This window comes from Salibacter sp. (genome assembly GCF_031581065.1).
Classification (GTDB): domain Bacteria; phylum Bacteroidota; class Bacteroidia; order Flavobacteriales_G; family Salibacteraceae; genus Salibacter.
Window position 1 is genome coordinate 57,672 of record NZ_JAVLBN010000001.1, and the last position, 57,671, is coordinate 115,342.

The window sequence follows — 57,671 nt, forward strand, 5'->3', positions numbered from 1 at the left end:
AGTTCATCGAGCACGTACAAAATGAGGTTCAGGAACAAACCGGCACTTTTAATGGTTAATGAACACAAAGTTTAATTAAAGTAGGAGGACTTAGTCATAAGAAGAAAAAAACCTATCCGCAGAAAGAAAGAGAATCCGCACAAGATTAATCGCTTTATTAAAGCAGATCCTGTGAGGGTAGTTGGTGATAATATTGGACAAGATGTTATGCCTTTGAAAGAGGCTCTTAATATGGCTGATGATATGGGGCTTGACCTCGTTGAAATTTCGCCAAAGGCCGATCCGCCTGTCTGTAAAATCATTGATTACAAAAAGTTCCTTTACGAGCAAAAGAAGCGTCAAAAAGAGATCAAGCAAAAGACGCAAAAAGTTGTTGTTAAGGAAATTCGTTTTGGGCCCAACACCGATGATCACGATTACGAGTTTAAGAAGAATCACGCTGTCAAATTTTTGAAAGAAGGTGCAAAACTGAAAGCATTTGTGTTCTTTAAAGGACGTTCTATCCTGTTTAAGGATAAAGGAAAAATGCTCTTGCTTCAACTCGCTCAGGATCTTGAAGAATACGGTACAGTTGAACAAATGCCCAAGCTGGAAGGTAAACGCATGACGATGTTCTTTGCGCCCAAGAAGAATAAGAAATAATTCAGATCGAGATAAATAGTTAGTTTATGCCAAAGATGAAAACAAACGCCAGTGCCAAGAAGCGTTTTAAGCTTACAGGTTCTGGAAAGGTGAAAAGGAAGCACGCGTTTAAATCGCACATCCTCACCAAAAAATCGAAGAAAAGAAAACGTGCGCTTACGCACTCAGGTTTGGTTGACAAATCTGATGAAGCAAACATTAAGCGCCTGTTGACACTCAAGTAAGAGATGTCAGGTTTCAAAGTTGTTAAACCCGGAATTGAGCCAAAATTGAAAAAAGTGCCTCGTGCCGCTTAATTCCAAAAAACGAAATTTAATATGCCAAGATCAACAAACTCCGTAGCCAGTAGAGCGAGGAGAAAAAAGGTAATGAAGCAGGCCAAAGGATACTATGGCCGCAGAAAAAATGTTTGGACGGTTTCAAAGAATGCTGTTGAAAAAGGAATGCAGTATGCTTACGTTGGCCGCAAACAAAAGAAAAGAAACTTTAGAAAACTTTGGATACAGCGTATCAACGCAGCAGCTCGCCAGGAGGGATTGTCTTATTCACAATTCATGGGCAAGTTGAAGGATTCAAATGTTGAGCTGAACCGTAAGGTTCTCGCTGATTTAGCGCTCAATCATCCTGAAGCGTTTAAAGCCGTTGTCAATAAAGTAAAATAAAGTAAGAATTTTTGATCTGAATTATTTGAAGGGAACTCAATTGAGTTCCCTTTTTTGTTTTATTTGATTTAAACTTGTTACAATCTATAAATTCTATAAGCTATGAAAAACAAAATAAACATCATTAGAAAAAATGAAGATACAGTTCTTTAAGAAGTTACTGAAGATAGTATTAAAAAAGCACTCGAGAATATTTTCGGACTCTACACTTCTGAAAGTCATAAATTTAATCTTATACTAAATTGTAAAGACTTAACTTTATCTTTTGAGCCTAATGTGTCTAATAAAGTAAAAGAAATCTACTCACCACTCGTTATCAAAGCCAATAAACATATAAAAAACAGTAAATGATACTTACTTTCCCTCCATCTTCTCCTCTATCCTACTCTTAGCACGAGCAGCAAGTTCAAAGTCTGGTTTTAGGTTGAGAGCTTCGTTGACATCAGCTAAGGCAGCGGTGAGTTGTCCGTCACGTTCTTTTGCCAAAGCGCGGTTTAAATATGCTTTGTAATTCATCGGGTTGATGTTGATCACGTTCGTGTACATCATAGCCGCACTGTCGTATTTTTCAAGATGCTCAAGGTAGATGAATCCTTTGTTGAAATGCGCGTTGTAGAATGACTCGTTGTGACGCAAAATAGCATCGTATTCCTCCATCGCTTCGCGGTACTTTCCCTGGTTCTGAAGGTAAAAGCCTTTATTGTAATGAGCTTCGTAATTCGTACTATCTACCCTGATGGCGTTGTCGTAATACGAAACCGTGAGCGGATGCTGAACTTTTGCGTGTAATAAACCAAGTTGTATCCACGCATCATAATGATCGTTATCCTGCTCCGTTGCGGTTCTAAACGAAGAAACAGCCAACTTGAAGTTCCCCTGTTCCTTGTAAGCAAGACCTTTAATGTAGTAGGGCTCAGCTAAAAACTCATTGGTCTTCAATGCTGAGTTAGCGTGTTCATATACTTTTTCATAATCCTGCAGAATGAGGTAAATCCAGGCCATGCGTATGTGCGCATCAGAGTAATCAGGATCGAGATCGAGCGCGTTATTCACAGTTTGCATCGATTCTTTGATGCGTTTTGAGTCGTAATAAAGTTTCGATAAATGAACCCATGTTCGCGGAGCCGTAGAATCTGCCTTTACTGCACGTTTCGCCTCATCGAGCGCTTCACCAAACTGTTTTCTCTTTTGATAAACCGAGCTTTTGGCGATGTACAAATCAGGGTTGTTGGGGTCATTTTTGATCTGTTCATTGAGAACTTTGATCGTGTCTTTTTGATTTGCCTGTGTGTTCTGCTCTTTTTGGTCAGATCCGGAAGCATCCGTTTTCGGTTCTGACGAGCAACTAAATAGCAGAATTGAAGCCGTGAGTATTGTCAGTAAAGTTTTCATATTGCGATTTTAATCAATAAAAAAGGGCACTTCAAATGAAGCGCCCCAATATTACGGTTTTTTAAGAATTTCCGTTATTCTTTTCCTTTTTCTTCAGCCGGTTCTTCAGTAGGGTTGATAGCATCTTTGATCTTGTTTTCAATCTCTTCGCTCAATTCCGGGTTGTCTTCGAGCAGTTGTTTCACTGCATCGCGGCCCTGACCAAGTTTTGTATCTCCGTAGCTAAACCACGATCCGCTCTTTTTCACGATTCCGTGATCCACACCCAGATCGATGAGTTCACCGGTTTTAGAAATTCCTTTTCCGTACATGATATCAAACTCAGCTTTCCTGAATGGCGAAGCAACTTTGTTCTTCACGACTTTTACACGAGTCGAGTTTCCTAATACTTCATCACCACTTTTGAGCTGACCTGTTCTGCGGATATCCAAACGAACTGATGAATAAAACTTGAGTGCATTACCACCGGTTGTCGTTTCAGGATTCCCGAACATCACACCAATTTTTTCGCGCAACTGGTTGATGAAAATGGCAGTACAATGCGTTTTTGAAATAGAAGCAGTGAGCTTACGCAAAGCCTGAGACATAAGTCGAGCCTGTAGTCCCATTTTGGAATCGCCCATTTCACCTTCAATCTCTGCTTTAGGTGTAAGTGCCGCAACCGAATCGACAATGAGGAGGTCAATTGCTCCGGATCTGATCAGGTTATCAGCAATTTCGAGAGCTTGTTCACCATTATCGGGTTGTGAAATGAGAAGGTTTTCAGTATCCACTCCAAGTGCTTCAGCGTACACACGGTCAAAAGCGTGCTCAGCATCTACGATTGCCGCAATACCGCCCTGCTTTTGAACTTCAGCAATTGCGTGAATAGCAAGAGTTGTTTTACCTGAAGATTCAGGACCGTAAATCTCAACTACTCTACCTCTTGGCAAGCCACCTACTCCCAGAGCAATATCCAGCGAAAGTGAGCCGGTTGGAATTACGTCAACATCTTCAACCACCTTATCTCCAAGGCGCATAATTGCTCCTTTTCCGTAGGTTTTATCAAGGCGGTCCATGGTCATTTGAAGCGCTTTGAGCTTCTCTTTTGAAATATCTTTAGCCATAATTATTCTGTGTTTCTATCAATTTGTGAGCAAACATACCTAAGCAAAACGTAATCTATTTACGGTTTACTTGTAAGCTTCTAAAATTTGGTTCGTGTGGTCTTTCGTCTTTACTTTTTTGAAGACTTTTTCAATTTTCCCTTCTTCATCAATAACAAATGTTGTGCGATGGATACCATCTTTCACTTTGCCCATGAATTTCTTTGGTCCCCAAATTCCGTATTGTTCAATAACCTCTTTTTCTGTATCGGCAAGGAGTGGAAAAGGGAGGTCGTATTTGTTGATGAAGTTCTGGTGTTTTTTTTCTGAATCTGCCGAAACACCTAAAATTTCAAAACCTTGCTTTTGCAACTCCTCGTAATTGTCTCTCAGGTTACAGGCCTCATTCGTACAACCGGGCGTATTATCCTTTGGATAAAAGTAAAGCACTAACTTTTTTCCTTTGTAATCACTTAATTGAATGGTGTTGCCTTCCTGATCTACTCCTTTAAAACCTGGAGCCTTATCGCCTTCTTGTAAATGTGTCATTTCAGTTTGTTTTTTGAGGTAACCACGAAGTTAACGAAATGGTTCGTACTTATTCAAAATCGGGATATAAGATGTACTTTTTTCGCGTTTCCCTGTACTCGTCAAGTTGTGGTTGCCACGATTTTCTTATCGCTTCAATTGACTTACTCTCCTCAATAGAATTCATCATAGAACTATTTCCAGCGAGAAGATTGAAAAATTGATTCTTCAGGAAAAAGTTATCCTTATCGGGATAATTTTCATAGGCTATTTTAAGCCAGTTGAGATAAAGACGTTGCGTATCCATCATGAATTTGGGATCGAGTTTTCTCAAATCAAAGCCTCTGCATTTTTCACCTTTTAACTTGGGATTCTTTGCTCCGTGAGACGGTTCAGGTGTAAAATAAAATTTCCCGACTTTTAAATCAGGATGTCCAAAAACTTCAAATGGAAAATCTGTCCCTCTACCTACACTCATCACTGTTCCTTCAAAAAGCGCCACACTCGGATAAAAGTAAATTGCGTTCATGGTACGCAAATTTGGCGAAGGATCGATTGGTAACTGGTAGAGATCTGAATGTGAGTAATTCTCCATTTCTATCACGGTCAGATCACAGACTAGCTCACCCTCGAGCCAGCCTTCTCCGTTGATCATTTTTGCCAACTCGCCAACTGTACATCCGTGCACAACCGGGATAGGGTCAAGCCCCACGAATGATTTTTGTTCCGGTTCAAGAACGGGACCATCAACGTAAAAGCCATTGGGGTTTGGCCTGTCGAGTACCCAAAGTTTTTTATCATTTTCAGCACAGGCTTCCATCAAATAATGAAGTGTGGAAATGTATGTGTAAAAACGAACTCCCACATCCTGAATATCGAAAATGACAACATCCACATTTTTCAAATCAGCCTTTGAAGGTTTCTTTTTTGAGTTGTAAAGTGAAATAATCGGCAATCCCGTTTTAGAATCCGTTTTGCTTTTTACTGTTTCTCCGGCATCGGCAGTTCCGCGAAAACCATGCTCAGGCGAAAACACCTTAGTTACATTTAGTCCGCTCTGCAAGAGGTAGTCAACGAGGTGTTCGCCCTCCACAACAGCCGTGTGGTTAGCTACAACCGCAATTCGCTTACCTGCCAGCTTTGAGGCGTATTTTGGCAAGCGTTCAGCCCCCATCGAAATATCGTCATCCGTTTTCAAGGTGTGGCTCTGACCGTTACAAAAAAACGAAACCAGGAAAAGCAAAAGAAATCCTGCTCCTTCAACGAATCGTTTTACTTTTATGCGCTTAAAATTCGAATTCATAATAGCGGCCAAACTTAAATCAAATAACGGGTTAAATTGAAATTTGAACGATTCATAGCGGCAAAAATGATTGGGGAGCGCAAAAGTGCTTCCAGCAACACTCGACCGATTATCAAAATTGCGATTGGCGGTATTGCCATTGGCGTTGCGGTGATGATTTTATCATTTGCCATCCTTACTGGTTTTCAAAATGAAATTAGGCAAAAGGTAGTTGGTTTTGGCTCTCACATTCAAATTTCCAGTTTTGATAATGCACAGGGAGTAGATATTCATCCCATTTCCACGAATCAGGATTTTTACCCGGCAGCCGACAGTTTCAGGCAAGTTGAAAACATTCAGGTTTACGCTTCAAAACCCGGTATTTTAAAGACCGATGATGAGATTTTGGGCATTGTTTTCAAAGGTGTTGGCGAAGATTTCAACTGGAAGTTTTTTGAGCGCAACATAGAAAAAGGTAAAGTTCCGCGTTTTGGTGAGAACCGAAAAGACAGTATACTCCTATCAGAACACATAGCCGATAAGATGAAGCTGGATGTTGGCGATAAAATTTATGTGTACTTCATCAGGAATGAAAAACCGAGACCGAGAAGGTTTTATGTATCGGGTATTTACAAAACCGGAATGGGTAAGTTTGACGAACTTATTCTATTAGGCGATATCAAACATGTTCAAAGTATCAATGGCTGGGACTCCACTCAGGTTGGCGGATTTGAGATCAACCTGAAAGATTACGAAGCGCTTCAACAAACCAATGACGAAGTGTACAATGCTATTCCTTACTCGCTCAACGCTACTAATATCCAGGAAAAATACCCTGATATTTTTGGTTGGCTGGAGCTACAGGATATGAATGTTGTGATTATCGTCATACTCATCATACTGGTTTCTTCTATTAACATGACCTCTGCCCTACTCATCATGATCCTGGAACGAACAGGAATGATAGGAATATTAAAAGCGATGGGGAGCAGGAATTGGAGCATCAGGAAAATATTCCTGTACAATGCTGTTTACCTTATATCTGTGGGTGTATTTTGGGGGAATTTGATTGGAATTGGGATAGCCCTGTTACAGGAACAATTCAGGTTCATCACACTTCCTGAAGAGACTTATTACATTTCGTATGTTCCTGTCAATTTAGACATCTCGCACATCCTGCTGCTCAATTTTGGAACTGTGGCACTGTGTACGGTCATGTTGATTATTCCTTCAATGGTTATTACGAGAATATCACCGGTTAGAGCTATCAAGTTTGACTGATCACCAAATAAGACATTTTTATTACTGAGGAATTAATCCCGACCTTTATTCGTTAGCTTTGCACCAGCAAAATCAAAACAGCAAAATGAAAGATAAACGCGTTTACAACAACATTATCGAAGCAATTGGCAATACGCCACTTATCAAGCTGAACAAAATAGCTGAAGACTTTCCCGCTGAAGTTTGGGCCAAAGTTGAATATTTCAATCCCGGTCACTCTGTTAAAGACCGCATGGCCCTCAAAATGGTTGAAGATGCTGAAAAAGAAGGCAAACTAAAACCAGGTGGAACAATTATAGAGTGTACTTCAGGAAACACCGGAATGGGATTAGCAATTGTAGCTGCTGTAAAAGGTTACAAGCTTATTTGCACATTGAGTGATAAACAGTCAAAAGAAAAAATTGATATCTTAAAAGCAATGGGTGCTGAAGTTAGAGTTTGCCCAACTGACGTAGCTCCCGACCACCCTGAATCTTATTACTCTGTAGCCTCCAGATTGAGTAAAGAAATCGAAAACTCTTTCTACCCTTACCAGTACGACAACATGTCGAATACTAAAGCTCATTACGAGACAACAGGTCCAGAAATTTGGGAGCAAACAAACGGAGAAATCACACATTTTATCGTGGGTGTTGGAACAGGTGGAACTGTTTCAGGTGTTGCCAAATACTTGAAAGAGAAAAACCCTAATATTAAGATTTGGGGGGTTGATGCTTACGGATCTGTTTTCAAAAAATACCACGAAACTGGTGAGTTTGATGAGAATGAAATCTATTCTTACACTACTGAAGGTATTGGTGAAGACATTCTTCCTAAAAACGTAAACTTCGATCTTATCGATCACTTTGAAAAAGTTACGGATAAGGATGGAGCATTAGTAGCACGTGAAATGGCTCGTAAAGAAGGCCTTTTCTTAGGTTACTCTTGCGGATCTACATTTCAGGGATTACGTCAATTGAAAGACGAACTGAAACCAACTGATAAGGTTGTGGCGCTATTCCACGATCACGGAAGCCGATACGTGGGAAAAGTTTACAATGACGAGTGGATGAAAGAACAAGGATTCCTCGATTAATAATGTCCCAGGTTACTGATCAGGTTGGTTATCAAATAAACTTAAAGAGTGAGGTGAACAGTATTGTAAGTACTGTTCCCTCACAAACTGAACTCCTTTTTGACCTGGGTTTGGGTTCAAAAGTGAAAGGTGTTACCCGTTTTTGCGTTCATCCTAAAAACGCAGTAGCCGATATTCCAAAAATTGGCGGCACCAAGAATCTCGACATCGAAAAAATCAGGGAAATTAATCCTGATCTCATCATCGGGAACAAAGAAGAGAACATCAAAGAGCAGGTTGAAGAATTAAAAGCTGATTTTCCCATTTGGTTGAGTGATATCAAATCGCCTCATGACGCACTCGACATGATAACGGAAATCGGAAAAATCACTCAAACACAAGATAAAGCCGTTGAGCTTGTTAACGAAGTTCAGCAATTGCTCGATGAGTTGGCTGAGATTGGCTCTGACCGAAAAAAGAAAGCTCTGGTTTTCATTTGGAAAGATCCTTACATGGTTGCCGGCCGCGACACCTATATTCACGAAGTGCTCAAATTAATCGGTTATGAAACTGCCATTCATCGCGATGAAGAGCGTTATCCGCAAGTTACAGTGGAGCAAATTCTTGAAAGTAAACCCGATTTATTGCTGTTTACATCAGAACCATTCCCGTACAGTTCCAGTGAGTTACAGATTTTCCATGGAAAAATTCCAACTTGTAAAAAGCTCATAGTCAATGGTGAATATTTTTCCTGGTACGGCAGCCGGATGCGCAAATCTTTTCAATACTTTAAACAGCTAAAACGTCAATTAAATCCCTAATTTAGACACGATGAAAGTTCGCTTCATACTCGCCACTCTTTTTCTGGTTTCCCTTTTGGGTTTTGGTCAGAACCAAAAGGTGGGCCTGGTATTGAGTGGTGGCGGGGCTGACGGTTTAGCGCACATCGGACTCTTAAAAGCTCTCGAAGAAAACAACATTCCGGTTGATTACATCACCGGTTCTTCGATGGGAGCACTAATTGGCAGTTTATATGCTAGCGGCTACACTCCTGAACAACTCGAAAGACTTTTTACCTCTCGCAAATACCAGTTGATGTCACAAGGTGTAATTGCTGAAGAATTTCAGTTTTTTCTACCTCAAAACGAACCAAACCCTTCTTTGATCAATGTAAAATTTTCAAAAGACAGTTTATTCAAAGCTGTTTTACCTACAAATCTCATTTCACCGGTTGCGATAGATTTTGAGGTGATGAAATACTTGGGTCCGGCAGCAGCTGCAGCTCACTATAACTTTGACAGTTTGATGATTCCATTTAGGTGTGTTGCATCAGACATTGCCGATAAAAAACAAGTTGTTTTTGAAAACGGAAGTCTTTTCAAAGCTGTTCGCGCATCAATGGCTTACCCTTTTTACCTAAAACCAATTAGAGTCAACGAAAAATTGTTATTTGATGGAGGACTGTACAATAACTTCCCTGTAAATGTGATGTGTGAATCATTTAATGCTGATTTTATCATTGGTAGCAAGGTCGCTAATAACAACCCTGAACCAAATGAAGACGATGTTCTTTCACAAATAAAAAGCATGATGATGGGTCGCACAGATTTCTCCATCAATTGTGCTCCCGGATTGATTATTGAACCTAAAGTCAACAATGGTGTTTTTGAATTTGAAAATGCTCAAGAAATCATAGACTCTGGCTATATAGCTGCCAACAGAAATATTGAAGTGTTAAAATCAAGAATATCAACAAGAACTGACAGCTCCCAAATAGCTCAAAAAAGAGCAAAATTTCAAAGGAAAAATCCAGAAATATTAATTGACGACCTCGATATTAGGGATCTGAAAAGTAAAGAAAAGGAATACGTCAAAAACTCTTTTGAAGACTTGACCAGGAATGGAACTCTTTCACTTTCTGAATTAGAAAACGACTACTACCGGCTCAATACTGATCCTTTTGTAAAATCAGTCCTCCCGGATTTGTGCTATAATGAAGAGGATTCCGCTTATACGTTTGAAGTAGATATTCAAAAAGAGAGTGAATTTGAGGTTTCTTTTGGTGGCAACTTCGCTTCGCGATCAGTATCGCATGGTTTTATAGGTGCCAAATACAACAACATGTCACGCATTGGATTTCAACCACAAGCTACCTTTCACTTTGGTAGACTATACGATGCAATCCACGGAGATATAAACTTTTATACTCCGGGAAGAATCCCATTCTACCTCAAGCCCCATATAACGCTTCACCGATTCAATTACTTTGAAAGCGGATATACATCGCTACTTTCTGATGAGCGTCCTTCCTATATTGTCCTCAGAGAAATCCATGCAGGTATAGAGGGAGCAGTATCAATCGGTAACAGAGGCAAACTTTATGCTGACGGTGGATACTTTAAGATGATTGATGATTACTACCAAACTAAAAGCTTTAACGCAGTAGATACTGCCGATGTATCAATTCAGGAAGGCTGGTACTCTAAGATCGGTTACCTTCAAAACAACCTGAATGATCCACATTACCCAACAAAGGGGAAAAAGATAGGTCTTTCTGTACAATACTTACAGGGAAACGAATATCAGGAACCAGGTACAACTGCTCTTTTTGATAATAAACTAAAGGAAGAACACAAATGGTTTATAGCCAGGTTCCAATTTGAAAATTATTTTTTCTCAAAACGCAGGTTTAGAATTGGCTGGATGACAGACATTGCCTATTCGTCTCAAGACTTACTGCAAAATTATACAGCTACAATCGCACGAGCTCCTGCATTTCAGCCTACCGTTGATAGCAAAACGCTTTTTATGGAATCTTTCAGAGCCCTACAATACGGAGCTGGCGGACTTAAAATTTTGTATAAAATATCTGATAATTGGCATGTTCGTGCAGAAGGTTACCTCTTTCAGCCTTACAAAGAAATCACCAAAAACACTACAACGAGAAAAGCAGAGCTAGGAAAAGCCTGGGAGTCACAATACACGATTGGGAGTGTAACAGGCGTATATAAAAGCCCAATAGGACCTATTGGGCTGAGTTTTAATTACTACGATAATATTCCAGAAGTAGCACGTGAAGATGATAATCCGTTCAGGATTCTATTCAATTTTGGCTACCTGATCTTCAATGATAAAGTCACTGATTAAGCCTTAGTGGTTGGACCACCAAAGTTCATCGGGATGTTTTGATTTCCTCCACCTTCATGATCAGTAATTTCGCCAAAGTTTTGCTCGTATTTTGAGATGTTATCGTTCAGAGCCTTCATCAACCTCTTGGCGTGTTGAGGAGTCATAATGATTCTCGACTTCACTTTAGCTTTGGGAGCTCCCGGCACAATACGCACAAAGTCCACGACAAATTCTGATGAAGAATGTGTCATAATAGCAAGGTTCGAATACACACCTTCTGAAACCTCTTCAGAAAGCTCAATATTTAACTGATTCTGATTACCTGATTTATTATCCTGATCACTCATAATTCAATATTTAAGCATAAAAAAGCCCCGCTAAGCGGGGCTTAATATTTAAGAATTCACTTCTTCTTTATCTTTCTTGCTGGAAAGCTTTTCATAATCGGCTTGTGAGCCAACTACCAGATTTTGATACTCCCTCAATCCCGTACCAGCCGGAATTAAGTGACCAACGATCACATTTTCTTTCAGACCCAGCAAGTGATCTTCTTTTGCATTTACAGCTGCTTCGTTGAGCACCTTCGTAGTTTCCTGGAAGGATGCTGCAGAAATAAAACTGTCAGTCTGCAATGAAGCTCTTGTAATACCCTGTAGAACAGGTTTTGAAGTTGCCGGAACAGCTTCACGAGCTTCAACAGGCTTCATGTCTTTACGCTTCAATTTAGAGTTTTCATCTCTCAATTTACGTGAACTAACAATTTGACCTGCTTTCAACTCTTCAGAGTCGCCAGCTTCTTCAACAACCATTTTTCCAAATAAGCTGTCGTTTTCAGCTGTAAACTCATGACGGTTTACAAGTTGTTTTTCGAGTAATTTGGTATCACCCTGATCAACGATTTCAACTTTGCGCATCATTTGACGAACGATTACCTCAAAGTGTTTATCGTTAATTTTCACTCCCTGTAAACGGTAAACTTCCTGAACTTCATTTACAAGATACTCCTGAACTGCTGTTGGTCCCATAATTGAGAGAATATCAGCAGGAGTAATAGCCCCGTCAGACAATGGCTGACCAGCTTTAACAAAGTCGTTTTCCTGTACAAGGATGTGTTTAGAAAGTGATACGAGGTATTTTTTCTTGTCACCGAGCCTTGACTCAATGATAATTTCTCTGTTACCACGTTTAATTCTTCCAAATGATACAATACCATCAATCTCAGAAACTACAGCCGGGTTTGATGGATTTCTTGCTTCAAAGAGCTCAGTAACACGTGGAAGACCACCAGTAATATCACCCGTTTTAGATGATTGACGAGGAATCTTTACAAGAATAGCACCTTGTTTAATCTCATCTTTTTCATCAACGACTACGTGTGCTCCTACCGGAATGTTGTAAGACTTAAGAACTTCACCTTTTTTATCAGTTACTTTAATAGTTGGGTTTTTCGTTCTGTCTCTACGTTCAGTAATAACTTTCTCTTTAAAGCCTGTTTGTTCATCAGACTCTTCACGATAAGTTACACCTTCTTCAATATCTTCAAATTCAACCTTACCAGTTACCTCAGAAAGAATAACAGCATTGTAAGGATCCCAGGAGCAAATCTCATCTCCTTTTTTCACCTTAGCACCGTTCTTCACTTTCAATAGTGAACCGTAAGGAATATTATTTGTCGCAATAACGTTGTTAGATTTTGGATCGATCAACCTCATTTCAGCTGAACGGCCAATAACAACTTCTATCTTTTCGCCTAGTTCGTCTTCTTTCTCAACTGTTCTAAGCTCATCGATTTCTACTTTACCATCAGCTTTTGCTGTTACCTTAGACTCTGCAGCGATGTTAGAAGCAGTACCACCAACGTGGAAAGTACGAAGTGTAAGCTGTGTACCAGGCTCACCAATTGACTGAGCTGCGATTACACCAACTGATTCGCCCTTCTGTGCTTCACCACCGGTTGCAAGGTTCCGACCATAACACTTGGAACAAACTCCGCGGATCGTTTCACAAGTAAGAGCTGAACGAATTTCAACTTCTTCAATACCTGCTTCTTCGATCTTCATTGCCTCATCTTCGTGAATGAATTCACCGGCAGAAACGATCAATTCATCAGTTTCTGGATGGTAAATATCATAAACTGATGCACGCCCCAGGATACGTTCATGAAGTGGTTCAACGATATCTTCGTTCTTCTTGAGAGCTGTTGCTACAAGTCCGCGAAGCGTACCGCAATCCTCTTCAGTGATCACAACATCCTGAGCAACATCAACGAGCCTACGTGTAAGGTAACCGGCATCGGCCGTTTTAAGGGCTGTATCGGCAAGACCTTTACGTGCACCGTGAGTTGAGATAAAGTACTCGAGGATACTCAATCCTTCCTTAAAGTTAGAAAGAATTGGGTTTTCAATAATTTCACCACCCTGCGAACCAGATTTTTTCGGTTTCGCCATCAAACCACGCATACCAGAGAGCTGACGAATCTGCTCTTTAGAACCACGTGCTCCGGAGTGGAACATCATATATATCGAGTTGAATCCCTGATTATCATTTTCGAGACGATTCATCAGGATGTTTGTCAACTTCGAGTTCGTGTGCGTCCAAACATCAATGATCTGGTTGTAACGTTCGTTATTTGTAATCAGACCCATGTTGTAGTTCGCGATAACCTCATCAACCTGCGATTGAGCATCTTCAATAAGTGGCATTTTTTCTTCAGGGATGATTACATCCTCAATGTTGAAAGAAAGTCCACCTTTAAATGACCAGTAATATCCTAGTCCCTTAATATCATCGAGGAATTTCGCTGTTTTGGAAACGCCTGTGAGCTTCAAGATAGAGCTGATAATATTACGCAATGACTTTTTCGTAAGAAGATCATTGATATAACCAACTTCAGTAGGAACAACTTCATTGAAAAGGATACGGCCACAAGTTGTTTCAATTACTTTATTGACCAACTCTCCGTTTTCAAGAACATTGACTTTACATTTGATATTAGCGTGTAAGTCGAGCTTTTTCTCGTTGAAAGCAATTCTTACTTCCTCCGGAGAATAGAATGTAAGACCTTCACCTTTAATTGGGTGTTCTTTTGTTGACTTACGGCTTTTAGTAATGTAGTAAAGACCGAGTACCATATCCTGAGAAGGTACAGTAATAGGAGCTCCGTTAGCAGGGTTCAAAATATTGTGTGACCCGAGCATCAACAGTTGAGCTTCCAAAATCGCTGCATTTCCCAATGGAAGGTGAACAGCCATCTGGTCACCGTCAAAGTCAGCGTTAAATGCCGTACATGCTAATGGGTGAAGCTGAATTGCTTTTCCCTCAACAAGTTTTGGCTGGAACGCCTGAATACCTAAACGGTGAAGTGTAGGAGCACGGTTGAGTAGTACCGGGTGTCCTTTGAGTACATTCTCAAGAATATCCCATACAACCGGTTCCTTTTTATCTACGATCTTCTTAGCAGATTTTACTGTCTTCACAATACCTCTTTCAATCAGCTTACGAATTATGAAAGGTTTGTAAAGCTCAGCTGCCATATTTTTAGGCAATCCGCATTCGTGCATTTTCAATTCAGGACCAACAACGATAACCGAACGCGCTGAATAGTCAACACGCTTACCGAGTAGGTTCTGACGAAAACGTCCTTGCTTACCTTTCAATGAATCAGAAAGCGATTTAAGAGCACGGTTCGATTCCGTTTTAACTGCACTCGACTTACGAGAGTTATCGAATAATGAATCAACAGCTTCCTGGAGCATACGTTTCTCATTTCTGAGAATTACTTCAGGAGCTTTGATTTCCAACAATCTCTTAAGTCTGTTATTTCTAATGATTACTCTTCTGTAGAGGTCGTTCAGATCCGATGTCGCAAATCGGCCACCATCTAGTGGAACAAGAGGTCTCAACTCTGGTGGAATTACCGGAACAACTTTCACGATCATCCACTCAGGACGGTTTTCCATTCTTGAGTTTGCATCGCGGAATGCTTCAACAACCTGAAGACGTTTTAGTGCTTCATTTTTACGTTGTTGAGATGTTTCAGTATTTGCTTTGTGGCGCAGATCATAAGAAAGTTGATCGAGATCCAGTCTCTTCAACAATCCATAAAGAGCCTCAGCCCCCATTTTGGCGATGAACTTGTTAGGATCATCGTCATCGAGGTGTTGATTTTCGCTGCGATTTGGAAGTCTTTCAAGAGCATCGAGGTATTCCTCTTCAGTGAGGAATTCCAATGCCTGGTAAGGCTCACCTTCAGCATCTACTGCCTGCCCCGGATTGATTACTACATAACGCTCGTAGTAAATGATTGAATCCAGTTTTTTAGTTGGCAAACCGAGTAGGTAACCAATTTTATTTGGAAGTGATTTGAAGTACCAAATGTGAGCTACCGGCACTACAAGCGCGATGTGTCCCATGCGCTCTCTACGTACTTTCTTCTCTGTTACTTCAACACCACATCTGTCACAAACGATTCCTTTGTAACGAATACGCTTGTATTTACCACAGTGACATTCATAATCTTTGACAGGGCCAAAAATACGCTCACAGAAAAGACCGTCACGCTCAGGCTTGTAGGTTCGGTAATTTATTGTTTCTGGCTTCAATACTTCGCCACTTGAACGCTCGAGAACCATTTCTGGTGATGCCAGTGAAATGACGATTTTATCGAAGTTACTATTCAGTTTTTGCTCTTTTTTTATAGCCATATTGCTAAAAATAATTTAAAGTCAGTAAATCAAATTACTCCAATGAAATGTTAAGTCCCAAACCTCTCATCTCGTGTAACAACACGTTAAATGATTCAGGAATACCCGGTTTAGGCATGTTTTCTCCTTTTACAATGTACTCGTAAGCTTTTGCTCTACCGATAACATCATCAGACTTAACAGTCAATATTTCCTGGAGAATGTTTGAAGCACCAAAAGCTTCAAGAGCCCAAACCTCCATTTCACCAAAACGCTGTCCACCAAATTGAGCTTTACCACCCAATGGTTGCTGCGTAATGAGCGAGTAAGGTCCAATAGAACGAGCGTGCATTTTGTCGTCAACGAGGTGGTGTAGTTTAAGCATGTAAACAACACCTACTGTTGATGGCTGATCAAAACGTTCTCCGGTACCACCATCGTAAAGATAAGTTCTACCGAGTTTTGGAATGTCAGCTTTTTGAGCCCATTCATCGATATCAGCTACTCGAGCACCGTCAAAAATTGGAGTCGCAAAACGAACACCTAGTTTTTCACCGGCCCAACCGAGAACTGTTTCGTAAATCTGACCGAGATTCATTCGTGATGGAACACCAAGTGGGTTAAGTACAATATCAACTGGTGTTCCGTCATCGAGGAATGGCATGTCTTCCTCTCTAACTACTTTGGCAACAATACCTTTGTTACCGTGGCGACCAGCCATTTTATCACCTACTTTTAGTTTGCGTTTTTTCGCAACGAAAACTTTAGCAAGCTGTACAATTCCCGATGGTAATTCATCACCAACAGATACCTGGAATTTCTTTCTTCTCCACTCACCAATTGCTTTGTTCAATTTACGTTTGTAGTTTACAAATAAACGAGCAATCAGTTCGTTCTTTTCATCATCAGTGGTCCATCCAGCAGGATTGATTTCGTCAAAGTCAAGCGTTGACAAAATCTTTTGCGTGAACTTGGTACCTTTCTTAATTACTTCTTCGCGGTAGTTGTTAAACACACCCTGAGAAGTTTTTCCAGATACGATGCCAAACAGTTTTTCAACCATTTCTGATTTTAACTCAGCAACAACCTTTTCGTGTTCAGCATCCATTTTATCGAGGATATCTTTATCCTTCGATCTCTGTCTTCTATCTTTAAGTACTCTTGAGAAGAGTTTTTTGTCGATAACCACACCCTGCATTGATGGTCCGGCTTTGAGTGATGCATCTTTCACATCACCAGCTTTATCACCAAAGATCGCTCTTAAGAGTTTTTCTTCAGGTGTTGGATCGCTCTCTCCTTTAGGAGTAATTTTACCGATAAGGATATCTCCTTCATTTACTTCAGAACCCACACGGATCAACCCATGTTCGTCAAGGTTTCGGGTAGCTTCTTCAGAAACGTTTGGTATGTCAGCTGTAAGTTCTTCAAGGCCGCGTTTTGTATCGCGAACCTCGAGTGAGAATTCTTCTACGTGAATTGATGTGTAAACATCGTCTTTCACGATTTTCTCACTTACAACGATGGCATCCTCAAAGTTGTATCCTTTCCACGGCATGAAGGCCACTTTAAGGTTCCGACCGAGAGCTAATTCACCATTTTCAGTTGCATAACCCTCGCAGAGTACCTGTCCTTCTTCAACTCTATCACCAACTCTTACGATTGGTTTCAGGTTAATAACTGTACCCTGGTTTGTTTTTGAGAATTTAGTGAGGTTGTAAACAACAGGATCGTTGTCAAAACTCACCTTTTCGTCATTTTCATCCTGATCGTAGCGGATGTGGATTTCACGTGCATCCACGTATTCTACTGTACCAGAACCTTCAGCGTTCATGAGAACTCTTGAGTCGCGAGCAACTCTGCCTTCAAGGCCGGTTCCCACAACAGGTGCTTCAGCTTTTAAAAGCGGAACTGCCTGACGCTGCATGTTAGATCCCATCAATGCACGGTTGGCATCATCGTGCTCGAGGAATGGAATAAGTGATGCTGCTATCGATGCGATCTGATTAGGAGCTACGTCCATCAGATTTACATCATTTGGTTCCACAACAGGGAAGTCACCTTCGTATCTTGATTTAATTCTGTCGTTTTCGAAAGTACCATTATCTTTAACCGGAGCGTTAGCCTGCGCAATTGTGCGGCCATCTTCCTCTTCGGCTGAAAGGTAAATGATATCATCCTTTTCAGTTCCTATTTTCCCTTCATCAACTTTACGGTAAGGCGTCTCGATAAATCCGAGTTTATTCACTTTCGCGTAAACACAAAGAGAAGATATCAAACCGATGTTTGGACCTTCAGGTGTTTCGATCGTACACAAGCGACCGTAGTGCGTGTAGTGTACATCTCGAACCTCAAATCCAGCACGTTCACGAGAAAGACCGCCTGGCCCCAGTGCAGACAAACGTCTTTTGTGCGTTACCTCAGAAAGTGGATTCGTTTGATCCATGAACTGAGATAGCTGGTTCGTACCAAAGAATGAGTTAATTACAGAAGAAAGTGTTTTCGCGTTAATAAGGTCAATTGGTGTGAAGACCTCATTATCACGAACGTTCATTCTTTCACGAATTGTACGTGCCATACGAGCAAGCCCAACACCAAACTGGTTGTAAAGCTGCTCTCCAACAGTACGTACTCTTCGGTTACTCAAGTGATCGATATCATCAACATCAGTTTTAGAGTTGATCAATTCAATCAAATACTTGATTATAGAAATAATATCAACCTTGGTCAGAACACGGTTTTCCATGTCGAGGTCAAGGTCGAGTTTCTTGTTAATTCTGAATCGTCCTACTTCACCAAGATCATAACGCTTGTCAGAGAAGAACAACTTCTCGATAACACCGCGAGCAGTTTCTTCATCTGGCGGCTCAGCGTTACGCAATACACGATAAATGTGTTCTACTGCTTCAATTTCAGAATTTGAAGGATCTTTTTGGAGAGTGTTGTAAATGATCGCATAATCTGCAGCGTTTACATCTTCTTTATGAAGAAGGATTGTTTTAACACCAGCATCGAGAATAAGCTCAACATGCTCATCTTCGATTACAGTTTCACGATCTACAATTACTTCGTTACGTTCAATAGAAACAACTTCACCAGTATCTTCATCAACGAAGTCTTCAAACCACGTTTTCAAGACACGAGCAGCAAGTTTTCTACCAGTAACTTTTTTGAGACCTGTTTTAGAGACTTTGATTTCGTCAGCAAGGTCAAAAATCTCGAGGATTTCTTTATCGCCTTCGTAGCCGATAGCTCTCAAGAGAGTAGTAACCGGAAGCTTTTTCTTTCTATCAATGTAAGCGTACATTACGCTATTGATATCAGTAGCGAACTCAATCCAGGATCCTTTAAAAGGAATTACACGAGCACTGTACAACTTAGTACCATTGGCGTGATAGCTTTGCCCAAAGAACACGCCTGGTGATCTGTGCAACTGAGAAACTATAACACGCTCTGCACCATTCACGATAAAAGACCCCATTGGAGTAAGATACGGAATAGTACCGAGGTACACATCCTGAACGATTGTTTCAAAATCTTCGTGTTCGGGATCTGTACAATAAAGTTTCAGCTTAGCTTTTAATGGAACACTGTAAGTAAGACCTCTTTCAATGGTTTCATCCATTGAATAACGAGGAGGATCCACATAATAATCGAGAAATTCCAGTACAAAGTTATTGCGAGCATCCGTTATCGGGAAATTTTCAGCAAATACCTTGTAGAGTCCTTCGTTTTCTCTTTTATCTGGAGTAGTCTCGAGTTGAAAAAAGTCTTTAAATGATTGAACCTGGATATCAAGGAAATCAGGATAATCGAGTTGATTCTTGATAGTCGCGAATGAAATCCTTTGGTTCTTTTTCGTATCAGCCATGGACATTAAATGGAAAAGTTAGAACTAAAAACGTCTATAAACACAAGAGGGTTTAGACCCACAGAGGGGTCTAAACCTTGCAAAATAAGCTTATTTAAAGCTGGGAGCTATATTACTTGAGCTCAACTTCAGCACCGGCTTCTTCAAGTTGTGACTTAAGTGATTCAGCTTCGTCTTTAGCAACTCCTTCTTTAATTTCTTTAGGAGCACCATCAACGATTTCTTTAGCTTCTTTAAGCCCGAGACCGGTAAGTTCTTTTACAGCTTTAACTACTTTAAGTTTTTGAGAGCCTGCAGCTTTGAGAACTACAGTAAATTCTGTTTGTTCTTCAGCTTCTTCGCCTTCACCGCCACCACCTGGTCCGGCTACAGCAACAGCCGCAGCTGCTGGTTCAATTCCGTATTCTTCTTTGAGAATATCTGCTAATTCGTTAACTTCTTTAACAGTTAAGTTTACTAATTGGTCAGCAAACGATTTTAAATCTGCCATTGTATTGGATTTTTCGAAAGTTGATTCAACAATTTTTATTCTTCTCTATCTGCAAGAGCTTTAACAACTCCTGACAATTTATCTTTACCAGACTGTAATTGAGAGATAACAGTTTTCGCAGGAGATTGTAGTATAGAAACCACATCTGCAATAAGCTCGTCTTTAGACTTGAGCGCTGCAAGCATTTCTAATTGATCATCTCCAATATAAACTGACTCGTCAATATAGGCTGCCTTCAATAAAGGCTTTTCCTCTTTTTTTCTGAACTCTTTGATCAGTTTTGCGGGAACATTACCTGTCTCTGAAATCATCAGAGAAGTACTTCCATTTAAAACTGTTGGTATTTCACCAAAATCTTTATCTTCTACTTTTTCTATCGCTTTAGCCAAAAGAGTGTTTTTGACCATTTTAATATGCACTTCTTTTTTGAAGCACATTCTTCTAAGCTTAGAAGTGTTCGAAGAATCGAGTCCAGAGATGTCAGCGAGGTATATTATACCATTGCTGGAAAGAGTTTCAGCCAAATTGGCAATTTCTTGATTCTTTTGTTCTCTGGTCATCTCTAACTTTTATTCGTTCGGTTAAAGGATTGTTAAGCCCCTACAGCACCAACTGATTTGGGTTCAATCTGTATACTGGGGCTCATTGTACTGGACATAAAAATACTTCTCACATAAGTACCTTTAGCCGCAGTTGGCTTCAACTTTAATATAGTTTGTAACAACTCACTTGCATTTTCTTTGATTTGCTCAGCTGTAAAAGAAGCTTTACCAACAGTTGTGTTGATAATACCGTATTTATCGACTTTAAAGTCAATTTTACCGGCTTTAGTATCTTTTACTGCTTTCGCAATATCCATCGTTACAGTGCCCGTTTTAGGGTTTGGCATTAAACCTCTTGGTCCTAAAATACGACCTAGAGCACCAACTTTCCCCATAACTGAAGGCATTGTAATGATAACGTCTACATCAGTCCATCCACCTTTGATCTTGTCGATATATTCATCAAGACCAACGTAATCAGCACCGGCATCTTTAGCTTCTTCTTCTTTATCTGCAGTGCAAAGAACAAGAACTTTAACGTCTTTCCCGGTTCCGTGTGGCAATGAAACTGAACCTCTCACCATTTGATTAGCTTTTCTTGGATCAACACCAAGACGAATAGCCAGATCAACTGATGAATCAAATTTAGTATTTGATATTTCTTTTACTAGTCCAGAAGCTTCACCTAATGTGTAAGCCTTTTCGGCTTCTAGTTTAGACTCCGCCTCTTTTCTATTTTTAGTCAACTTAGACATGATTCAATTTTAACCTAATTCAACAATTACTTAACGATGATTCCCATGCTTCTAGCAGTACCGGCTACCATTTCCATTGCCGACTCTACAGTAAAGCAGTTTAGATCAGGCATTTTGTCTTCAGCAATAGCCTTAATCTGATCTTTCGTTAAAGTAGCTACCTTTTTTCTGTTAGGTTCAGGCGAAGCTGTTTTTAACTTAGATGCTTCCTTTAATTGAACAGCTACCGGTGGAGTTTTAACAACAAAGTCAAAGGATTTATCGCCATAAACTGTAATTACAACTGGCAATACCTTCCCTTGCTTATCTTGGGTTCTGGCATTAAACTGCTTACAGAACTCCATGATGTTAACTCCAGCTGCACCAAGTGCTGGACCTACAGGTGGAGATGGATTAGCTGCTCCTCCTCTTACCTGAAGTTTTACTATTTTACTTACCTCTTTAGCCATTTTTCTATTTCTCTATTTAATCTATCGCTCAAAGGGAAGCATTTGAAACGATGAGCAATTCAATTATTCTTTTTCAACTTGCATATAATTCAACTCAAGTGGCGTCTTTCTACCAAAGATTTTAACCATTACCTTGAGCTTCTTCTTCTCTTCATTGATTTCCTCAATAACACCTGTAAAGTTGTTAAATGGACCATCAATCACCTTTACTGATTCACCGACAATGTAAGGGATATTTACTTCCTCGTCACTATCTGCTAATTCATCTACCTTTCCTAATATTCTATTGACCTCTGCCTGTCTCATTGGGACAGGATCTCCTCCTTTAGTAGCTCCGAGAAAACCAATTACATTGGTTACATTCTTAACAATGTGTGGTATTTCACCTGTCAAAGCAGCTTCTATAAGAACGTAGCCAGGGAAAAAGTTTCTCTCCTTAGAAATCTTTTTACCATTTCTTATTTGATAAACTTTTTCGGTGGGTATTAAAACCTGAGAAACATAATCCTCAAGATTCAACCTACTTATTTCTACTTCGAGCTGCTCTTTAACCTTTTTTTCCTTACCACTAACAGCACGTACAACGTACCACTTTTTTTCTATTTCTTTCTTTTCTTCAGTCATCATACAATCAGTAGAGGGTTAATAAATTGTTTCATAAATGAACCCTAAGATTTGACCGAAACCAGCATCCATTCCATAAACGATAAGAGCAATGATCAAACTAGTAATAAGAACCAAAACAGAACTCCCCTGTAATTCTTTTAATGTTGGCCATGTAACCTTATGACGAAGCTCGTTATATGATTCTTTTATGTAATTCGTGATACTATTCATTGCCGTTAAAATTTGCACGGGTGGTAGGAATCGAACCCACAGCCCCTGGTTTTGGAGACCAGTGCTCTACCAGTTGAGCTACACCCGTAAACCTTTATTCATAGCGAAAGGTATCCCGTAAAAACGGGACACCTTCGATATAATTTCAAGTATTGAGAGCAATAATTACTCAATAATTTCAGTAACCTGACCAGCACCAACTGTACGTCCACCTTCGCGAATTGCGAATTTAAGACCTGTGTTGATAGCTACAGGCGCGATCAATTCAACAGTAATTGTTAGGTTGTCACCTGGCATTACCATTTCACGACCTTCATCAAGAAGAATTTCACCAGTAACGTCTGTAGTTCTTAAGTAGAACTGTGGACGGTATTTATTGTGGAATGGAGTGTGACGTCCACCTTCTTCTTTCTTAAGGATATAAACCTCAGCTTTAAATTTAGTGTGAGGAGTGATTGTTCCTGGTCTAGCAATTACCTGACCACGTTTAATTTCCTTTTTATCAATACCTCTTAAAAGAAGACCTACGTTATCGCCTGCTTCTCCTCTATCAAGGATTTTACGGAACATCTCAACACCGGTAATAGTAGATTTCATGTTTGATCCCATTCCTGAGATTTCAACATCGTCACCAGTATTAACAACGCCAGACTCGATACGTCCAGTAGCAACTGTACCACGACCTGTAATTGAGAATACATCCTCAACTGGCATCAAGAATTCTTTATCAACATCACGTGGAGGCAATGGAATATGGTTATCAACTGCTTCCATCAATTCTACTACTTTGTTCACCCACTTTTCTTCACCGTTAAGTGCACCAAGTGCAGAACCTTGAATAACTGGTGTTTCATCTCCGTCAAAGTCGTAGAATGAAAGTAACTCACGAATTTCCATTTCCACAAGCTCAAGTAGTTCTTCATCATCAACAAGGTCAACCTTGTTCATGAAAACTACAATTGCAGGTACGTTTACCTGACGTGCAAGTAGAATGTGCTCACGAGTTTGTGGCATTGGACCATCAGTTGCAGCAACTACCAAAATAGCACCGTCCATTTGGGCAGCACCAGTAATCATGTTCTTAACGTAGTCAGCGTGACCTGGGCAATCAACGTGAGCGTAGTGACGCTTATCTGTTGTATATTCAACGTGTGATGTATTAATTGTAATACCACGTTCTTTTTCTTCAGGAGCGTTATCGATAGTATCGAAATCGCGCTGATCTGACAATCCCTGTCCTGAAAGAACAGTAGTAATTGCAGCTGTCAAAGTTGTTTTTCCGTGGTCAACGTGACCTATCGTACCTATGTTAATGTGCGGTTTGGAACGATCAAAAGTTTCTTTAGCCATAGCTTTTGAATTAGTTAATTAATTCCTCTTTTAATATATAATTTTCATCGTTTAAATACGCCACCTTAGAGCCAATGACGGGAATTGAACCCGTGACCTCTTCCTTACCAAGGAAGTGCTCTACCTCTGAGCTACATTGGCAATCGTGTGAGAAACTTTCTCTTCACATCACCAATCTTGCTTCTCACTTAAAAAAATAAACAAGTGACGAACACTTATTTATTTAGAGCGGGAAACGGGATTCGAACCCGCGACCCTTAGCTTGGAAGGCTAATGCTCTAGCCAGCTGAGCTACTCCCGCTTAAATCAAAGTGGGGAGAGCAGGATTCGAACCTACGAAGGCGTAGCCAACAGATTTACAGTCTGCCCCGTTTGACCGCTTCGGTATCTCCCCAATCTAAACATTTTAAAGAACGAGCCAATGGAGGGACTCGAACCCCCGACCGGCTGATTACAAATCAGCTGCTCTAGCCAGCTGAGCTACATTGGCTTTTGCTGCAAAAAAACAGCCCTTTCTTTTAAAAGGACTGCAAATGTAATAACAAAAATATTTCGTGCAAACTTTATTTCTTTTTTTTCACCTAATGTGTACGCAATTTTTCTTTTGTCTTTTTGATTTGTCTGCGAAGGGCTTCTACGCAACTATCAGTAGCTTCTTCAAAAGTTTTGCATTGCTTTTTTGCAAATGGGTTATTACCAGGTATTTCGAGTTTCATTTCTACAATCTTATTGGTCTTGTCTTCTGTATTTTCTACTCTTAGGATTACTTCACCTGAAATTATTCCATCAAAATACTGTTCTAGTTTATCAGCTTTGCGCTGTATGAAATCAACTAATTTTTGATCGGCATCAAAATGTACGGATTGAATGTCTAATTTCATATCTAATGATTTTAGGCCCTTGGATGGGCGTGTTTATAAATGTCTTTTAATTTTTCAAATGAATTATGCGTATAAACTTCTGTAGCGGATAGGTTTGAATGACCCAATAACTCCTTTATTGTATTTAGCTCTGCTCCCTTATTGAGAAGGTGAGTAGCGAAGGTATGCCTCAACACATGCGGACTTCTTTTCTCTATAGTTGTTATTTGATCCAGACAATTTCGCACAGTATTATATACGAGTTTTGGGTACATTTTATTTCCTTTTTCGGTGACAAAAAGCACGTCTTCATCAACAGTTTTTGGGTTCTGACTGTGATTCAAATATTTATCGATTAAATTACGGAGCTCTTTTGTTATGGGCACATAGCGTTCCTTATTCCCCTTACCAATGGCCTTTATTAGTCCGCGGTTTAAATCGAGCTGGTCGTGTGTTAAGTTGATCAACTCTGATGTTCGCATTCCGGTTTGATACAGCATTTCAATCAATAATTGATCCCTGCACCCAACCCAATCATCTGTAAAATAATCTGAGTGGCTGAAAAGTTTGTCCATATCAGATTGTGATACAAACTGTGGAAGTCGTTTCTTGTTTTTAGGAGCTATGATTTTTTGAGTGGGATTGGTTTGGATGGTTCTTTTTCTCAACTGGAATTTGAAAAAGGACTTTAGAGTTGAGATCTTTCGATTGACCGATGTATTTTCCATCCCTTCGTTCACGAGTTTGAGTATCCATGAACGAATTATTTGATAGTTGATGTCTGTAAGGTTGTAGTTGTCTTCCAATGTTTCATCTAAAAACTGCTGAAAAGCTAATAGATCATTTTGATAAGCTGTAACTGTATGATCAGAGTAGCGCTTTTCAAGTTTTATATATCTGATGAACTTCTCGATTGGCAACATTTTTCACAAACAAATTGGACCTATAAAGGTAGTGATTTAAAAACACTTTTCCTCTATAGGTCCAAAAATTTTTAAGGAGAGAATATGTTATTCTTCTTCCTGTCTAAGCTGTTGCTTATATATTGCTTTGATCTTTTGCTCTCTGCGCTCCATTGAAGGTTTCGTGTATTTTTGACGATCCCTTAGTTCACGCATAACGCCTGTGCGCTCAAATTTTTTCTTGTACTTTTTTAAGGCTCTTTCTATTGATTCGCCTTCTTTAACTGGTATAACTAGCATAATTCTTAACCACCTCCTTTCGTAAGTCCGGCAAAAGTAAATCTAATTTTCAGATCTCCAAGCTTATTTTAATATTTCTCGTGCGATAACGAGCTTTTGAATTTCTGATGTTCCTTCACCGATTGTACAAAGCTTACAATCACGGTAGAATTTCTCAACTGGGTATTCTTTCGTGTACCCATAACCACCAAAGATTTGAACGGCTTCATTAGCAGCTCGGCAAGAAACCTCAGATGCCATGTACTTAGCCATTGCTGATTCTTTAGTCATTCTCTCACCTCTGTTTTTCATATCTGCAGCTTGCATCGTCAGCAATTCAGCTGCTTCAATTTCGCTTGCCATATCAGCAAGTTTGAATGCTATTGCCTGGAATTTAGAAATTGGCTGACCAAATTGCTCACGTTCTTTTGAATATTGCTTGGCAGCATCAAATGCTCCTTTTGCTATTCCTATAGATAGAGCTGCAATAGAAATACGGCCTCCGTCAAGTACTTTCATTGCCTGTACGAAACCATCTCCTACTTCACCGAGTACGTTTTCTTCTGGTACGCGGCAATCTTCAAAAATCATTTCAGCTGTTTCGCTGGCACGCATCCCTAATTTATTCTCTTTTTTTCCGCCTGAGAAACCAGGGGTTCCACGTTCAACGATGAAAGCTGTAATTCCGTGACTATCCAGTAAATCTCCGGTTCTGGCTAAAACTACGGCTACATCTCCTGAAATACCATGTGTAATCCAGTTTTTGGCCCCATTAATTACCCATTCGTTGCCGTCTTTTTTAGCAGTAACCTTCATACGCATTGCATCAGATCCTGTATTGGCTTCGGTCAAACCCCAGGCGCCAATATATTCACCTGAAGCTAACTTTGGAAGGTACTTCTTCTTTTGTTCTTCATTTCCAAACTGGAGTATGTGACCAGTACAGAGTGAGTTGTGAGCAGCCATCGATAAACCTACGGCTCCGCAAACTCTTGAAATTTCTGAGATTGCTGTTACATATTCAAAGTAGCCAAAACCAGATCCACCATATTCGTTAGGAACAAGTACACCTAGTAATCCCAGTTCGCCCATTCTTTTCATTAGGTCAACCGGAAAAGTTTGATCCTCGTCCCACTTAAGGACATTTGGCTTTATTTCTTTTTCAGCGAAATCCTGAACCATGTCCTGGATCATTCGCTGATTTTCTGTCATTTCAAAATTCATAATAAAAAATATAAAATGTTGATTCTCTACTTTTTTGTCACTTTAAGATAGGGTGCAATTTTAATGTATAAAACGTCATTTAGCAAGCCTTGTTCGCGCAAGTCTTCAAGGTTTTCAAATTTCCCGTTCTCCCTCCTGTATGTTTCTATTTGAATGGCGAGATGATTTGTGATATAAGGATGCCTTCCTATTTCATAAGCATCAGTATTATTGATATCAATTTTTTGAATTGAGTCTCTATTAGTCACCTTGAAATACGGAGCTATTTGGCTGTACAAACTATCACTTATTCCATAAACTTCTTTGAGTTGACCAACGCTTAAATATCCTCCCAGTAAATCTCTGTAGTTTATAATCCTGTTTGAATAGGCCGGTCCAATTCCGTAAATTTTCTGTAACTCTTCAGCTTTACAGGCATTCAATTCAAATGTTAAATTCTCGTACTTATCTTTTTCAATGGTGTCTTTGGCTATACTATCTATTTTGGTTTCAGCTATTAATGTATCAGTTTTACGGTCAGAGCCGGTGGAATCAAACCGTTGTTTTCTTTTCGAAATATGCATGTATCCAGCCAGCTCATCAACAAGGTTTGTATCAATGTAGTAAATTTCTTTTAAATCTGCAGGCTTTATAAAATGTCCTCCGTGTTTTCTGTATTTCACAATATTATCAGCAACGTAATCTTTAAAGCCGAGTAGTTCAAGGCTATCTGCGGAGAGTGAATTTGGATCAAATTGAAATCGTTTCCGCTCCTTCTTCACGGGTTTTTTGCCAGCAACGGGGACATCGTTCGGTTCTGACCATGACCTATTTTCATCACTGCTTTGGTTACTGTACTTTGATTTTGTTTTCACCAATTTTGACCGATACTCAGCCAGCAAGCTATCGCTGGCTTTCTCATCAACTCCTAATTCAGTGTTTAGCCTGTAAAAACGATTGGGTAAAGCTAGCGCTATGATCAATATGGCTATAATGAAAACGAGCACAACAATTCCGTTGCGCTCGCTTCTTGTAAAATGAAATATTTCCTGTAGAGGGTTTTTCATAGGGCAAAATTTTACCGCCCTAATTTATTTAAATCTTTTTATTTCACCCGTTTTAATACGTTTAAAGTAATCATCAAGGTCTTTCTTAACTTCACCTACAAGGAAGTAAATCCCGAATATGTTGGGGAAGGCCATACCTAGAATCATCATATCAGAAAAATCGAGAACGGCTCCCAAGCTAGATGATGCTCCCACGATAATGAATAAAAGGAAAATTACTTTGTACGATACAACTGCAGCTTTGCTTTGACCAAATAGGAAGGTCCAGCTTTTTAATCCGTAATAAGACCAGCTGATCATTGTTGAGAATGCAAACAATACAATTGCGAGGATCAATAAATATTTAAACCAGGGGAATACACTTGAAAATGCTGCCGCTGTAAGTTCAGATCCTTCTAAACTTTCAGGACCTCCATCAGCAAACCCTGTAAAGATTAACACGAGAGCTGTCATTGTACAAACTACAACTGTATCGATAAATGGCTCTAGCAATGCTACAATACCTTCACTTACCGGTTCATTGGTTTTTGAAGCTGAGTGAGCAATTGAAGCAGAACCTACTCCTGCCTCATTTGAGAAAGCTGAACGCTGGAAACCTGTAATCAATACTCCCAGGAATCCTCCTTTGAGTGCATCGGCATCGAATGCTCCGTTCCAAATAGCTGCAAATCCTTCTCCCAGGTTTGCCCAGTTCATTCCGATAATTACGATTGCTGTAATCACATAAGAAGCAACCATAACCGGTACAATTTTATCAGTAACTTTTGCAATACTCCTTATTCCACCAATAATTACAATTCCAACGAGAATTGCCATCACAACACCAAACCAAAAGCCGTGATCCTGCATGAATGTAAACTCTCCTGAAAATTGAGCAAATGCTTGATTGGCCTGAAACATATTACCTCCGCCAAAAGATCCTCCAATACATAGGATGGCAAATAGTCCGGCAAGAACCTTACCTAACCATTTGAGGTTGCGTTTTTCAAGTCCGCGACTCAAGTAGTACATTGGTCCTCCGCTAACACGACCATCAAAACCAATTGTTCTGTATTTTACACCTAATGTACATTCGACAAATTTAGAAGTCATCCCAAATAATCCGGCTACAATCATCCATAAAGTAGCACCGGGACCTCCTAATGAAACAGCTACTGCAACACCTGCTATGTTTCCAAGACCTACTGTTGCTGATAGTGCTGTTGTCAAGGCCTGGAAGTGACTCACTTCACCTTCATCATCTGGATTATCATAAACTCCCCTAACCAATGCTATGGCGTGTTTTACTCCCCATACATTGAGAAATTTCATCCTAAGTGTGAAAAATATGGCTCCTGATATCAACCATATTACAACGAGTGGTATTTGGTGGGTAACGATTTCACCTTTTGCATTGATAACTGGATTACCGGCTGAATCTCGCACTGTGGGATCGTGAAGTCCCAGTTTTTCAAAAGGATCTACAAAGAGTACAGCGGCTATTGCGTCAACAACTGGTCTAAATTTATTATCAATCTTTTGACTCAGGGTCAATTCTTCTTTGGTACCTTCTCCACTTTTGCCTTCTTCGGCAATGGCACTTACATTGAATGCAAATACGTTGATCAAAAGAACTACTAATAACTTCCTTGTAAATCCAGTCATGTACTTTGTTTTTTTAATAATTCAGCCAAATATAAAGAACGCTTAAAACTAGCAATCCAAAACTTGAGTAATCACATTGCTCAATGGTTGTGGATTGTAATCAAAATCCCGTTTTGCTCGTACACAGCTAAAGCCTGTGATGGGAGGCCTTTCACCTGATTGATTCAGCTCCTTACCAGATACTGGTTGAACATTTGCCAAAGGTGTATCAAGTAAAGTTGCAATTTCCCGTGCAAAACCGAATACCGAATATTCTTGCGGCCCACAAATGTTATAAGACCCTGTGAGATTACCAAATACAATTGAAGCAGTAGCAGATGCAACATCTCCTACGTATGTTGGTTTTCGCCATTGATCGTAAACAATTTTCACTGTTTTACTCTCTTTCAAATCTCTCGTTAGCCAGGAAAAAATATTTTCTCTCTCAGCTGTTTCCTTTATCCCATAAACCAGTACAGGCCTAATGATCGCGAATTTTTCGAGATCACTTTGAATACGTTTTTCAGCAAGCATTTTGGTATATCCGTAATAGTTGACCGGGCTTTGATAATCCTGTTCATCATAGCTGAATGATTTTCCAGCATAGACAAAGTCTAAGCTGAAAAAAATTAGTTTCTTATCACGGTCAGAGCACCAGGATGCTATCTCTTCAGTTGCCTCAACGTTAGCACGATATGCTATGTCGCGGTTTTCCTCGCAAACGTCAATTTGAGAAATAGCTCCAGCATGTATTATTATATCCGGATTTATTTCGTGTAACACGATTTTGATTTTGCTTTTTTCTAAAAGATCGAGCTGTGAATACCGATCCAGGCTTCTACAACGCTGTGGTCCTCTTCCGGTTCCGACTGTTAATGATGCTTTTCCAAAGAATTCCTTTGCAATTTCGTTCCCAATTAGGCCATTGACTCCTGATATGAGAACTTTCATTTAAATACTGAGTTCTTCTTTTAAATTTGTGAGTTGATCGGGAGTTCCCAATACGAAAAGCTTACTGTGGGGGACTATTTTCATGTCATCTGACGGATTCACAACAAATTGCCCGTCAGATCCTTTATAGCCTATGATCAAACAATTTGAGGCGAAATGTTTTTTGAGCTGCTTGATGGAATTGTTATGATAATCGTCTGGAATATTTTTAAAATCGAGCTCTTCGAGATTAATATCATCCTGACCTGTCATTGAAATACGCTCTAGAAACTCATAGATATCAGGAGTTACAACCAGGCTGGCCATGTGTGCCCCACCAACTTTATCTGGCATGATCACGTTATTTGCACCGGCTATTTTTAATTTTCTGTTTGAACTTGAAGCAGTAGCTCTGCTGATGATTCGCAAATCGTGATTCAACTCCTTTGCTGTAAGAACCACAAATACGTTTTCACTATCTTTTGGTAGCGTTGTAACAAGAGCAGATGCTTTATCTAAACCAGCTTTGAGCAATACATCTTCATTTGTTGCGTCTCCTTCAATATAGAGTTTACCATTGTCCTGTAGAGCTTCCTTAGCTAACTCATCTCGTTCAATAATCACTACTTTCTTGCCATATGCCTCAAGTGATTTTACAGCCTCTTGCCCGTTGCGGCCAAATCCGCAAACAATTACGTGGTTTTTTAACTTTTTTATTTCCTGATGCACTTTATAGTTTTTGTAGTAGTACTTTATTTCACCTGTGATTAGATATCGCGATAACGATGATACAGCATAGGCGAATGTACCAAAACTAATGATAATCAAAAAGGCTGTGAAAATTTTCCCTTCTTGGCTCAATGGGTGAACTTCTTTGAAGCCAACTGTTGAAACGGTAATCACCGTCATGTAAAATGAATCGAGAAGTGAATACGATTCAACAACCATGTATCCAAATGTACCTGTAAGGACAATTGATACGATTAAGATTAATGCGTAGTAAAGATTCCTGAAATATTTAAAACTCTCAAACACTTGCTACAGTTCCCAAATTGTGGGTTGACGTCTTTTAAACCAATATTTATGCTTGAGTATAAATGCCATTATTAAATAAATGACAATTGGAGAACCAAAAGTTAAAAAGGAAAGATAGATGAATGAGAGCCTTATTTGGCCTATTTCCATATTGAGCTTCTCACCCCACCATTCACAAACGCCAAATGCCTGCTTCTCAAAAAATCCCTGAATTTTATCAATCATGACGCATTCATTTTAAAATATTCTTTCCAATATCGCACTCTAAGCAACGCTTAAAAGTACAATAGTTCTTTGAAAGATGCAACGCTCCCTGAGACTGTAGTCCGTTCTTAATTTTCAAAGATAATGATTTCCAGTTATTTATTACGCCATTTTTTTCTGCAGGTAATTGTTCAAGAAGATTAATCGCCTTTTCAACACTATCATGATTGGCCCATTTATTTCCAATAAAATAGAGAAAAGGCACTACAGAGTTTGTAATAATATTGCAAGCTCCGTTGTAACTCAATTGATAATGAACCTTTCCTTTTGTTTTGCGACTCAAACGGTAATGCTCCTCCCAGTAATCTGATGGTTTTGTACGCAATAGCTCAATCAATTCTTTTGCTTTTCCTTTATTAAAAAGCTGATTGAATACATTCCATTTGGTCAGAACCGAACTGAGCTGCGCCAATCGTAAATGAGGTGAGTTTGCAGGCCTTACTCCACCTGTTTTCCATGCCCCGAGTTTCATTTCAGTCAACCCAAACTTATTCATTAAAAAACTGTATTCCTTCTTTAGTTCATCTCGATAAGGTGATGCTTCACTTGCTTCTAAAAAACCAGCCTGACCCAGTAATAAAGCCTCAAGTTGTTGTTGAGACAAATTGTTTTTGTCAATCTCTTTTATCGGAATTCGGTTGGCGAGTTCCTCCATAGGATCAGCATTCCACTTAAATCCAAAGGCTCTGAACAACAGAACGAGCAACAATCTTTTTTGATCGCCATTAAACTTGTTGTCCAGTTGTTGAATAAATTCACTTTTGGTCTCAAGCCGTTTCAATGCACACCGCTCAATCCAGTTTTGCCAAATAAATTCATCAACATTACTGATCATTGAGGAGCAGGGTATTTTTTGGTCAGATCCTGAAAGCGTTTCGTATTTACTGAGTTGTTGCCTTGAAATTCTGCCTTTTAATTCTAGCAGTGGTATTTGTTTAAAACCATCAGCAACAATGTCGTGTTCGAAAACAACATGGAGTATCACATTGTGGTAAGCTGAGTCGTCTTCGTGATTGTGGTGGTACCAATCTGAGCTGGAAAGATGAATTTCAACGCTTCCGGCCCATTTTGTATCGCCAATTTGGATGAGTGCTTCGTGGAAATCTGGGCCACTTAAATGATTGTGAATGCCCGGCTTTAATATTATCACTTCCTCACCTGCTGTTGTTGTGAGGTTTTTGTGATTAAAGACCTGGTTTTGCCATATATGATGAAGAAAATCCTCAGTCATTTGACTAAGGTAAAAAATCTAAACGAATTTAGCACACATTGAAGCGTTCAAGAAGAATTGACATTTCACTCTGAATAGCAGATGCTTTTTCTGCGGCTTTATCAGCAAAGTTTCTTCCATTTGAAGCGTAGATGATTCCTCTTGATGAATTCACTAATAATCCGCAATCGTCAATCATCCCGAATTTAGCTACATTTTCAAGGCTGCCACCCTGCTTGCCTACACCTGGAACAAGAAAGAAGTTATCAGGAGCTGCTTTTCGTACTTCTCCGATCAATTCTCCGCGAGTAGCACCTACAACGAACATGAGCTGATCGGGATCTGACCATTGACGGTTTTTTTCGATTACTTCTTCAAAAACCCTTTTACCGCTTTCAGTTTTCAATAGCTGAAAATCATTTGCTCCCGGATTACTGGTAAGTGCCAACACTATAGTCCACTTTCCATCTTTCTTAAACGGCTCCACCGAGTCGTGCCCCATATATGGCGCAATTGTGATTGAATCGAAGTTATAGTGATCAAAAAAAGTTTTGGCGTACATGGCCGAGGTATTCCCAATGTCACCTCTCTTAGCATCTGCTATTGTGAAAATATTTCCCGGAATGTGATCAAGTGTTTTCCTAAGGGATTCCCAGCCCCTTGAACCGAGAGATTCATAAAATGCAATGTTTGGTTTATAGGCTACTGCATAATTCTTTGTGGCATCTATGACTCTTTTATTGAATTCAAAGATTGGATCATCAAACTCGAGAAGATGTTTGGGTATTTTCTCTAAATCAGTATCCAGCCCCACACAGAGGAATGATCTTTTGGATTTGATTTGATCAACGAGTTCTGACCGGTTCACAATTTTATCGATTAAGCGGTTTCACCTTCTTTGAGTTTCTCGGCATTCTCTGCCATTTTCAATGCTTCAAGCATTTCTGTAATGTCTCCGTTCATGAATGAACTGAGGTTGTAGATGGTTTTATTGATTCTGTGGTCTGTAATTCTACCTTGTGGGTAATTGTAAGTTCTCACTTTCGCTGATCGGTCACCTGTTGACACGAGTGATTTACGGTGAGCTGCACGTTCTTCCTGCTTTTTTTCAAGCTCATCCTGATAAAGTCTTGAACGCATCACCTGAACCGCTTTTTCGTAGTTCTTGTGTTGTGAACGACCATCCTGGCATTCAACAACCATTCCTGTGGGAATGTGAGTAAGTCGAACGGCTGATTCAGTCTTATTCACGTGCTGTCCTCCAGCCCCGGAAGAGCGGTAAGTATCTTTTTTGACATCAGACATATTCAGTTCAACATCTACTTCTTCAGCTTCTGGTAAAACAGCAATTGTAATAGCTGAAGTGTGTACCCTTCCCTGTGATTCAGTATCTGGTACCCGCTGAACACGGTGCACACCTGACTCGAATTTGAGTGTTCCATAAGCTCCTTCACCTGAAACGTTCAGTGAGATTTCTTTGAGTCCGGCAACTGTTCCTTCAGTGGAGTTGATAACTTCAAAAGACCAGCCTTTTTCTTTGAAAAACATCGTGTAAAGGCGAAACATATCCTGAACAAAAATACAGGCTTCGTCTCCACCTGTTCCTGCACGGAGCTCCATGATCGCATTTTTATCGTCTTCAGGATCTTTAGGGATAAGCATATACTTGAGCTTATCTTCCATTTCTTCCTTTTGCTCTTCCATTCCGCTCAACTCTTCCTTTGCCATTTCCTTGAGCTCAGGATCTTCGTCACTTTTAATAATCTCTTTATTTGTTTCAAGATTACCAATGAGTTCTTTATACTCATCGTATTCTTTGACAATTTCCTCGAGGTCTTTGTACTCTTTGTTGAGCCTTACGTAACGCTTCATATCAGCAATGATCTCGGGATCGGTAATCATTTTACCAACTTCAACAAAGCGCTCTTTTATTCCTTCTAGTTTATTTAATAAATCCATTAATCTTACTGGTAGTTAAATTCTCCGTGTTGAGAACGAATTGTCAATTGCTTTTCGCCTTCTTCTACTCTTCCTACAATTTTTGCATCAACATCGAACGCTTTTGAAATGGAAATAATATCAGCAGCAGTATCTTGATCGGTATATATTTCCATTCGATGCCCCATGTTGAAGACTTTGTACATCTCTTCCCATTCGGTTCCGGATTCTTTTTGAATCAGGTTAAAAAGTGGCGGAGTATCAAAAAGTGAGTCTTTAATCACGTGATGTTCATCGATGAAGTGAAGAATTTTAGTTTGAGCTCCTCCGCTGCAATGTACCATTCCGTCAATTTTATCGCGGTATTTTTCAAACACTTTTTTCATGATAGGCGCATAAGTACGGGTTGGTGATAAAACGAGTTTACCGGCATTTACATCACTTCCTTCAATGCTATCAGTTAGTTTTTTGGAACCTGAGTAAACAAAATTTTCATCTATGCTCTTATCAAATGTTTCAGGATACTTTTCAGCTATCGATTTATTAAACACATCGTGACGGGCAGATGTTAATCCATTACTCCCCATTCCACCGTTGTATTCATTTTCATAGCTCGCCTGTCCAAATGATGCCAGCCCAACAATTACGTTACCAGGTTTGATATTGGAGTTATCAATGATGTTATCTCGTTCAGAACGCGCTACAACGGTAGAATCTACGATTATGGTTTTGACCAAATCACCAACATCAGCTGTTTCACCACCTGTTGAGCGAATGTCAATTCCCCAGTTCCTCAAATCTTCGAGTAATTCCTCAGTTCCGTTTATCAAAGCAGAAATAACCTCTCCTGGAACAAGGGATTTGTTTCTACCAATAGTGCTTGATAGTAAGATATTATCTGTGATTCCAACACATAGCAAATCATCGAGATTCATGATTAACGCATCTTGCGCTATTCCTTTCCATACTGATAAATCACCTGTCTCTTTCCAATAAGCATATGCAAGTGAAGATTTCGTCCCAGCACCATCAGCGTGCATTACAATACAGTGCTGGTCAGATCCGGTAAGATAATCCGGCACAACTTTACAAAATGCTTTTGGGAACAAGCCCTTATCAACATTTTTGATGGCGTTGTGCACATCTTCTTTATCAGCAGAAACACCTCTTGCTTTGTATCTTTCCATCTTACTATTAATACAAAAGCATCCTGCCGGGTAGCCAACAGGATGCTTAAAATTATGTGTTTATTTTCTATTCTGAATCTGTTTCAGAGCCTTCTCCTTCCATGGGCTGTTCGCCCTCATTGTTCATTTGAGGCTCTTGATCTCCAGAGTCACCATTATCTTTAGGAACGTAATCATCCCGAATTACCCTAAATGTTGTACGTCTGTTTTTCTGGTGAGCGGCTTCTTTCTCTTCTTTAGTTGGAAGATCAGCAATCTCAGCATCAGATATTCTCGGTTCATTTTCACCGTACCCTCTTGCTTCCATTCTCTCTTCTTCAATTCCTTTCGAAATCAAGTAATCAACACAACTTTGAGCACGTTTTTGAGACAGAGTTTGGTTTGATGCTGAAGAACCACGCGTATCAGTATGCGCCATCAACTCAACAACAATGTTTGGGTTATCAACGAGTACCTGATAAAGGTAATCGAGTGAATCTTTAGAGTTCACAGAGTCATTAACCTGAAGCTCCCATTCGCCAAGATCGTATCGAACCTCTGGAAATTCGATTTCGTCCTGTTGAATTGACTGAAGTTTGAAGTCGTGTTTGAATCGTGTTGATTGCTGAACACCTACAGTAGTCTCTTGTCCTTTACCATTTAGGTAACCATCAGCAGAAACAAGTAATGTATAAGAAGTATTAGCTTTAACGTAACGCTCATCAGATCCTTCTTTCTTATCGAATTGATAATACCCCAATTCATCAGTAGTAACCTGAACGGTACTTCCATCAGTTCCTTTCATTTCAATTGTGGCATTTGGAATTGGTTCGCCAGTCTCAACATCGCTTACCATACCATCTATAACAAATTTGAGCGGTGGAATACGGAAGCTCCAAATATCATCACCTCCGCGACCACCTGAGCGATCTGAACTAAAAAATCCTTTTTCTTCACTTCCTTCAAAGATAATTCCAAAGTCATTTGAAGAAGAGTTCATCGGGTATTGCATGTTCTCAACTTCTCCCCATGAATCAGACTCACCCTGGCGAGTAGATTTAAAGAGATCCAGACCTCCCATTCCGGGGTGGCCATTAGAGGCAAAGTATAAATTTCCATCTTCTCTTATGAATGGATACATTTCATCACCATCAGTATTGACACCTTCAACATTCACAGGCTCACCCCATGTTCTTTTTCGGCTGTCATATTTCACAAACCAGATATCTTTTCCGCCTTTCCCTCCGGGCATATCTGATGCAAAGAACATATACTCGTCATCAAGTCCCATTGATGGGTGACCAACAACATTTGAATCAGGCTTATCAATTGGAACTATTTCGGGCTCAGCATAAGAACGGCCACGTTGCTTGGCTGTGTAAATATCACACCCCATTGCAGAGTTCTTTTTGTCGATACAACGAGTAAAGAAAAGTGTTCTGTAACGCTTGTCCATCGTAGCACCACCTTCATTTGATTCTTCCGTACTCAACCCTTCGAGAAGAGTAGGAACCATCCATTTTCCTTTTCTGTCCTGTTTACTGTAGAAAAGTGAAGAGTAATTTTGACCCGTATTTGGATCAATTGAGTTTCCAGTAGCACCTTCACGAGTTGAGGTGAAAATTATCTCATCATTCTTTCGATCAGCAAAAGTTGGCGCAAAATCAGCTTGTTTAGAGTTGAGCAATTGCTCTGGTCTCACTTCGTAGCGGGTTGGATTATCTTTCCACTCCTGAGCGAGTTCACAGGATTTAATCCCTCTTTGCCCTCGTTTATCGTCAGGGGCTAACTCTTTAAAGTTTTTATACTCTACAAGAGCTTCTTCAAACTTCCCTTGCTTTCTTAATGATTCTGCTAAAAAATATTTCACATCAGGGTTTGAATAACCGGCTTTATCAGCTTTCGAGAGCCAGTTTTCTGCCATTTCATTATCCTGAAGATAGAAGTAAGACTGACCAATCTTGAAAAGGATACGTTTTTTTTCAGCGAACTTCTTCTCTTTTGAGTAAGCCTTTTTGTACAATTCAATAGCTTGATGAAACGAATAATTTTTAAACGCTGCGTCTGCCTCTCCGGTGTAATCCTTTTGTGCAAAAGAAGTTAACTGAACAAATAAGAATAATAACACTAGACCTGAGGCTGATTTGATTCCACTCATATAGGTTAATACTTTGTTAAACTATATTAATACTTTGTAAATTAAGGCACCAAAATAAGCAAAAAAAAGCTACTGCAAAAGAAAAGCCCCACAGTTTAGTGAGGCTTTTCAATAAGTATATCAAAATCACTATTTATCTAGTAAATAATAATTCCCTGTATTTTGGCCATGGCCAGTCGTTATTATCAATGATTAATTCGAGCTTATCAACTTCATAGCGTATCTTATCGAAGTAAGGCCTTACCTTATCTCCGTACGCTACAGCTTGCTCTTTTGGAGATGTAAGTTTATTAGCCACTTTGCGCTCATCAATCATGTCATAAACTAGTCTTCTTATAGCCTTTACTCTTGATGAAATTTCTTCAATAATTGCAATATGATCGCCTGCGTGCTCTTTAAAGTCAGCTTCAAAAATATCTTTAAGGCCTTTAACACTTTCAATCATACCCTTTTGGTATTTCAAAGCCACAGGAATCATATGATTTAAAGCCATATCAGCCATTACGCGTGACTCAATTTGTATTTTCATATGGTATTCCTCAAGGTTGATTTCATATCTTGAATCAACCTCACGGTTATTCATGATATTCAATTGCTCATAAAGGTCTTTAACTTTATCCTCAACGAGGAAATCAAGAGCGTGAGCTGTACCATTTACATTGTGCAAGCCTCTTTTCTTTGCTTCTTCGACCCATTCATCACTGTATCCGTTACCTTCAAACAAAACAGGTTTTGAAACTTTAATGTAATCTCTGAGGATGTTGAGAATAGCTTCATCCTTCTTGACACCTTTCGCAATTAATCCATCAACTTCACCCTTAAATTCCTGAAGCTGTTTGGCAACAGCAGCATTTAAAGCAATCATTGGATTTGCGCAATTCGCTGTAGAACCAACAGCTCTAAACTCAAATTTGTTTCCAGTGAAAGCAAATGGAGATGTCCTGTTTCTGTCAGTATTATCCAAAAGTATTTGTGGTATCTTACCAATATTGAGCTTTAATTCTGTCTTTTGATCAGGAGAGAGCGCCTCACCTGTCACACTTTTTTCCAGGTCATTCAGAACCTTTGTCAACTGCGATCCGATGAAAATCGATAATATTGCCGGAGGAGCTTCATTTGCTCCCAACCTGTGGTCGTTACCGGCTGAAGCGATTGTGGCTCTGAGTAAGTCAGCGTTCTCATGAACTGCTTTAATCGTATTTACCAGAAAAGTAAGAAAGCGAATGTTTTCCTTTGGCGTTTTCCCGGGAGCTAAAAGGTTTTTATGTTTTGATGAATTTGTCCCCAACGACCAGTTATTATGCTTTCCCGATCCATTCATTCCTGCAAATGGCTTTTCGTGGAGTAGCACTCTAAAATTATGACGATGTGCTACTTTTTCCATCACATCCATAAGTAACTGGTTGTGATCAACTGCCAAATTACATTCCTCAAAAACAGGGGCGCATTCAAACTGGTTTGGTGCTACTTCATTGTGACGAGTTGTAACCGGGATACCCAATCTCAATGATTCCTGCTCAAAATCATGCATAAATGCCGTAACACGATCAGGAATACTACCAAAATAGTGATCATCTAACTGCTGGCCTTTTGAAGATGAATGTCCAAAAAGTGTTCTACCGGTCAGAACCAAATCTGGACGAGCTGTAAACAAAGCAGAATCTACAAGGAAGTATTCCTGTTCCCAGCCTAAAGTTGCGGTTACTTTTGATATATTTTTATCGAAATACTGACACACATCAGTAGCAGCTTTATCTATTGCCTGTAGTGATTTGATCAATGGCGCCTTGTAATCCAGAGACTCGCCCGTGTATGAAACGAAAATTGTCGGGATGCAGAGGGTCTGACCAATAATAAATGCCGGAGAACTAGGGTCCCAGGCGGTATATCCCCTTGCTTCAAATGTATTACGAATACCACCGCTCGGGAATGAAGATGCATCGGGTTCTTGTTGAACAAGTTGCTCGCCATTGAAAGTTTCAAATGAACGACCATCCTCAGTTGGTGTATAAAACGCATCATGTTTCTCAGCAGTTCTGCCTGTTAATGGCTGAAACCAGTGGGTATAATGTGTAGCGTCTTTTGACATTGCCCATGCTTTCATTGCTGAAGCAACCTGATTGGCCATTTTCCGGTTGAGCTTTACTCCACGGTTTACTGAATCCATAACGCTCTCATAAGCTTCTTTGCTCATGTACTGGCGCATGGTTTCATTGTTGAAAACCAACTCACCAAAATAATCTGAAATTTTTGTTGAGGGGGCGTTAACTTCTACAGGACGCCTTCTGAAAGTTTCTTTTAGAGCTGTAAGTCGTAACATTTGCTGAATTTTTATACAAATGTAGACTTTAATGAGGGGTGACGTAATCAAAAAATGAATTAATTTATCAACACCCCTTAATTTTAAGGCTAAACCCTGTTAAAAAACATCTTTTTCAAGAAGCACCCCTGAAATAATGAAGGCTAAATAAAAAATAAATAAAATTCCGCCCTCAACTCTTGAGATTTTTCGATTATTGAGCATAAATGGAAAAACAAGTAATGTTATTCCGGCTACCCACCAAAAATCTACTCTAAGAACAGCCTCATTAATAGGTATAGGAATGGTAATAGCTGTAATACCGAGAATTGCAGCGATATTGAAAATATTGGAGCCAATAAGGTTACCAATAGAAATATTAGTTTCCTTTCTTACAGCAGCAGTAATAGAAGTAATTAACTCTGGAGTGGAAGTACCAAATGCTACAATCGTTGAACTGATTAATAAATCACTAACTCCTAAATTCCTGGCAACTTCTGTAGCGCCATCAACTAACCATTCAGAACCGAGTGCTAAACCAATCGATCCAAGTGCAATATAAAGTACGTCTCGCCAAACCGATCCTTTCGTAGCTGTTTCATCAACCTCGTCTTCAACTCTTGACCTTTTGTTGTAGCGCCTTGACTCAAAGATGAGAAACAGGCTGAATAAAATCAAAACCACAAAGATCACCACACCCTCCCATCGCTCAAGTTCGAGGTCCAGCATAAACAAATAGAGTAATGTAGTCACGAGGAGCATCATAGGCCAATCAAACCGAATTGAATTTCGATCTACTCTAATTGGCGAGGTAAGAGCTGTCAATCCAAGGACTAATGCCAAATTAGCAACATTTGAGCCCAACACATTTCCGATTGAAATATCAGGATGCCCCTGCAAAGCAGCTTTTAAACTCACGACAAGTTCAGGAGCTGATGTCCCAAAAGACACGATAGTCATGCCAACAACAAGTGTGGAAATTCTGGCTCTGACCGCTATATTTACTGCACCTTTTACGAGGACTTCACCTCCGGCAATCAATAGGGCGATACCCAGAATTAGGAACAAATAGGCCATTAATCAGATTTCGTTTGACCGGATTCTTGATCGCTTTCTTTTCGGTCAGATCCTTCAGAACCTTCAGAACCCTCGTTTTCATTTGTACTCGACTTACTTTGGGATTGATTCTGTGGATCCTGATCTCTTTTTTCAGCGTAGAGTTTTCGGTTTACATCAAGATCATTTTTGACATCTCCCATGTTGTTTTGAATATCACGCTGAATATCATCAGTTGCATTTTTGATGTAGCGAATACCTTTTCCAAGACCACGAGCAAACTCCGGAATCTTTTTCGCTCCAAAAAGGAGTAAAACAATAAAGAGGATCATGAATACTTCTCCTCCACCTAAATCGAAAAACAACAATGTCATATCAACCGATCTCCTCTTAATTCAGGATGCAAATATAAAGAAAAAGCCCCCTCAAAAATGAGGAGGCTTTGATATTGAGATAAAGTCAATTATTAAACTTTTCCTTTCACCTTTTTACTCAAATCCATCATTAATGGAGTTGCGATTCCAAGTGAAGAGTAAGTACCCACTAAAACACCTACCATGAGAGCGAATACAAATCCGCGAATCATTTCACCACCAAAGATGAATATCACGAGTAATACGACAAATGTTGTTAATGATGTATTGATTGTCCTGCTCAATGTGCTGTTCAATGCACTATTAATCGTTCTCTCCTGATCGTGTTTAGGGTGCAACCCAATGTATTCACGAATACGGTCAAATACTACAACCGTATCGTTGATCGAATACCCCACAACTGTTAGCACAGCTGCGATGAACGATTGATCAATTTCAAGTGAGAATGGTAATATTCCGTAGAATATTGAGAACAATGAAAGAACGATTAATACATCGTGCGTCATGGCGAGCAATGCTCCAACAGAGTACTGCCATTTTCTAAATCTGATGAGGATATAAAGGAAGATCACAACAAGCGAGAAAAGAATCGCCCAAACAGCTGCCTGTTTGATATCATCAGCAATTGTTGGCTCAACCTTTTGTGAGGTCAACTCAGTAATAAATTCAGATTCAGAAATATCATTTTGATAAAATGGCAGCAATCCTTCGTAGAGTTTAGCTTCTATTCTTCCATCTACACCATCTTCTTTGCTGTCAATTTTGTATTTAGTTACAATCTTAACCTGATTTGAAGACCCAAAGGTCTTAACTTGCGGTGGTTGTTTAGTACCATTCTCAGAAACGAATTTCTCACCTAAAGCATCAGATATTTCAGTAACCTCAACCGGTTTGTCAAAGCGAACAATGTAAGATCTACCACCAGTGAAGTCAACACCAGAGTTGAGTCCTTTAGTAAATAATGATCCTAAACCTGCCAGTAGGATAATACCACTAATTATGTAGAATTTCTTACGACCTTTTACAAATTCAAATTTTGGATTTTGAAGGATATTTTTGGTCAAGTTAGTTCCAAAAGTGACATTAGCTTTTTGTCCAAGTCTCCATTCAAACAACAGTCTTGTGATAAAGATTGCTGAGAACAACGAAGTTAGGATACCAATGATCAACGTAGTTGCAAAACCTTGAATTGGACCTGTTCCGAATGTAGCCAAAATAATTCCCGTTAAGAGGGTAGTAATATTGGCATCGAGGATTGAACTGTAAGCATTTTTGTAACCATCAGCTATAGCGAGTTTGAGTCCTTTTCCGGCTCTTAACTCTTCTCTGATACGCTCATAAATAAGTACGTTAGCATCAACTGACATACCTATTGTCAATACGATACCGGCAATACCGGGTAATGTCAATGTCGCTCTCAATGAAGCGAGCACACCCAATACGAAGAATAAGTTAGCGATGAGTGCACCGTTTGCCACAACTCCTGCCTGGGCGTAGTAGAAAATCATGTAGACCAAAACTACTCCAAGCGCGATTAGGAATGAAGACAAACCACTTTCGATTGATTCTTCACCTAGTTCCGGCCCAACAACTGCCTCTTCGATAATATCAGAAGGAGCTGGAAGTTTACCTGCCTTTAAAACACCTGCAAGGTCACTTGCTTCTTGTTGAGTGAACCTACCTGTAATTTCTGTTTGGCCACTTGGAATTTCGCCCTGAACACGTGGAGCACTGTAAACGAGACCATCGAGAACCACAGAAATCGACTTGAGATCATTTGGATCTGACGATGCTTCACGTGTCATTTCTCTCCATGTTTGAGTTCCGGTACTGTTCATTGTCATGTTTACAGTAGCGTTACCCATTGGGTCAGTACCAACTCTCGCATCTGTAATATCATCACCTTCAAGTGGCGCTTCACCACTTTTAGGAACTTTTACAGCGTAGAGTCTGTAAATATTTTCATTGTCCTGTAATGGCTTAGCACTCCAAAAGAACTTCGCACGTGGAGGCATTTGGTTACGAATATCTTTTCTGCTCAACCAGTCATTGATAATTGCTGTATCAGATGCTTCAGCTAAACCAACTGTTGGCTGGCTACCTTCCTGGAGTGGCTGAAGTTTAGCAAAGAAAGGATTCTCTCTTCTAAACTCTTCGGCAGACATTTGGGTAGAATCAGCAAGCGCTGAATCACCTTCACCTGCGAGCAAGTCATCAATATCTTCAGAACCAGTATCAGCTGCAGTAGTATCTCCTTCAACAGCCGCAGAATCACTGGCAATCTCTTCCTTGTCAGATCCTGAATCATCGAGTAAGTCAGCAATTTGTTCACCACTATCATCAGATTGAGTTGCTTCAGTAGCTTCTTCACTGTCAGATGAAGACTTTTCAGTCTCTTTCAGGATAGCGTTAGCTCTCTCGAGAGAAGGATAGATTTCATAGTTCTGATAAGTATGGAAAAACTCTAGTTTGGCAGTTCCCTGAAGTATATCACGAACGCGATCTTTATCTTTTACACCTGGAAGCTCAACGATTATTCTTCCTGTTCCGGAAAGACGCTGAATGTTTGGCTGAACAACACCGAGGTTGTCAACCCTTTTTCTCAGTACCTGCTCAGTTCTCCTGATCGCTTCTTCAGATTCCTGACGAATGATTGTGTAAACTTCTTCGTTTGAAGCATCAGCCGGAATCTTTTCCTTGTTCTCAAGGTTGTGAAAAACAGAAGCAAGTTTGAAATCAGGAGCTATATCCTGCTGAGCTGTTCTAAACAACGTCACAAAATCAGCATCACTTGATTTTTGAAGTTCGCGAGCTTGTTGTAAAACTTCCTGGTAAGTTGGGTTCTGACGATTAACACCAGCCAACGAGTTCAACATATCAGGAACTGATACCTGGAGTGTTACGTGCATCCCGCCCTGGAGGTCAAGACCTAAGTTGATTTCGCGCTTTTTACAGTAGTTGTAAGTGTACCCGAATACCGGATAAACCTCTTCACTACCCTTTTCGAGCAAAATTTTAGACTCATAACTTTGACGAGCTGAATCCTGCTGATAAAGCGACAATTCTGGATTCACCTCCAACAGTGAGTCAACCTTTGCTTTTGCTCTCTCGTTTGCATCTGACTCAACACTGCCTGTTACAAATGTGAATGAGATTTGGAAGATACAGGCGAGTACCAATAAAATGGTGAATGTCCAAAGTGCACCTTTGTTTTGCATGTGATTAAATTCTTATAGGGTGTATTCCGTTACAATTAAGTGCGCAAATATAGAATTTCAATGATTTATTCCCAACGCAGTTTTAACATACTGCTCATCATTTTCAAATCTTGTTGTTATTTTGCGAATAATGAGCGATCACTCAACCCATTCATTTGACAAGCCAATTGTGTTCTACGATGGCGTTTGCAACCTGTGTAACGGGGCTGTTCAATTTATTTTAAAACATGAAAAAAGCCCACATTTATTATTTGCTTCTCTTCAAAGTGATTTTGCCAGGGAATTGATCAATCAAAATAAAATTCCTTCATCGGTTGATAGCATCGTTTTTTACCACAACAATAAAGCTGATGTCAAATCAAAAGCTGCATTCAGGATTGCTCAACACCTAAAAGCACCGTGGTCACTTGTAAACATCTTTAGCTTTCTCCCGCAATCTATCACAAATGCAGGCTATGATCTGGTAGCCAAATACCGCTATCAGTTTTTTGGTAAAAAAGAAACCTGTCCTATGCCTTCAAAAGAATCACGAGACAGGTTTATCGATATTTAATGAAGAAGTTATCTATTCTTCTTCGTCACTTTTATCTTCTTTAGAATCTTCATCAGCATTTTCAATCGCTTCCTTCAAAAAGCCATTATCAACTAACATATTGTACCACTTAAAAAGCTTTTTGAGGTCAGATGAATAAACACGATCTTCATCGTATTCAGGAAACACCTCGAGCAACTTATCGCGCTGATCCTGAGCCGAGGCATTAGCCGATACTGATTTACCGCCATCTTCATGTTTGTAAATGGCTTCGTAAATGTCAGCAAGCGGACGATCTTCATTGTAGCCGTAAATGCTAATATCTTCCAAAGCGCTTACTTTGTGAGCAGCATAAGCAGGAAAACGCTTGCCATCTTCAAGTGATTCTACAATAATTCCACTTTTCGTTTGGCCTACCATTTTAAAAAGGCCCGATTTTCCCGAGATTGAGATAATTCCTTTTAACTCCATATTTCTGTTTTTCGAAGTCGCCAAATATATAAGAACAACTCATTCACTAATTAAAGCTTGAGTATTTTTTTTACATATCTGTTTTGTCCATTGTGAATTTCAAGCAGGTAAGTTCCAGTTGATAAATCACCCAAATCTATTTCCTGCGTACTTCCAACTACTTTTTTGGTCAGAACCGTTTCGCCAGTTATCGATTTCACATTCATCATTCCGCCATATTTGCAGCTTTCACAAACTAGCCTGACCGTACTTTTTACCGGGTTTGGGTATAACCGAATATCATCCTTTTGAGAAATCTTTTCTCTTCCATTCAAAAAGACACCATTGTATTGGTAATAAGCTGAGTCAGCTACTCTGTACAAATCGCGTTCTGTTTCAGCAGCAAAAAGTGCGAAGCAAACTTTAACCTCATCATTTGGAGCTAAATCATAAGGTCCTGAACTTAAAACTTGAATTACATCGTTTCCAACATCACGTGTGTTGCCTGCTGATTCTCTCGATTCAGAAAGTAATTGCCATTTTGTAGTTGAAGGTAAACTATCTGAAATATCAATTCCGCCACCTCCTCCATTTACATTATCCACGGCATAAGGATTAAAACCTTCACCTTCAATCAATTGAACTGCTGCCAAAGGATCATTTTCACCTGTTCCTTTAGTAAAAAGGAGTCTTCTCCCTTCATCAGTAAGCACTTTGTTTTGGTTATAATTCTCAACGTCAAAATCGGTGAAGAATCCTATTCTAACTCCTGTTTGAAGTTGATTGGTTACATTTCTTATTCTGTACTCAAACAGTACATATTGATCCTGTCCAAACTCATCATAAGCCATAACTCGCTGGTTGACAACAACACCCAAACTATCATTTCGCAATAAATTAGGAATAGTATCGGTAAAGCTTCCCTGCCCCAGAAAAGCAAAGGCAGGATTCGTGATGCGCGTAATTGAGTTCAATGACGAAAAGTCGCGGTCACGGCTCTGATCGTTACGAACATCATCAACCACAACAGGGGAACCGTTTTGGTCAGATCCTACCATCAAACCAGCTTCAAATAGCATCGATTGGCCTCCTTGTAACTCAAGCCCCAACCCGAGCGTGTTATTGTTGTCGTAATAACCAACCCGGCCAATTGATGTAGCTGTTGTAGAAATGCGGTTGTCATCAACATTGATAAACCCCGGATTGAGAATTACTTCTTTGTAGAAAGTCTGTAAAACACTGGTACTGTTGACTTCATACAAGTCAAACTGTAAAACCGAATTAATATCGAGTTCGTTAGGACTATTCACAACAATCCTAAATGGTTGATCGAGGTTATTTTTATTCTCTGAAATTGAAAAACTTCCAAAGCTTGCTGAGTCATCGACAACGATAAAGTTTGAATCGGCATTGAGGTGCAGCCAAACATCGCTGGACTGGGCAAGAAAATTCGTCAATGATGCATAAACATAAACTGTATCACCAACTTCCAGTATATTATCTGCACTATCTGTCACTACAACATTATCCATTGAAAAATATGGAGTTGTTAAATTGCTGCTGAGCATTTGCTCCATATCTAAAATTCCCGCTCCAAACTTTCCAAAGCGAGAGCTTGAAGAGTCGAGTTGTGAAAAGGATGATGCTGTGGCTTTTAAGTGTGCTCTTATTTGATTGGGAGTCAAACTGGGATATTGAGCCAGCAACAATCCCACTGCTCCAGATACAGCCGGAGCTGCCATTGAAGTGCCTGTATTGTTGTTGTACCCTCCATCTTCAACGGTACTCAAAATATTTTCACCCGGTGCTGCAATATCAATCCAATAGCCGTAATTAGAAAAGAATGATGGATCTCCGACAGAGTTGACCGAAGATACAGCCAATGCATTTTTATATGCAGCAGGATAAAACGGCTCATCAACTTCATTATTCCCGGCAGCCGCAACAACTAAAGCATTTTGATTAATGGTGGCGTAATCGATAATATCATTTGCGTAATCAGAATAATTTGAGCTTCCCCACGAGCAATTAATGACCTGAGCTCCATTGTCAGCCGCATAAACAATTCCATCATAGCCAAACCTTATTGTACTTCCTTCGCCAACTTTTACGGGCATGTAAGTAACATAAAATCCGGTAGAAGCCACACCACTATTATTATTGGTAGATGCAGCGGCAATACCGGCAACATGGATTCCGTGGTTATCACCATCAGCCACTTCAGTATTCCCGTTTTCATTGACGAAATCCCAGCCGTTTAAATCATCTTCATAGCCATTGTTGTCACTGTCAGATCCATCAATTTGCTCACCGGGATTCTGATAGAGTTGATTCACCAAATCTGGATGGTCGATATCTGTTCCGTTATCAACAATCGCTACAACAGCATTCGGATTTCCCTGTAAAATGTCCCAGGCTTGCGGAGCATTGATCAATTCTAAATCTGGTTGTTGATCAGCATATCGTGTGTCATTAGGTTGAAAAACAACTTCATCGATAAATTTTGGCTCAGCATATTCAACCTGCTCAAATCGTTTCAGTCGGTTGACCACCTTTTGAACTTCCAGGTTTTGATCAAAAGTGAGTTCATAAATAGTTCTGATCTCCACTCCTGCTCCATCAAATGAACGAGCTGTAGGTGCCTTTGCATTTGGGAATTTTTGAACGATTGAAATGTCCTGATCTTGAAAGTACTGCTGTAAAGCGTCAATCTCTATATGGTCAGATCCACAGGAAGCCAGATATTGTGGCTCTATCTTGAGAATTGCCTTGCCGGCCTGCTGGCTCTGACCGATAGCTAAACCGGCAAAAGCGAGTAAAAATAAAACGAGTTTAAAGCTCTTCATACGATGGTATCTCTCTCAAAAATTTATACGAATTTCGGTTAAAATCAATTTGCGCGCAAAAGTGTTGTACTCCGTTCGTGATTAGCAAATAAGGAACCCTAAACACCATATTATAACGACCTGCCTGATCGAATGTTTTTTGAGTTACTTTGACATCAGGTGCTTTACATTCGGCCAGCAAAATAGGATTTCCGCTTTTATCACGCACAAGTAAATCGGCTCTTTTGTGCATTTTATTAAGGGTGAGTGACTTTTCAATTTCAAGCAAACTCCTTGGAAACCCGAGTTCGTGAACCAAATATTCAACCAAATGTTGCCTTACCCACTCCTCGGGTGTTAAAACATAGTAACGCTTTCGTGTTTGATCGAAAATTTGCGTTTTCTTTGCTACATTGCGAATAGAAAATTCATATTCGGGAAAGTTTAATTTTTGCATAAAACTGATTCACTATGCTTACAAAAGATGAAATTACCAAAAATTGGCTTCCGCGCTACACCGGTTCGGAGTTAAATGATTTTGGACAATATATATTGCTCACAAATTTTAATAATTACGTTGAAATATTTGCTGAAATAACCGGAGCTGAGATCAAAGGTAAAAATAAAGCGATGCCCAATGCTACTCACAACGGTGTCACAATAATCAATTTTAGCATGGGTAGCGCAAATGCAGCAACTATTATGGATTTGTTGAGCATTATTTCTCCTAAAGCCGTCTTGTTTTTAGGAAAATGTGGCGGACTCAAAAAGAAGAATAAAATCGGTGATATTATTTTACCTATCGCTGCCATTCGCGGAGAGGGAACATCTAACGATTATTTTCCGCCAGAAGTACCTTCACTACCGGCCTTTACTTTACAGCGAGCAGTTTCTCATACTGTTCGCGAATTTGGACTCGATTACTGGACCGGAACTGTTTACACCACAAACCGCAGAGTTTGGGAACACGATGAAAAGTTCAAAGACTATTTGCGTGAGTTGCGTGCAATGGCTATTGACATGGAAACAGCAACGATTTTCAGTGTGGGCTTTTTCAATAAAATTCCAACCGGTGCTCTACTCCTCGTATCTGACCAGCCAATGATTCCAGAAGGAGTGAAAACCATTGCCAGCGACAAAAAGGTAACCGGAAATTTTGTGGAAAAGCACATCCGTATTGGAATTGAGTCATTGATGGAAATAAAAGATAATCGTAAATCTGTTCGTCACCTCCGATTTGATTGATTATGAATTACAAGCAGTTAATAGTTGACATTAGACAACAAAAATTCAAGCCTGTATATCTTCTTCACGGTGAAGAGCCATTTTTCATTGATGAAATAACTCATGCAGTTGAAGAGCACGCTCTGTCAGAAGATGAAAAAGAATTCAACCAAACTATTCTCTATGGTAGAGATACTGATGTTGATCAAATCATAGAAGCGGCAAAGCGCTTCCCCATGATGGCTGAGCGGCAAGTTGTAATAGTAAGGGAAGCTCAAAACCTTAGACAACTCGACAAACTCGAAAGTTATGCTCTCAACCCAACATCATCAACAGTTTTGGTGATCGCTCACAAATACAAAAAGGTTGACGGCCGTAAGAAGTTTGCCAAAAACATCGCAAAAAGTGGAGTAGTATTTGAATCGAAAATCGTTTACGATAATCAGATCCCTGACTGGATTCAGAACTACCTGAAGAGTTCTGACTATCAAATAACTCCAAAAGCTTCCATTTTAATGGGGGAGTTCCTTGGTAACAACCTGGGGAAAATAGCCAATGAGCTGGACAAACTCAAACTAAATATTGAGCCCGGTTCAACGATTGACGAAAACGATATTGAAAAAAATGTTGGGATCAGTAAGGACTTCAACAATTTTGAACTTCAGAAGGCAATTGGAGCAAAAGATGTTTTCAAGGCGACTCAAATTGCTCGCTATTTCTCTCAGAACACAAAAGATCATCCTTTTGTAATGACGCTTTCAATATTGAGCAGTTACTTTTCAAAGGTGATGTGCATCTTTTTTGAAAAGAACAAAGACAAAAGACATCTCGCTGCAAAATTGAAAGTGAACCCGTTTTTTGTGGATGATTATTTAATCGCTGCTAAAAATTACAGCGGAAAGAAAGTACAGGAAAACATTTCGCTTATTCGAGAGTATGATGCGCGTTACAAAGGCGTAAATGCAGGAAACATTCCCGAGGGCGAACTGATTAAAGAATTCGTGCACCGCCTGATGCATTGAAAAACAGCATTTTTGGGAGATTCAAAAAAATTCTTGAATGCTGGGGCAAGTTCAATTACATTTGTCACCTTTCTTAAAAATTTGAGCATGCGAAATATCTTGTTAACCATTGTATTGTTATTCTGTGTGAGTACCCTCAGCTTAGCACAGGGAACGCTTAGAGGTTTTGTTTACGAAAAGGAATCTGGCGAGCCTGCAATTTTCACCAATGTTTTTCTCAAAGGCACGCAAATTGGAACCACAACCGATATCAATGGTTATTACTCGATTACTAAAATTAAACCCGGAACTTATACCGTACTCGCTACATCAATGGGTTTTGATACTGCTCGCGCTGAGGTAACAATTGAAAAAGGTGATATCACGAACCAAAAACTCTTTCTATCGAAGAGGGGTGTAACATTGAAAAGCTTTGAAGTTTCTGCAGAGAAGCAGGAGCGGAAGACGGAAGTGAAGATGTCTGTCCAAAAAGTGACTCCAAAAGAAATCAAGTCTATTCCGTCAATTGGTGGTGACGCTGATTTAGCTCAATATTTACAGGTGCTCCCCGGTGTCGTTTTTACAGGAGACCAGGGTGGACAACTTTACATTAGAGGTGGTTCTCCAATTCAAAACAAAGTATTGCTTGATGGAATGGTTATTTACAATCCATTTCACTCTATTGGGTTGTTCTCCGTTTTTGAAACGGACATCATGAAAAACGCTGATATCTATACAGGAGGATTTGGGGCAGAATACGGCACTCGAATTTCTTCCATCATGGATATCACCACTCGTGACGGAAACAATCAGCACCTTGCCGGTAAAGTAGGTATTAACACATTTGGTGGAAAAGCTATTTTGGAAGGCCCACTCAACAAACCTGATGAGCCTGGAGATAATTCAGCTTCCTTCATTCTATCAGCTAAATCATCTTACTTAGACAGATCAGACGATATCTTTTATCCATACATCGAAAACGAAGAAGGCTTGCCTTACTCCTTTACTGACCTTTTTGGTAAAATATCTTTCAATGGAAAAACAGGAAGTAAATTCAGTGCCTTTGGATTTAACTTTACTGATAAAGTTGACTACTCAACTTCAAAACTCGATTGGAATTCATCAGGAGCAGGAGCAAATTTTGTGCTTGTTCCCGGCAGTTCTCCGGTTCTGATCGAAGGTGCTTTTAACTTTTCTAATTACCTGATCGAACAGCAGGAGGCGGGCAGAATTCGAACTTCGGGAATCAATGGCTTTAATATGTCGCTCGATTTCAATTATTTCATGGGTGAGGATGCAATTGAGTACGGAGTCCAAATTCAGGGATTCTCAACTGAATTCAGCTACCGCAACACGCTAGACAGGCTAATTGAGCAAAACCAAAACACTACACAGTTAGCTGGGTATTTCAAGTACAAATTTAAGCGCGGCAAATTTGTGGTGGATCCGAGTATAAGATTGCAGTATTACGCTGCTCTTAACGAACTTTCTCCAGAGCCCAGACTCGGCTTGAAATACAACGCCACAGATAACTTTCGTTTAAAAGCTGCCGGTGGTCTCTACAGTCAGAACCTGATATCGGCACAGAGTAACCGAGATGTTGTGAACCTTTTTAATGGCTTCCTCTCAGCTCCAGAAAATCTACAGGATAATTTCACTACTCGCGATGGCGGAACACGCACTGTAGATTCGAAACTACAACGTGCTTATCACGCAATTGTTGGTGCTGAAGTGGATCTGACCAACAGCCTTACCGTTAACCTTGAAGGGTATTACAAATATTTCCCTCAACTCACTACCCTCAACCGCTACCGTATTTTCAATGAAGATCAGCCCGATCAACCTGATCGCCTCACGAAAGATTTCATTATCGAAGACGGCCAGGCTTATGGTGTCGATTTCAACCTAAAATGGGATTACAAGCAATTTTACCTGTGGGCTGTTTACAGTTTAACTTATGTTGATCGCTGGGATGGAGTGAGAACTTATAACCCTGTTTTTGACCGTAGGCACAATGTAAATCTTGTAACCAATTACACTTTTGGTCAGGACTTGCAATGGGAAGTTAGTGCTCGCTGGAACTTTGGTTCAGGATTTCCTTTCACACAAACTCAGGGTTTTTACGAGAAGTTTGACTTTAGCGGTGGAATTGGAACTGATTACACAACTGCAAATGGAGACCGCGGAATTGAATACGCAACAATCAATGAAGGACGATTACCATCGTATCATCGTTTAGATTTGAATATCAAACGAACTTTTGCACTATCTGTCAATACAGTATTGGAGGCTAACCTTGGTGTTACCAATGCCTATAACCGTGACAACATTTTCTACTTTGACAGAATTGAATACGAAAGAGTTGATCAGCTCCCTATTATGCCAAGTGCCGGACTGACACTCTCATTCTAAAAAAATAGCTTTTATTTAAAGGGTGGAAAGTCTGCCAGCGGAACAATTAATATTACCTTTGTCTCCCGTTAATCTTTAATTGATACCAGTAAGATGGCGGCTCCCTGTAAATACATTTTTGTTACCGGTGGTGTAACTTCTTCCTTAGGAAAAGGAATTATCTCAGCATCTCTTGCCAAGCTACTCCAGGCAAGAGGTTACAACGTAACAATTCAAAAATTCGATCCTTATATCAATGTTGATCCTGGTACATTAAACCCGTATGAACACGGTGAATGCTACGTAACCGATGATGGCGCTGAAACAGATCTCGACCTCGGTCATTACGAGCGTTTCCTCAACCGCCCAACTTCTCAGTCAAACAATGTGACAACAGGTAGAATATACTCTGCCGTTATCGACAAAGAACGAAGAGGAGATTATCTCGGTAAAACTGTACAGGTTGTACCGCACATCACGAATGAGATTAAGCGCAGAATTAAAATTCTGGGGAATACAGGAAACTTCGATGTTGTTATTACAGAAATTGGGGGAACTGTTGGTGATATTGAGTCACTTCCATACATTGAGGCTGTTCGTCAATTGCGCTGGGAACTCGAAAAAAATTCAATGGTCATTCACTTGACGCTAGTTCCTTACCTACGCGCTGCAGGGGAGCTCAAAACAAAGCCAACACAGCACAGTGTAAAAGAGTTGTTGAGTGCCGGTATTCAGCCAGATGTTTTAGTTTGCAGAACCGAGTATCATTTATCAAACGAAATCAGAAAAAAATTAGCCCTGTTCTGCAACATCAGGCAAAATGCCGTGATCGAGTCAATTGATGCTGAAACGATTTACGATGTTCCGATCCTGATGCAACAAGAACGCTTAGATGAAGTAGTTCTTCAGCGATTTGAACTTCCTGTTGAAGCTGAGCCAAAACTCACAAAGTGGAAGGAGTTTTTGCGCAAGGTTAAAATGCCAAAGCACGAATTAAAAATAGCTTTAGTAGGAAAATATGTTGAATTGAAGGATTCTTACAAGTCAATTGCTGAAGCCTTTATTCACGCAGGTGCACAAAACGAAACAGCAATCGATTTACAATGGGTACACTCAGAGTCGATTGAAAAAGATAATGTAAGAGAAAAGCTCGGAGAGATGGATGCTATTCTTGTAGCTCCGGGATTTGGTGAACGCGGAATTGAAGGGAAACTGAATGCCGTTAAATTTGCCAGAGAAAATAAAATCCCATTCCTGGGTATTTGTCTCGGAATGCAATGCGCGGTAATTGAATTTGGCCGAAATGTGTTGAACCTCGAAGATTGCCACTCGGCTGAGTTAAGATCATCTGCTAAAAATAAAGTGATCGACCTCATGGAGGAGCAAAAAAATGTCTCAGATAAAGGCGGAACGATGCGTTTAGGCTCTTACCCCTGCAACATTAAGCCGGGATCACTGGCTGCTGATGTTTACGGATCTGACCAAATACAGGAGAGACACCGCCACCGTTTTGAATTTAACAACGAATATCTGGAGCAATTTGAAAATGCCGGAATGATTGCTACCGGAACAAATCCAGAATCTGAACTGGTGGAAATTGTCGAGTTAAAAGATCATCCGTGGTTTGTTGGCGTTCAGTTTCATCCAGAGTATAAAAGTACCGTTGCCAACCCGCACCCGTTGTTTGTGAAGTTTGTTAATGCTGCGGTAAAAGAATTGAAAAACAAAAAAACCTCTAAGGCTGCTGTTAAATAGTACATTTGCAGCCAATTTATTTTGACTATGGACAGAAATGCTGTTATTGGATTACTCGTTATAGGTGCTATTCTGCTGGGATGGCAGTTTTGGATGCAACCTTCAAATGCTGAAATGGAAGCCATGCGCAAGAAGCAGGATTCTATTGAAGCTGTTGAAGCGAAAGAGAGAGTTGATGAAAAAGCTCAGCAAGCATCACAGTCAGAGCCGAAAGCTGAACAATCACCCCAGGTTCAGGACACCATTCAGGAAGCGAATAATGACTCCGTTGTAAACGTTCTCAATCAGCAAAAATACGGTAGCCTTGCTCCTTTTGGATCGGGTAAAAAAGAATACTACACTCTTGAAAATGAGCGAGTAATCATTAAATTCTCCAACAAAGGAGCTGTTCCGGTTGAAGCGCAGTTGAAGAACTACACTACTTACGACTCTCTTCCGTTGATGCTCTTCACGGAGAATCACAATACACTCAACCTCCAGTTTGATCATCAAAACAGAAAAATCAATTCTACTGAGCTCTTTTTTGATGTTGAGCAACCGAGTGACTCTCAGTTAGTTTTTAGCATGGAGGATGAAACAGGTGCGGCTCTGACCATGGCTTACACATTAGGAGCTAATGAGAATATGCTTCAATTTAGCATGAACCGCCAAAACATCGCTACAAATGATTTGCTTGTCAACTGGAATCAACTAGCCCCAAAATCTGAAAAAGCAGTTGATAATGAGCGTCAATACACAACTATCTACTACAAGATTTTTGGCGATGACGTAGATAATCTCACCACGATGGGTGATGAAGACAGCGAATCTCCTGAAGAAGACCTGAAGTGGATTTCATTCAAGCAGCAGTTTTTCTCCACTACACTCATAGCTGAAGACAAATTCAAAGCGACCAACTCAAATTTAGCTTACAATACTGCTAAAAGTGAGGAGTTCACAAAAGATATGTCGGCAACATTTACAATACCGGCCGGCAGTAATGGGAATTTTAAAATGTATTTGGGTCCTACCAAGTACAGCTTATTAAAGAAATACGATTTAGATCTCGAAGATCAGGTTGAGTTGGGATGGGCGCTCTTCCGCTGGATGAACCAAATATTGATCATCCCAACGTTTAACTTCCTCTCTTCTTTTAATATTCACATCGGGTTAGTGATTTTGATTCTCACGTTGTTTATCAAAACACTGCTCTTCCCCATCACTTACAAAACCTATTTATCGAGCGCCAAGCAGCGCGCTATAAAGCCTGAAATTGAAGAGATCAACAAGAAGTACGGTGAAAAAGATCAAATGAAGAAGCAGCAGGAAACGATGGCACTGTACCAAAAGACAGGTGTCAATCCGTTTGCCGGTTGTATCCCGATGCTCATTCAGCTCCCTATTTTGATCGCGATGTTCCGCTTCTTCCCTGCTTCTATTGAGCTCCGTCAAAAAAGCTTTCTGTGGGCAGATGACCTTTCTTCATACGATGTACTTTTTGATTTGCCATTTGATATTCCGCTCTACGGAGATCACGTAAGTGGATTGACAATTCTCATGGCTATTTCCATGTTCCTCACATCAAAGTACAATATGCAATCAGCTTCAATGGGAGGCGGAAACGCTCAGGCCAAGCAGATTCAGGCAATCATGATATACTTCATGCCTGTGATGCTCCTTTTCTGGTTCAACAACTACAGTGCAGGTCTCAGTTTGTATTACTTTACAGCTAACATGACAACGCTTGGACAGCAGTTTGTGATTCGCAAGTTCTTCATCAATGAAGATAAAATCAGAGCGAAAATTGAAGAGAACAAGAAAAAGCCAAAGAAAAAGAGTAAATTTCAACAGCGATTACAAGATATGCAAGAGCAACAGCAGCAAGGTGCTAATCGCAAAATGAG

48 protein-coding genes, 5 tRNA genes and 1 pseudogene (2 of these 54 cut by a window edge) are annotated in these 57,671 nt (G+C 39.9%); 14 read left to right on the forward strand and 40 right to left on the reverse strand.

Going from position 1 to position 57,671, the window contains the following annotated elements:
- From thrS to rplT, 4 genes are all read left to right on the forward strand, one after another.
- Nucleotides 1-59, forward strand: the 3' end of a protein-coding gene (gene thrS, locus RI557_RS00230; RefSeq protein ID WP_310667296.1) for a threonine--tRNA ligase. Its footprint begins 1,894 nt before the window's first position; only the last 59 of its 1,953 coding nucleotides appear in the window; its start codon lies beyond the left edge, outside the window; its stop codon occupies nucleotides 57-59.
- Between the two features lie 55 nt (nucleotides 60-114).
- Nucleotides 115-642 (forward strand): translation initiation factor IF-3, encoded by a 528-nt coding sequence (gene infC / locus RI557_RS00235; RefSeq protein ID WP_310667371.1) that lies wholly within the window; start codon nucleotides 115-117, stop codon nucleotides 640-642.
- 26 nt (nucleotides 643-668) lie between these two features.
- Nucleotides 669-866 carry a 50S ribosomal protein L35 gene (rpmI, locus tag RI557_RS00240; RefSeq protein ID WP_310667298.1) on the forward strand — a complete coding sequence of 66 codons (198 nt, stop codon included), beginning with the start codon at nucleotides 669-671 and terminating at the stop codon, nucleotides 864-866.
- A gap of 93 nt (nucleotides 867-959) precedes the next feature.
- Nucleotides 960-1,304: a 50S ribosomal protein L20 gene (gene rplT, locus RI557_RS00245; protein ID WP_310667301.1), complete on the forward strand. Its 345-nt coding sequence runs from the start codon at nucleotides 960-962 to the stop codon at nucleotides 1,302-1,304.
- A gap of 354 nt (nucleotides 1,305-1,658) precedes the next feature.
- Here the strand turns inward: rplT and RI557_RS00250 are convergent, their stop codons facing one another.
- The 4 genes from RI557_RS00250 to RI557_RS00265 all read right to left on the reverse strand — a co-directional run bounded on the left by RI557_RS00250 (nucleotide 1,659) and on the right by RI557_RS00265 (nucleotide 5,612).
- A complete protein-coding gene (locus tag RI557_RS00250; RefSeq protein ID WP_310667303.1) occupies nucleotides 1,659-2,696 on the reverse strand; it encodes a tetratricopeptide repeat protein in 1,038 nt (345 codons plus the stop codon).
- A gap of 74 nt (nucleotides 2,697-2,770) precedes the next feature.
- The gene (recA, locus tag RI557_RS00255; protein ID WP_310667305.1) at nucleotides 2,771-3,802 is read right to left on the reverse strand and encodes a recombinase RecA; all 1,032 of its coding nucleotides are present in this window, start codon (nucleotides 3,800-3,802) and stop codon (nucleotides 2,771-2,773) included.
- Nucleotides 3,803-3,868: 66 nt separating this feature from the next.
- Complete coding sequence (bcp, locus tag RI557_RS00260; protein WP_310667307.1) at nucleotides 3,869-4,330, reverse strand: thioredoxin-dependent thiol peroxidase; 462 nt, start codon at nucleotides 4,328-4,330, stop codon at nucleotides 3,869-3,871.
- Nucleotides 4,331-4,379: 49 nt separating this feature from the next.
- Nucleotides 4,380-5,612 (reverse strand): DUF1343 domain-containing protein, encoded by a 1,233-nt coding sequence (locus tag RI557_RS00265; protein ID WP_310681329.1) that lies wholly within the window; start codon nucleotides 5,610-5,612, stop codon nucleotides 4,380-4,382.
- A 36-nt stretch (nucleotides 5,613-5,648) separates the two neighbouring features.
- Here RI557_RS00265 and RI557_RS00270 point away from each other — a divergent pair, with 36 nt between their 5' ends.
- From RI557_RS00270 to RI557_RS00285, 4 genes and pseudogenes are all read left to right on the forward strand, one after another.
- On the forward strand, nucleotides 5,649-6,872 hold the full coding sequence (locus RI557_RS00270) for an FtsX-like permease family protein (RefSeq protein WP_310681331.1): 1,224 nt from the start codon (nucleotides 5,649-5,651) through the stop codon (nucleotides 6,870-6,872).
- Between the two features lie 85 nt (nucleotides 6,873-6,957).
- Nucleotides 6,958-7,944 (forward strand): annotated as a pseudogene (locus RI557_RS00275) (PLP-dependent cysteine synthase family protein); the annotation flags it as partial.
- A 5-nt stretch (nucleotides 7,945-7,949) separates the two neighbouring features.
- On the forward strand, nucleotides 7,950-8,747 hold the full coding sequence (locus tag RI557_RS00280) for a helical backbone metal receptor (protein ID WP_310681333.1): 798 nt from the start codon (nucleotides 7,950-7,952) through the stop codon (nucleotides 8,745-8,747).
- A gap of 10 nt (nucleotides 8,748-8,757) precedes the next feature.
- On the forward strand, nucleotides 8,758-11,073 hold the full coding sequence (locus RI557_RS00285; protein WP_310667317.1) for a patatin-like phospholipase family protein: 2,316 nt from the start codon (nucleotides 8,758-8,760) through the stop codon (nucleotides 11,071-11,073).
- Here RI557_RS00285 and RI557_RS00290 read toward each other — a convergent pair.
- From RI557_RS00290 to secDF, 33 genes are all read right to left on the reverse strand, one after another.
- Nucleotides 11,070-11,402, reverse strand: coding sequence for a DUF3467 domain-containing protein (locus RI557_RS00290; RefSeq protein ID WP_151169708.1), 333 nt, complete (start codon nucleotides 11,400-11,402; stop codon nucleotides 11,070-11,072). The genes RI557_RS00285 and RI557_RS00290 overlap by 4 nt on opposite strands.
- A gap of 48 nt (nucleotides 11,403-11,450) precedes the next feature.
- The gene (rpoC, locus tag RI557_RS00295) at nucleotides 11,451-15,758 is read right to left on the reverse strand and encodes a DNA-directed RNA polymerase subunit beta' (RefSeq protein WP_310681335.1); all 4,308 of its coding nucleotides are present in this window, start codon (nucleotides 15,756-15,758) and stop codon (nucleotides 11,451-11,453) included.
- Between the two features lie 34 nt (nucleotides 15,759-15,792).
- Complete coding sequence (rpoB, locus tag RI557_RS00300; RefSeq protein WP_310667319.1) at nucleotides 15,793-19,605, reverse strand: DNA-directed RNA polymerase subunit beta; 3,813 nt, start codon at nucleotides 19,603-19,605, stop codon at nucleotides 15,793-15,795.
- A 112-nt stretch (nucleotides 19,606-19,717) separates the two neighbouring features.
- Nucleotides 19,718-20,095 carry a 50S ribosomal protein L7/L12 gene (gene rplL, locus RI557_RS00305; RefSeq protein ID WP_310667320.1) on the reverse strand — a complete coding sequence of 126 codons (378 nt, stop codon included), beginning with the start codon at nucleotides 20,093-20,095 and terminating at the stop codon, nucleotides 19,718-19,720.
- 35 nt (nucleotides 20,096-20,130) lie between these two features.
- Complete coding sequence (gene rplJ / locus RI557_RS00310; RefSeq protein WP_310667321.1) at nucleotides 20,131-20,655, reverse strand: 50S ribosomal protein L10; 525 nt, start codon at nucleotides 20,653-20,655, stop codon at nucleotides 20,131-20,133.
- Between the two features lie 32 nt (nucleotides 20,656-20,687).
- Complete coding sequence (gene rplA, locus RI557_RS00315) at nucleotides 20,688-21,392, reverse strand: 50S ribosomal protein L1 (RefSeq protein WP_310667322.1); 705 nt, start codon at nucleotides 21,390-21,392, stop codon at nucleotides 20,688-20,690.
- 26 nt (nucleotides 21,393-21,418) lie between these two features.
- Nucleotides 21,419-21,841 carry a 50S ribosomal protein L11 gene (gene rplK, locus RI557_RS00320; RefSeq protein ID WP_151169696.1) on the reverse strand — a complete coding sequence of 141 codons (423 nt, stop codon included), beginning with the start codon at nucleotides 21,839-21,841 and terminating at the stop codon, nucleotides 21,419-21,421.
- A 63-nt stretch (nucleotides 21,842-21,904) separates the two neighbouring features.
- A complete protein-coding gene (gene nusG, locus RI557_RS00325) occupies nucleotides 21,905-22,468 on the reverse strand; it encodes a transcription termination/antitermination protein NusG (RefSeq protein WP_409079653.1) in 564 nt (187 codons plus the stop codon).
- 15 nt (nucleotides 22,469-22,483) lie between these two features.
- Nucleotides 22,484-22,678 carry a preprotein translocase subunit SecE gene (gene secE, locus RI557_RS00330; RefSeq protein ID WP_310667323.1) on the reverse strand — a complete coding sequence of 65 codons (195 nt, stop codon included), beginning with the start codon at nucleotides 22,676-22,678 and terminating at the stop codon, nucleotides 22,484-22,486.
- Nucleotides 22,679-22,693: 15 nt separating this feature from the next.
- Nucleotides 22,694-22,766, reverse strand: a tRNA-Trp gene (locus RI557_RS00335).
- Nucleotides 22,767-22,843: 77 nt separating this feature from the next.
- On the reverse strand, nucleotides 22,844-24,028 hold the full coding sequence (gene tuf / locus RI557_RS00340; protein ID WP_310667324.1) for an elongation factor Tu: 1,185 nt from the start codon (nucleotides 24,026-24,028) through the stop codon (nucleotides 22,844-22,846).
- A 69-nt stretch (nucleotides 24,029-24,097) separates the two neighbouring features.
- Nucleotides 24,098-24,169, reverse strand: a tRNA-Thr gene (locus RI557_RS00345).
- A gap of 86 nt (nucleotides 24,170-24,255) precedes the next feature.
- Nucleotides 24,256-24,329: transfer RNA gene (locus RI557_RS00350), tRNA-Gly, on the reverse strand.
- Nucleotides 24,330-24,340: 11 nt separating this feature from the next.
- Nucleotides 24,341-24,422, reverse strand: a tRNA-Tyr gene (locus tag RI557_RS00355).
- Nucleotides 24,423-24,444: 22 nt separating this feature from the next.
- Nucleotides 24,445-24,518 (reverse strand) — tRNA-Thr (locus tag RI557_RS00360).
- Nucleotides 24,519-24,609: 91 nt separating this feature from the next.
- Nucleotides 24,610-24,909 (reverse strand): ribosome hibernation-promoting factor, HPF/YfiA family, encoded by a 300-nt coding sequence (gene hpf, locus RI557_RS00365; RefSeq protein WP_310667325.1) that lies wholly within the window; start codon nucleotides 24,907-24,909, stop codon nucleotides 24,610-24,612.
- 11 nt (nucleotides 24,910-24,920) lie between these two features.
- Nucleotides 24,921-25,811 carry a tyrosine-type recombinase/integrase gene (locus RI557_RS00370; RefSeq protein ID WP_310667326.1) on the reverse strand — a complete coding sequence of 297 codons (891 nt, stop codon included), beginning with the start codon at nucleotides 25,809-25,811 and terminating at the stop codon, nucleotides 24,921-24,923.
- Nucleotides 25,812-25,898: 87 nt separating this feature from the next.
- On the reverse strand, nucleotides 25,899-26,090 hold the full coding sequence (gene rpsU / locus RI557_RS00375) for a 30S ribosomal protein S21 (RefSeq protein WP_310667327.1): 192 nt from the start codon (nucleotides 26,088-26,090) through the stop codon (nucleotides 25,899-25,901).
- Nucleotides 26,091-26,153: 63 nt separating this feature from the next.
- Nucleotides 26,154-27,293: an acyl-CoA dehydrogenase gene (locus tag RI557_RS00380; protein ID WP_310681337.1), complete on the reverse strand. Its 1,140-nt coding sequence runs from the start codon at nucleotides 27,291-27,293 to the stop codon at nucleotides 26,154-26,156.
- A 26-nt stretch (nucleotides 27,294-27,319) separates the two neighbouring features.
- Nucleotides 27,320-28,339 (reverse strand): helix-hairpin-helix domain-containing protein, encoded by a 1,020-nt coding sequence (locus RI557_RS00385; RefSeq protein WP_310681339.1) that lies wholly within the window; start codon nucleotides 28,337-28,339, stop codon nucleotides 27,320-27,322.
- Between the two features lie 24 nt (nucleotides 28,340-28,363).
- On the reverse strand, nucleotides 28,364-29,983 hold the full coding sequence (locus tag RI557_RS00390; protein WP_310667330.1) for an alanine/glycine:cation symporter family protein: 1,620 nt from the start codon (nucleotides 29,981-29,983) through the stop codon (nucleotides 28,364-28,366).
- Nucleotides 29,984-30,031: 48 nt separating this feature from the next.
- Nucleotides 30,032-30,913: an SDR family oxidoreductase gene (locus RI557_RS00395; RefSeq protein ID WP_310681341.1), complete on the reverse strand. Its 882-nt coding sequence runs from the start codon at nucleotides 30,911-30,913 to the stop codon at nucleotides 30,032-30,034.
- Nucleotides 30,914-31,927, reverse strand: coding sequence for a potassium channel family protein (locus RI557_RS00400; RefSeq protein ID WP_310681343.1), 1,014 nt, complete (start codon nucleotides 31,925-31,927; stop codon nucleotides 30,914-30,916).
- 3 nt (nucleotides 31,928-31,930) lie between these two features.
- A complete protein-coding gene (locus tag RI557_RS00405; protein WP_310667333.1) occupies nucleotides 31,931-32,152 on the reverse strand; it encodes a PspC domain-containing protein in 222 nt (73 codons plus the stop codon).
- A 7-nt stretch (nucleotides 32,153-32,159) separates the two neighbouring features.
- Nucleotides 32,160-33,422, reverse strand: coding sequence for a DUF2851 family protein (locus RI557_RS00410; RefSeq protein ID WP_310681345.1), 1,263 nt, complete (start codon nucleotides 33,420-33,422; stop codon nucleotides 32,160-32,162).
- Nucleotides 33,423-33,450: 28 nt separating this feature from the next.
- Nucleotides 33,451-34,269: an orotidine-5'-phosphate decarboxylase gene (gene pyrF, locus RI557_RS00415; RefSeq protein WP_310667335.1), complete on the reverse strand. Its 819-nt coding sequence runs from the start codon at nucleotides 34,267-34,269 to the stop codon at nucleotides 33,451-33,453.
- 11 nt (nucleotides 34,270-34,280) lie between these two features.
- Nucleotides 34,281-35,360: a peptide chain release factor 1 gene (gene prfA / locus RI557_RS00420; RefSeq protein ID WP_310667336.1), complete on the reverse strand. Its 1,080-nt coding sequence runs from the start codon at nucleotides 35,358-35,360 to the stop codon at nucleotides 34,281-34,283.
- A gap of 5 nt (nucleotides 35,361-35,365) precedes the next feature.
- Nucleotides 35,366-36,526: an AIR synthase related protein gene (locus tag RI557_RS00425; protein ID WP_310667337.1), complete on the reverse strand. Its 1,161-nt coding sequence runs from the start codon at nucleotides 36,524-36,526 to the stop codon at nucleotides 35,366-35,368.
- A gap of 67 nt (nucleotides 36,527-36,593) precedes the next feature.
- On the reverse strand, nucleotides 36,594-38,663 hold the full coding sequence (locus RI557_RS00430; protein WP_310681347.1) for an OmpA family protein: 2,070 nt from the start codon (nucleotides 38,661-38,663) through the stop codon (nucleotides 36,594-36,596).
- A gap of 133 nt (nucleotides 38,664-38,796) precedes the next feature.
- Nucleotides 38,797-40,983 (reverse strand): glutamine synthetase III, encoded by a 2,187-nt coding sequence (locus RI557_RS00435; RefSeq protein ID WP_310681349.1) that lies wholly within the window; start codon nucleotides 40,981-40,983, stop codon nucleotides 38,797-38,799.
- Between the two features lie 99 nt (nucleotides 40,984-41,082).
- Nucleotides 41,083-42,039 (reverse strand): calcium/sodium antiporter, encoded by a 957-nt coding sequence (locus tag RI557_RS00440; protein ID WP_310667340.1) that lies wholly within the window; start codon nucleotides 42,037-42,039, stop codon nucleotides 41,083-41,085.
- Nucleotides 42,039-42,392 carry a twin-arginine translocase TatA/TatE family subunit gene (locus tag RI557_RS00445; RefSeq protein WP_310667341.1) on the reverse strand — a complete coding sequence of 118 codons (354 nt, stop codon included), beginning with the start codon at nucleotides 42,390-42,392 and terminating at the stop codon, nucleotides 42,039-42,041. The genes RI557_RS00440 and RI557_RS00445 overlap by 1 nt, the downstream gene beginning before the upstream one ends.
- 92 nt (nucleotides 42,393-42,484) lie before the next feature.
- Nucleotides 42,485-45,610 carry a protein translocase subunit SecDF gene (gene secDF, locus RI557_RS00450; protein WP_310681351.1) on the reverse strand — a complete coding sequence of 1,042 codons (3,126 nt, stop codon included), beginning with the start codon at nucleotides 45,608-45,610 and terminating at the stop codon, nucleotides 42,485-42,487.
- Between the two features lie 130 nt (nucleotides 45,611-45,740).
- On the opposite strand from secDF, the gene RI557_RS00455 reads away from it, so the two are divergent.
- Nucleotides 45,741-46,163 (forward strand): DCC1-like thiol-disulfide oxidoreductase family protein, encoded by a 423-nt coding sequence (locus RI557_RS00455; protein WP_310681353.1) that lies wholly within the window; start codon nucleotides 45,741-45,743, stop codon nucleotides 46,161-46,163.
- Between the two features lie 12 nt (nucleotides 46,164-46,175).
- On the opposite strand, the gene RI557_RS00460 is transcribed toward RI557_RS00455, so the two are convergent.
- The 3 genes from RI557_RS00460 to RI557_RS00470 are packed head-to-tail and all read right to left on the reverse strand — an operon-like array spanning nucleotide 46,176 to nucleotide 49,874.
- Nucleotides 46,176-46,613 (reverse strand): DUF5606 domain-containing protein, encoded by a 438-nt coding sequence (locus tag RI557_RS00460; RefSeq protein WP_310667344.1) that lies wholly within the window; start codon nucleotides 46,611-46,613, stop codon nucleotides 46,176-46,178.
- Between the two features lie 50 nt (nucleotides 46,614-46,663).
- Nucleotides 46,664-49,438 (reverse strand): S8 family serine peptidase, encoded by a 2,775-nt coding sequence (locus RI557_RS00465; RefSeq protein ID WP_310681355.1) that lies wholly within the window; start codon nucleotides 49,436-49,438, stop codon nucleotides 46,664-46,666.
- Complete coding sequence (locus tag RI557_RS00470) at nucleotides 49,425-49,874, reverse strand: type I restriction enzyme HsdR N-terminal domain-containing protein (RefSeq protein ID WP_310667346.1); 450 nt, start codon at nucleotides 49,872-49,874, stop codon at nucleotides 49,425-49,427. Before RI557_RS00470 ends, RI557_RS00465 begins: the two co-directional genes overlap by 14 nt.
- 14 nt (nucleotides 49,875-49,888) lie before the next feature.
- Between RI557_RS00470 and RI557_RS00475 the strand changes: the two genes are divergently transcribed.
- The 5 genes from RI557_RS00475 to yidC form a co-directional block, all read left to right on the forward strand.
- Entirely contained in the window at nucleotides 49,889-50,662 is a 774-nt protein-coding gene (locus tag RI557_RS00475; protein WP_310667347.1) for an AMP nucleosidase, read from the forward strand.
- 2 nt (nucleotides 50,663-50,664) lie between these two features.
- A complete protein-coding gene (gene holA, locus RI557_RS00480; protein ID WP_310681357.1) occupies nucleotides 50,665-51,663 on the forward strand; it encodes a DNA polymerase III subunit delta in 999 nt (332 codons plus the stop codon).
- Between the two features lie 87 nt (nucleotides 51,664-51,750).
- Entirely contained in the window at nucleotides 51,751-54,054 is a 2,304-nt protein-coding gene (locus RI557_RS00485) for a TonB-dependent receptor (protein WP_310681359.1), read from the forward strand.
- A gap of 93 nt (nucleotides 54,055-54,147) precedes the next feature.
- Complete coding sequence (locus RI557_RS00490) at nucleotides 54,148-55,788, forward strand: CTP synthase (protein WP_310667350.1); 1,641 nt, start codon at nucleotides 54,148-54,150, stop codon at nucleotides 55,786-55,788.
- Between the two features lie 27 nt (nucleotides 55,789-55,815).
- A protein-coding gene (gene yidC, locus RI557_RS00495) for a membrane protein insertase YidC (RefSeq protein WP_310681361.1) crosses the window boundary here: on the forward strand, nucleotides 55,816-57,671 show its 5' portion. Its footprint extends 13 nt past the window's final position; only the first 1,856 of its 1,869 coding nucleotides appear in the window; its start codon is at nucleotides 55,816-55,818; its stop codon lies off the right edge, out of view.

Coding starts and splice junctions, on each gene's coding strand:
- rpmI (WP_310667298.1), top strand. CDS start 669: ATGCCAAAGATGAAAACAAACGCCAGTGCCAAGAAGCGTTTTAAGCTT.
- rplT (WP_310667301.1), top strand. CDS start 960: ATGCCAAGATCAACAAACTCCGTAGCCAGTAGAGCGAGGAGAAAAAAG.
- RI557_RS00250 (WP_310667303.1), bottom strand. CDS start 2,696: ATGAAAACTTTACTGACAATACTCACGGCTTCAATTCTGCTATTTAGT.
- recA (WP_310667305.1), bottom strand. CDS start 3,802: ATGGCTAAAGATATTTCAAAAGAGAAGCTCAAAGCGCTTCAAATGACC.
- bcp (WP_310667307.1), bottom strand. CDS start 4,330: ATGACACATTTACAAGAAGGCGATAAGGCTCCAGGTTTTAAAGGAGTA.
- RI557_RS00265 (WP_310681329.1), bottom strand. CDS start 5,612: ATGAATTCGAATTTTAAGCGCATAAAAGTAAAACGATTCGTTGAAGGA.
- RI557_RS00280 (WP_310681333.1), top strand. CDS start 7,950: ATGTCCCAGGTTACTGATCAGGTTGGTTATCAAATAAACTTAAAGAGT.
- RI557_RS00285 (WP_310667317.1), top strand. CDS start 8,758: ATGAAAGTTCGCTTCATACTCGCCACTCTTTTTCTGGTTTCCCTTTTG.
- RI557_RS00290 (WP_151169708.1), bottom strand. CDS start 11,402: ATGAGTGATCAGGATAATAAATCAGGTAATCAGAATCAGTTAAATATT.
- rpoC (WP_310681335.1), bottom strand. CDS start 15,758: ATGGCTATAAAAAAAGAGCAAAAACTGAATAGTAACTTCGATAAAATC.
- rpoB (WP_310667319.1), bottom strand. CDS start 19,605: ATGGCTGATACGAAAAAGAACCAAAGGATTTCATTCGCGACTATCAAG.
- rplL (WP_310667320.1), bottom strand. CDS start 20,095: ATGGCAGATTTAAAATCGTTTGCTGACCAATTAGTAAACTTAACTGTT.
- rplJ (WP_310667321.1), bottom strand. CDS start 20,655: ATGACCAGAGAACAAAAGAATCAAGAAATTGCCAATTTGGCTGAAACT.
- rplA (WP_310667322.1), bottom strand. CDS start 21,392: ATGTCTAAGTTGACTAAAAATAGAAAAGAGGCGGAGTCTAAACTAGAA.
- rplK (WP_151169696.1), bottom strand. CDS start 21,841: ATGGCTAAAGAGGTAAGTAAAATAGTAAAACTTCAGGTAAGAGGAGGA.
- nusG (WP_409079653.1), bottom strand. CDS start 22,468: ATGATGACTGAAGAAAAGAAAGAAATAGAAAAAAAGTGGTACGTTGTA.
- secE (WP_310667323.1), bottom strand. CDS start 22,678: ATGAATAGTATCACGAATTACATAAAAGAATCATATAACGAGCTTCGT.
- tuf (WP_310667324.1), bottom strand. CDS start 24,028: ATGGCTAAAGAAACTTTTGATCGTTCCAAACCGCACATTAACATAGGT.
- hpf (WP_310667325.1), bottom strand. CDS start 24,909: ATGAAATTAGACATTCAATCCGTACATTTTGATGCCGATCAAAAATTA.
- RI557_RS00370 (WP_310667326.1), bottom strand. CDS start 25,811: ATGTTGCCAATCGAGAAGTTCATCAGATATATAAAACTTGAAAAGCGC.
- rpsU (WP_310667327.1), bottom strand. CDS start 26,090: ATGCTAGTTATACCAGTTAAAGAAGGCGAATCAATAGAAAGAGCCTTA.
- RI557_RS00380 (WP_310681337.1), bottom strand. CDS start 27,293: ATGAATTTTGAAATGACAGAAAATCAGCGAATGATCCAGGACATGGTT.
- RI557_RS00385 (WP_310681339.1), bottom strand. CDS start 28,339: ATGAAAAACCCTCTACAGGAAATATTTCATTTTACAAGAAGCGAGCGC.
- RI557_RS00390 (WP_310667330.1), bottom strand. CDS start 29,983: ATGACTGGATTTACAAGGAAGTTATTAGTAGTTCTTTTGATCAACGTA.
- RI557_RS00395 (WP_310681341.1), bottom strand. CDS start 30,913: ATGAAAGTTCTCATATCAGGAGTCAATGGCCTAATTGGGAACGAAATT.
- RI557_RS00405 (WP_310667333.1), bottom strand. CDS start 32,152: ATGATTGATAAAATTCAGGGATTTTTTGAGAAGCAGGCATTTGGCGTT.
- RI557_RS00410 (WP_310681345.1), bottom strand. CDS start 33,422: ATGACTGAGGATTTTCTTCATCATATATGGCAAAACCAGGTCTTTAAT.
- prfA (WP_310667336.1), bottom strand. CDS start 35,360: ATGGATTTATTAAATAAACTAGAAGGAATAAAAGAGCGCTTTGTTGAA.
- RI557_RS00425 (WP_310667337.1), bottom strand. CDS start 36,526: ATGGAAAGATACAAAGCAAGAGGTGTTTCTGCTGATAAAGAAGATGTG.
- RI557_RS00430 (WP_310681347.1), bottom strand. CDS start 38,663: ATGAGTGGAATCAAATCAGCCTCAGGTCTAGTGTTATTATTCTTATTT.
- RI557_RS00435 (WP_310681349.1), bottom strand. CDS start 40,983: ATGTTACGACTTACAGCTCTAAAAGAAACTTTCAGAAGGCGTCCTGTA.
- RI557_RS00440 (WP_310667340.1), bottom strand. CDS start 42,039: ATGGCCTATTTGTTCCTAATTCTGGGTATCGCCCTATTGATTGCCGGA.
- RI557_RS00445 (WP_310667341.1), bottom strand. CDS start 42,392: ATGACATTGTTGTTTTTCGATTTAGGTGGAGGAGAAGTATTCATGATC.
- secDF (WP_310681351.1), bottom strand. CDS start 45,610: ATGCAAAACAAAGGTGCACTTTGGACATTCACCATTTTATTGGTACTC.
- RI557_RS00455 (WP_310681353.1), top strand. CDS start 45,741: ATGAGCGATCACTCAACCCATTCATTTGACAAGCCAATTGTGTTCTAC.
- RI557_RS00460 (WP_310667344.1), bottom strand. CDS start 46,613: ATGGAGTTAAAAGGAATTATCTCAATCTCGGGAAAATCGGGCCTTTTT.
- RI557_RS00465 (WP_310681355.1), bottom strand. CDS start 49,438: ATGAAGAGCTTTAAACTCGTTTTATTTTTACTCGCTTTTGCCGGTTTA.
- RI557_RS00470 (WP_310667346.1), bottom strand. CDS start 49,874: ATGCAAAAATTAAACTTTCCCGAATATGAATTTTCTATTCGCAATGTA.
- RI557_RS00475 (WP_310667347.1), top strand. CDS start 49,889: ATGCTTACAAAAGATGAAATTACCAAAAATTGGCTTCCGCGCTACACC.
- holA (WP_310681357.1), top strand. CDS start 50,665: ATGAATTACAAGCAGTTAATAGTTGACATTAGACAACAAAAATTCAAG.
- RI557_RS00485 (WP_310681359.1), top strand. CDS start 51,751: ATGCGAAATATCTTGTTAACCATTGTATTGTTATTCTGTGTGAGTACC.
- RI557_RS00490 (WP_310667350.1), top strand. CDS start 54,148: ATGGCGGCTCCCTGTAAATACATTTTTGTTACCGGTGGTGTAACTTCT.